Raw genomic sequence first — 56,271 nt, 5'->3', positions numbered from 1 at the left:
CTCCTACCCCGGCCCCGGCATCACCCTGGGCCCTGCCCTCACCTTCGGCTGGCTCGCTGCCAACCACATCACCGCGCGCCTGCAGGCGCCGGCCACCCAAACGGAGACCCCTGCATGTACTACGAACTGAGAACCTACACCCTCGACCCACTGAAAATGGCCGACTGGCTGGCGCTGTACCAAAGCCATGCGCTGGAAGTGCAAAGCGAACACCTGGGCAACCTGGTGGGCTTTTTCACTACCGAGTTCGGCGACGTCAACCAGGTGGTGCACATCTGGGGCTATGCGAGCCTGGATGAGCGCATTGCGCGCCGCGCCGCAATGGCAGCAGACCCGCGCTGGGCGGAGTTCTCGCGGCGCAACCGCGAACTGGCGGCGGTCGTACGCCTGCAATCGCGGCTAATGCGGCCCACCGGCTTTTCGCCGCTGAAGTAAACCGTACAGCACCTTCTTTCAACGCCTGAGCGGAACCCTTGCATGCAACCCCTCGAATGCGACGTACTCGTCATCGGCTCCGGTGCCTCTGGCCTGGCGGCCGCCGTTACCGCCGCGCATCACGGCCTGCACGTGATCGTTGCGGAAAAAGCCAGCCAGTTGGGCGGCACCAGCGCCTGGTCGGGGGGGTGGCTGTGGGTACCGCGCAACCCACTGGCCATTGCCGAAGGCATTGTCGAAACCGACGATGCCCCAGAACGCTACCTGCGTGCGCAAACCCACACCCGCGAGCTGGACCCACGCCAACGTGCATTCCTGCGCCACGGCCCCGAGATGGTGGCGTTTTTCCAGCAGCACACTGCTGTGCAGTTTCAGTGCGGCAGCCGCATGCCCGACATGCGCGAAGGCGATGGCAGCGCACACGGCGGCCGTTCGCTGTGCGCACTGCCCTACGACGGCCGCCTGCTCGGGCCTTGGCTGCACAGGCTGCGCCCACCGCTGGACATCGTCAGCCTGGCCGGCATGGGCATTGCCGGCGGCGCCGACATGGCTGCCTTTTTCAATGCCACACGCTCGCCCAAGGCAGCGCTGCATGTGGGTAAGCGCCTGCTGCGTCACGGGCGTGACCTGCTGTTACACCGACGCGGCCAGCAACTGGTCAATGGCAACGCACTGGTGGCACGCCTGCTGCGCAGCGCCCTGGACCTGGGTGTGACGCTGCTGACCGACAAGCCGGCCAGCTCCCTGTTGGGTGAAGGGCGGGTTAGCGGCGCGCTGTTTGCCGATGGCCAGGCGATTCACGCACGCCGGGGGGTGGTGCTGGCCTGTGGCGGCTTCCCGCACGATCGCCAGCGCATCGGTCAAATGATGGCGCATGCGCCGGATGGCACCCGGCACTACTCTGCCGCGCCCAAAGAAAACAGCGGCGACGGCCTGCGCCTTGGCGAACAGGCCGGCGGCCTGGTGAGCACCGAGCTGGCCCAGGCCGGTGCCTGGGCACCGGTTTCGCGGGTACCACGCACTGATGGTACCTTCGGCCATTTCCCGCACCTGATCGACCGCGCCAAACCCGGTTTCATTGCCGTGCGCCGCGATGGCCGACGCTTTGTCAACGAAGCCGATTGCTACCATGACTTCATGAACGCCCTGTTCGCTGCCACGCCGCAAGGCGAACCCCATGAAGCCTGGCTGATTTGCGACCACGCTGCGCAACGCCGCTACGGCATCGGCTGGGCCAAGCCGTTTCCCTTCTCCACCCGCTTTTACCAACGCTGTGGCTACCTGCACAGCGGCGCTACGCTGGCACAGCTTGCGCAACGCTGTGGGATCGATGCCGCGCAGTTGCAGCGCACGGTGGATGCCTTCAACCACCCTGCGGCACAAGGTGAAGACCCCGCCTTCCAACGCGGCGCGTCAGCCTACAACCGGGCCCAGGGCGAACCGCAGCAGGCACCCAACCCGTCGCTTCGGCCGTTGCTGAAGGGGCCGTTATATGCGGTGAAATTGCTGCCAGGCAGCCTTGGCACCTTCGCTGGCCAGGGCACCGACGCCTCAGCCCGCGTGCTGGACCACGCGGGGCAGCCGATACCCGGGCTGTTTGCGGTGGGTAACGACATGCACAGCGTGATGGGCGGGCACTACCCGAGTGGGGGTATTACCCTTGGGCCGGGGATGACCTTTGGGTATCTGGCCGGTAGAGCGTTAAGTGGGCTGCGTTCACCGTAAACACCGCAAGGGCTGATTTTCATAAAGGCTGCCCATGCACCTGCTCTACCTGAGCCACCTTGGGCGACTGTTGCAACAACCCTCGCGGCAATCGGAAGCTTTTGAACGGTTGCTGGGTAATGGGATTGAAGGCTTTTTCAGCATTCAGTCGATAGCGCATCACGCCATCACCGGTCCGGAAGCTCAGGTCTACGCTGGTTGGCGTCCGCCCATTGAGTGAGCCGCGGCTGAGCAAGCGGAACATCGACCATGGCCCGCGGTACTCCAGGCTGCTGCTGTTACCGTTCTGCCTCAGCAAGGTAAGGTTGCTGCGCACCTGCTGCCCCAAAGTATTGGGCCAGACGATCCCAGTGATCTGGCTCGGCCCATGGGTGTAGGCGATCAATTGACCATCCAGGTCCAGCAGGCTGGTACGCTGGTTCGCACTGAGCCCCAACGGCTCGATGCTGAACTGCACACTCAGCTTGCCGCGCTGGTCAAAGAAAGTTTCGCGGATGCGATCCGCCAGCTCGAGTTGCTCGATCACGTCGGCGCGAATCAAGGATTGCCCGTGCCGAGCGGACTGCAAGGCCTCAAGGTTCTCCTTCAGGAAGACCTCCAGATATTGATCATGAAACTGCTGCAGCCGCCCTTTCGGCCCGAAGAACGCTTCGAAGTCATCCAGTGAAGCATCGGGTGCCTTCACCATAAACGGGTAGCGGCCTGCCAGACGTTGCTGGAAGAAACTGTACACCTCAGCATCCCAACGTCGCTCCAGTTCGCGCAGTGCTTCAACGTTCAGTACCTGGGCGGTCTGGTCGGCGAGCTTTCTGACCTGGTGGTTGATGGGCTCCGGCAAGCCTGTGGCAATACGTTGAAGGGTGCCTATCGGGTCATGCCCTGTCATCGCAAAGCGCTGATGCACGGCTTGCAGTGCGGCCTTGCCGCGGTCCGGGCTGTCCTGTACGGCCTTGGCGTAGTCCAGCACGGCCGCAACAGCGCCAAGGGTTTCATCGTAGTAGCTCGGCTTTTCTCCTGTCGCCTGCAGCATCGCGCCCAAGCCTGCAAACGCCCGCTGGATGGCTAACGCTTGCTGTTGTTCGGGTTTGGCCGTTGCTGAGCGCAGCGAATTCAGTTCATCCGTTATTTCAACACCAGCTGGTGAAGCGAGTGAGGTGTTATCCCTGACCGTATCCAGCAGCCGCTGCAAAGGTGCTGCTGGGCCGGTCAACTGCTGCAGGACCGTGACACCATGGTCCAGATCACGGAAGTCGGCCACGGTGAAGGCGTTCAAGGCGCGTCGCCAACTGTCAATGTAATCGGCGCTGTAAAGGTTAATCATCCTGAACTTACTCTCTGAAATAGTACAAACGGCCTATATTACGGCGCGAATTTTCCTACAAATAAATGCCAATGCACATATGCGCATGCAGCCAACTCGAACAAATCCAGCGGAAGCCTAATACAGAGTTCCGAGTGCACACAAACAAATATTTATTTACATCTTTACTCTCGACCAGCGGACACTTTTCCATGCATGGTTTTTATAGAAGACGGGCAGCCCGCCCCACCAATTAAACACATGTAGGAAACTTCCTACAACATCGCGACAATACTAAACACAACTTGCTTCCAAGTCTCCTACAACTCAACAGGGAGTTACGTACTGATGTCTAAAAACACGGGATCCGTCGCACCTAAAGAACGCGTCAATATCAAGTATGTCCCCGCGACGAGCAATGAGCAGGCTGAGGTGGAGCTGCCCCACAAGATGCTGGTTCTGGGCGACTTCGGCCTGGATGACAGCCGTGCGCTTGAGGACCGCCAGGTCGTGCGCATTGATAAACACACATTCAACAGCGTGTTGAACGACGCCGACGTGAGCCTGGACGTGTCTGTGCCCTCCAGGCTCAGCACCGCCCCGGATGCCGAGCTGGCGGTCCACCTGCAGTTCAGGTCCATCAACGACTTCGGACCGGACCGGATCGCGCGCCAGGTGCCTGAGCTGAACAAGCTGCTGGAGCTGCGTGAAGCGCTGGTCGCCCTGAAAGGCCCGCTGGGCAACGTCCCCGCCTTCCGCAAGCATCTGCAGCACCTGCTTAACAACGAGCAGGCCCGTAAACAACTCGCCCAAGAACTGGACCTGGTGCTTGAAGCACCCGAAAAAGACTGAGACAACGGAGCGTCCCCATGCCTAAGCCAAGCAACACTACCACCACCACAGACGCAACGACCGACACGTTGGGCAGTGCCACCTTGCTGGACCAGATCATGGCAGAAACCAAACTGGTACCTGCTCAAGAGGGCTACCAGGTTGCCAGGCAGGGCGTATCTGCGTTCATTGCCGAAATCCTCAAAAGCAACGACCCGGATCAACTGATCAACAAGCACCGGGCCGACCAGATGATTGCCGAAATCGACCGGTTACTCAGCAAACAGATGGATGTCATTCTGCATCAGCCTGAGTTCCAGCAGCTCGAATCATCATGGCGCAGCCTGAAACTTCTAGTCGACCGCACGGACTTCAGGGAAAACATCAAACTCGAAATCCTGCATGTCAGTAAAGAGGAGCTTTTGGACGACTTCGAAAATGCTGCGGACATTACCTGCAGCGGTATCTACAAACATGTTTACACCGCAGGTTACGGCCAATTCGGGGGAGAGCCGGTTGCGGCCATGGTTGGCAACTACAACTTCGGCCCCTCTTCCCCTGATATCAAGCTGCTGAGTTACATGGCCTCCGTTGGCGCCATGTCCCATGCGCCATTTCTTGCCGCACCTGCCCCCGAGTTCTTCAACTTGAGCAGTTTCGAGGAACCCGGTGAAATGCAGGGCAAAAAGAACTGGCAACTGCCGTTCTGGGCCGTGCTGTTCCCCTACAACCTCACCGTTGCCATCTGTTGGTACTTCGTCTGCAAACTATTCAATGTCCGAGCAGCACCACCGCCCCCAGCAGCCTTCGAAGAACCCCACGTTCAACCCCGCAAAAGGAAGCGCAAATGAAACCCATCGTACTGGTAGGCCATCGTCATAGCTGCCCGCTCCATGGCGAAGGCACTGTGGAAACCGGCGCAAGCGCAACATTCGTGGATGGCAGGGCCGTCGCACGCGTGGGCGACCGCATCAGTTGTGGCGCAGTCATCGAAACCGGCGCTGCATGCACGATTATCGAGGACCAACCCGCCGCGAGGGAGGGAGACACTACCAGCCACGGAGGGGCTCTGATCGAGGGAGACCAGGGTTGGCTCATTGATTGAATGCAACTGCCGGCACTGAGCCGAATGCGGTTAACCCCAGCGTTAAAACCAAACCTCTCCCTTGGTTTTAAAGCCGGTCAATCAATTGATTGGGCCGTTCTTCGGTCCAAATAACGAGGATGCGCTCACAGGCACAGTACCCCATGGTAATTGATGACATTATAATAGCCTCCAGCGTGGGAATATTCTTACACAGGGCACTTAGAACTAAACAGCCCACGTTCAACACAGCCCCATGGGTTATCAAGAAAAATCCATCAAATTATTTCACCGCTTGCATTTACGCCCGACAACCACTAACACTTATCTCATCGCCCGATGGAGATAAGCCATGTCCCGCCTCGCCGAATTCCGTGCCCTCGAACGACTGCTTACGGCAAAGCCCGAACTTTCCTTCATTAAAGTCGACCCCAACCTGATCCGTGACTTCGAATTTGAAAGCAAACTTCACATGCTGCTTGCCGAATATCAATTCAATCTGTCCCATGTCCTGGCCATCATCGAGAGCGAATGCACGACCAACATTGACGAGGTCTATCAGCAATGCCGTCCTGTCGCACCGCCCCGACTTTATAGAGCCCGGCAAAGCAAATACTATATAAACCCACACACAGGGCAGGAAGTTGAAGCAAAGAGCACCCTGCACAAAACCGTGCGGTTGTGGATTCAGCAGTACGGCCGGGAGGAGGTCGAAAGCTGGGCAACTGCATGGTCTGTGTACACGCCCAAATCTGACCAGTAGCCCCCTCACCCTGCCAGGCACGACCACCACAGCCTGCCCTTCCCTTCTGGACCTGCGCCCCATCAGGCAACCAGGTTGAAAGCCTTCTACCCTTTATTGACGTGAATCCCTGCCGCGCCCACAGGGCAACGCAACCGTTCGGTAACCGAACAGTAGCCCGTCTCTTGAATTGACGCTGCCGCCTTCACTGCGCACCATGCACCGGCCTTGCGTGCCCCCCCTGCCTGGGACTTGGTCACGCACCTGTAGCACCGCAGCTGAATACAATTTCAAGAAACGAGCAGTTTATGAACCACACCAAGACCACCCCCGCCGCGCCCCGGATGCATCAGGGTTCGATTGGCGACAAGCTTCGCGGCGCCTTCGGCGTCGGCAAGACCCGCTGGGGCATGCTCGCCCTGGTGTTCTTCGCCACCACCCTGAACTACATCGACCGCGCCGCCCTTGGCATCATGCAGCCCGTGCTGGCCAAGGAGATGAGCTGGACGGCGATGGACTACGCCAACATCAACTTCTGGTTCCAGGTCGGCTATGCCATCGGCTTTCTGCTGCAGGGCCGGCTGATCGACAAGGTTGGGGTAAAACGCGCCTTCTTCTTCGCCGTACTGCTGTGGAGCCTGGCCACTGGCGCCCATGGCCTGGCCACTTCGGCGGCCGGCTTCATGGTCTGCCGTTTCATCCTGGGCCTGACCGAGGCCGCCAACTACCCGGCCTGCGTGAAGACCGTGCGGTTGTGGTTCCCGGCGGGTGAGCGGGCCATTGCTACCGGCCTGTTCAACGCTGGCACCAACGTCGGCGCCATGGTCACCCCGGCCCTGCTACCGCTGATCCTCGCCGTGTGGGGTTGGCAGGCAGCGTTCATCGCCATGGGCTGCCTGGGCCTGGTGTGGGTGGTGTTGTGGGTGTTGAAGTACTACAACCCTGAAGACCACCCCAGCGTGCGCCAGAGCGAGGTGCAGTACATCCAGCAGGATGACGAGCCCGAGCCGACCCGTGTGCCGTTCAGCCGTATTTTGCGCCTGCGGGGCACCTGGGCGTTTGCGGTGGCCTATGCGATCACCGCGCCGGTGTTCTGGTTCTATCTGTACTGGCTGCCGCCGTTTCTGAACCAGCAATACAGCCTGGGCATCAACGTGACCCAGATGGGCATCCCGCTGATCATCATCTGGCTGACGGCGGACTTTGGCAGCATCGGCGGCGGCATCCTGTCGTCCTGGCTGATCGGCCGTGGCGTGCGCGCCACCACCGCGCGGCTGGTGTCGATGCTGATCTTTGCCTGCACCATGGTCAGCGTCGTCTTTGCCGCCAACGCCAGTGGCCTGTGGGTCGCCGTGGCCGCCATCTCGCTGGCGGTAGGCGCGCATCAGGCGTGGACAGCGAATATCTGGAGCCTGGTGATGGACTACACGCCCAAGCACCTGGTGAGCACGGTGTTCGGCTTCGGCAGCATGTGCGCGGCGATTGGCGGGATGTTCATGACGCAGATCGTCGGCAGCGTGCTGACCGCCACCAACAACAACTATGCCGTGTTGTTCACGATGATTCCGGCCATGTATTTCCTGGCGCTGGTGTGGATGTACTTCATGGCACCGCGCAAGGTCGAGAGCGCCTGAGGGCGCTAGCCACTTACCTCTACGGGGCCCTTGCGGGCCCTTTTTTTGGTCTGATGATCAGACCGTGAAAGCGCGTTTTCTGTCGGGGCAGCGTTGATTGCAAGGGGAAACACAAGTCCTGTAGGAGCAGCCTTGTGCTGCGAAGAGGCCATTGCAGCCGAAGATAATCTTTAGCCTTACCGGCCTCTTCGCAGCACAAGGCTGCTCCTACAGGGGTGAAGCGGTAGACTGCGTGATGGTGCCGAAATCAGACGGTGGCCAGCACAGCCATGGCCTTCTCCAGCGCCATGCGCGCGCGCTGTTCACCGCTGATGCCTTGCTCCAGCAGCTGCCGTGTGGGGATTTCCAGGCTCAGCGGCACGGTGGGCGGCAGGCCGCGCAGCAGGCTGACCAGGTCGGCATCGCCGTCACCAGGGAAGCGCCGCTCGTTTCGCGCCTGGCGCAGAATCTCGTCCATGTCGGCCGGTACCGGGCCGGCTACGTCACACAGCTGGGCGTAGCGCATGCGCTGCGGCGCCAGTTGTGTCAGATCGTCCAGCGAAGAGCCGGAGCGATTGAAGTGGAAGGCATCCACCAGTACGCAGCCATTGCTGCGGTCGGCGTTGGCCACCACCCGCATGGCCTGGCTCAGGTCGCGCACATCGGTCCAGGGCATGAACTCCAGATGCGGGTAAATGCCATACCCCGCTGCCAGGTCACACAACGCGGCAAAGCGCTCGGTCAGACGGGCTTCATCCGGGTCGTTGCCGGCCACCAGCAGCTCTGTGCCACCCAGCTCGGCGCCTACCGCCAGAATCGGTTCGAAATCGGCCACGCAGGTTTCGGGCTTAAGGCGCAGTATCTCCAGGTCGAGCACCTTGATACCGGTGTCGCGCAGGCGCGCCTGGGTTTGCCGGCGCAGGTCGGCGTCGGCCACCAGCGGGAAGTGCTGCTCCTGTTCGGTGGCCGGCACCAGGCGCAAGCCAACGTGGCTGTAACCGGCGCGGGCAGCTACCTCGACCATGTCCGGCGGGGACAGTTCGAGGACCGTCAGCGCGGCGAGGGAGAAAATTCGATCAGTCATTGTGAGTCACCAAAAATAAGTCAAGGTCGGCTTAGGCAATCTGCTCGGGCGCACAGGCTCGGCCGCTTTGTGAGGCATGGCGAATGGCGTCGACCAGCGCCAGGGTGCGGCCAGCGTCGGCAGCGTCGATCAGCGGCGCCTGCTCACCGCGGGCAACCCGCACGAAATGCTGCAACTGCAGGGTCAACGCTTCGCCCTCAGGAATGGTTTCTTCGCTCTGCAGCAGCGGCGTGTGCCAGCCCGACCCCGCCTCGGCGTAGTGCCAGCGCTTGAGCTGGGGAATACTCAGCGCTCCTTGGGTGCCGGCCAGCAGGTAGCACGGCTGGCCATTTTGGCGCGGGTACATCGGGCTTTCGCCAGAGTCCAGCTCCCAGCTCCACGGCGCGGCCACCGCGTCCGAGCCGGTCAGGCTACCCAACGCACCGTTGGCGAACTGCAGCAACACCGCGGCGCTGTCTTCGTTGGCAAAACCACGTACATCGTTACGGGTGAACGCCTGCACCTGCACCACCTCGCCGCACAGATGGCGCAGCAGGTCGAGGTCGTGGATCAGGTTGGTCAGCAAGAAGCCCGCCCCCGGCTCGCGACGCCATGGGGTTTCGAAGTAGCTGTCAGGTTTTTGCAACTGCCACAGTGCGGTGACATTGATCAGCCGGCCCAGCTTGCCGTCGGCAATCACCTGGTGCGCCTTGGCGATCAGTGGATTGTGGCGCCGGTGATGGCCAACCAGCACTGGCACACCCCGGCTGCGCGATGCCTCTACCAACGCACGAACTTCATCCAGGTGCACGCCCACCGGCTTCTCGACCAGCACTGGCACGCCGGCCTCGATGCAGTCCAGAGCGGTAGCCACATGCAGGTTGTTCGGGTTGGCAACAATCACTGCCTCTGGGCGCACATGCTCCAGCATCTGTCGATGGTCGGCAAAACAGGGCACGCCACATTCGGCGGCAAAAGCGTCGGCCTGCGGGCCGGGGTCGGCCACCGCACACAGTTGGGCTTGCGGCACATTACGCAGGTGCTGGTAGTGCTGGCGGCCCATGATACCGGCGCCGATCAAGGCAATACGAAGGGGTGCGTTCAACAGCCTGTCCTCTTGTCATTGTTGTGATGCTAATTCTGAAACACGATTCCAGAATCAGCGCATCACAATTTAGAACCAAGTTCAGCTTTACAGAAGAACCGGCAGAACAGACTGTGCGGTAATCGACCAGTAATGTGGCCTTCAGGCAAACAGTTCGCTTGCCCGGCTGGCTGCGGACAGCTCTTGCGCCGCCGCCAGCAATAGCGGCGCCAGCTCTGCGAGGCGGCTTTGCGCCAGCCGTGCGCTGGGCCCGGCGATGCTCAATACGCCAATCACTTCGTCAGTTTGCGGGCGACGCACCACAGCCGCCAGGGCCGAGGTACCGATGGCCGAGGTTTCCTGGACCCAGGCATATCCCTGCTCGCGGGCACGGTGCAGGTAGGCAAGCAGCTCCTCGGTGGAACGTGGCGCGTTCGGGCCGAACTGCGCAGGGTCGGCAATGCCTTGGCGCAACACCATCTGCAGCGCCTGTTCATCGTCCAGGCTGGCCAGCCAGGCATGCCCGGAGGCGGTATAGAACAGGGGTGCATCGCGGCCCATGTCCGGGTCGTAGCGCAGCCCGGAGCGGGCGCCCTGGGACTTGGCGATCCAGGTCTGGCGGGCACCGTCGATCACGCCAAGGCGCACCAGTTCGCCGCTGTCCTGGGCCAGGCGGTCGAGAATCGGCTGAATAATGTCGGCACCGTTGCTCGACAGGTATCGAAACCCCAAGGCCACCAGCTTGGCCGACAGCTGGTAGCGGCTGTTGTCGCGGTTCTGCCGCACGTAACCCAGCCGCACCAGCTCGGTGAGCATACGGTGGGCCGCGCTCTTGGGAATGTCCAGGCGCTCGGCCAGGGTTTGCAATGGAAGCCCTTGGGGTTCACCGGTAAGGCTTTCTACAAGACTGAAGGCGCGTTCGATCTGACTACCAGCCATGACACAGGTTCCTGAATTTTTTACGGATTCTAGAAGATGATTCCACATGAACGGTAGAGGGCGCAGCCAGGACGCCGCGAAGTGTCCGGTTATCGCCCAGAAGTTGCTCTGCCAAGCTGCCATGCCCTTGCAGGCCGCAGCCTTGCGGATAAAAATGTGGAACCTTGTTCTAATAACAAAACAGGAACGCCGCAATGCCTTCTGCAGCTCTCGATACCGAATACGATGTACTGGTCATAGGCTCCGGCGCCGCCGGGCTGGCTGCGGCCGTGACGGCAGCCTGGCATGGGCAGAAGGTGATCGTGCTGGAGAAGGAGCCCGTGTTTGGCGGCGCCACCGCCTGGTCTGGCGGCTGGGCCTGGGTGCCACGCAACCCCTTGGCACAGCGGGCTGGCATTGTGGAAGACATCGAGCAGCCACGCACCTACCTGCGCAATGAGCTTGGGGCGTATTACAACGCCGAGCGCGTGGATGCCTTCCTCGAAGCCTGCCCGCATATGGTGGCGTTCTTCGAGAAGCACACAGCGCTGCAGTTTGCCGACGGCAACGGCATCCCGGACATGCATGGCGACACACCCGGTGCGGCCCAGGGCGGGCACCAGGTAATCGCGGCGCCGTACGACGCCCGCCAGGTTGGCACCTTGCTGCCGCGCCTGCGCAAGACCCTGCGCGAAACCTCATTCATGGGCATGCCGATCATGGCCGGCGCCGACCTGGCCGCCTTCCTCAACATGACCCGCTCGCCCAAGGCCTTGCTGCACGTGTGCAAGCGCTTTGGCCGCCACCTGTATCACCTGGCCCGGCATGGCCGGGCGATGCACCTGGTCAACGGCGTGGCATTGGTGGCACGCCTGGCGAAGTCGGCACAAGACCTGGGCGTGCACCTGCAGGAGTCGGCGCCGGCCAAACGCCTGCTGGTCGAAGAGGGCCAGGTACGCGGGGTGCTGGTTGGCACGCCGCAGGGCGATCGGCAGATCCGGGCCAAGGCCGTGGTACTCGCGGCAGGCGGCTTCCCCAACGACAACGCCCGGCGCCGGCAGCTTTTCCCGCGTGATGCCAGCGGCCACGACAACCTGGCCCTGCCGCCACAGGGTTGTTCCGGGGACGGGCTGCGCCTGGGCGAGTCGGCGGGTGGCGTGGTCGCTACCGACCTGAAATCGCCAGTGGCCTGGGCGCCGGTTTCGCAGGTGCCGCACCGTGATGGCAGCATCGGCCACTTCCCGCACATCATCGAACGCGGCAAGCCCGGCATTATTGGCGTGCTGGCCAACGGCAAGCGCTTTGTCAACGAAGCGCATGGCTATTACGACTATGTGTCAGCCATGGTCGCAGCAGTGCCGCCGGATGAGGAAGTGTGCTCGTGGCTGGTTTGCGACCATCGCTTCTTGCGGCGCTATGGCCTGGGTTACGCCCGCCCGGCACCGCTGCCGGTAGGGCCGCATGTGCGCAATGGTTACCTCAAGCGCGGCGCCACGCTCGAACAACTCGCCCAGGCCTGTGGCATCGACCCGTCCGGGCTACGCGCCACGGTCGATGACTTTAACACCCCCGCCCGCAACGGCCAGGACCCGGCGTTTGGCCGTGGCTCCACACCGTTCAACCGCAAGCAGGGCGACCCGCAACACAAAGGGCCCAACCCTTGTGTAGCGCCCATCGAGCATGGGCCGTTCTATGCGGTGAAGGTGAAGCCTGGCTGCTTTGGCACCTTTGCCGGGCTGCGCACCGATGGCAGTGCCCGCGTACTGGATGAGGCCGGGCAGCCGATTGCAGGGCTGTATGCGGCGGGTACCGACATGGCCAGCGTGTTTGGTGGCTGGTACCCGTCGGGTGGCATCAACCTGGGCCCGGCGCTGACTTTTGGTTATGTGGCCGGGCGGCACATTGCCGGGGTGCAAGGGTACGAGTGAGGTACGCCGAAAGGTTTGCAGCGTTGCCTGTGGGGGCCTCTTCGCGGGTGAACCCGCTCCCACAGGTACTGCACCGGCCTCAGGTGCAGTGCGATACCTGTGGGAGCGGGTTTACCCGCGAAGAATGTGACGCGGTAAAGGGTGGTGATATCAGCCGCGCAACTGGTACCAGGTGGTCTTGAGCTGCGAATACTTGTCGAACGAATGCAGCGACAGGTCGCGCCCGAACCCCGACTGCTTGCCACCGCCGAACGGCACCGTCACATCCAGCGCATCGACCGTGTTCACCGACACAGTACCGGCCTTCAACGCCCGCGCCACTCGGTGCACCTGGTTGAAGTCATCGCTCCACACCGAGGCCGCCAGGCCATAGATGCTGTCGTTGGCCAGGCGCACCGCTTCTTCTTCCGTGTCGAAAGCGCTGACTGCCAGCACCGGCCCGAACACTTCCTCCCGCGCCAGGCTCATGCGGCCATGGACACCGGCAAAAATGGTCGGCTCAATGTAGTTGTCCGAACCTTCGATGGTCAGGCGCCGACCGCCACACACCAGCCGCGCGCCCTCTTGCCCGGCGCGCGCAATGGCGGCTTCGATGCGGCCGGTTTGTTCGGCATCGACAATGGCACCCGCACGGCTCGCCGGGTCCAGGGGGTTGCCCGGCAACCACTGGCGGGCTTTGGCTTGCAGGCGCTCGACAAATTCGTCATGGACGGAGCGCTGTACGTACAGCCGCGAGTTGGCCGAACACACCTCGCCCTGGTTGAAGAAAATACCGAATGCGGCCTTTTCCGCCGCCAGGTCCAGGTCCTGGCAGTTTTCGAACACCAGGTTGGGGCTTTTGCCGCCACACTCCAGCCACACCTCCTTGAGGTTGGACTGCGCCGAGTACTGCATGAAGTACTTGCCCACCTGGGTGGAGCCGGTGAACACCAGGCAGTCCACATCCGGGTGCAGGCCCAGCGCCTGCCCAGCCTGCTCGCCCAAGCCAGGCACCACGTTCAGCACGCCTTCCGGCACACCGGCTTCCAGCGCCAGCTGGGCCAGGCGCAAGGCCGAGAACGGTGATTGTTCGGCAGGTTTGAGCACCACGCTGTTGCCGGCAGCCAGCGCCGGGGCGAGCTTCCAGGCGGCCATGTCCAAGGGGAAGTTCCATGGCACCACGGCGGCCACTACGCCCAGGGCTTCCCGGGTGATGGTGGCCAGTGCATTGGGCGCAGTGGGCGCCACCTGGTCATACAGCTTGTCCAGCGCCTCGCCGTACCAGGCGAACACATGGGCAGAGCCCGGCACGTCGATGTTGTAGGCGTCCATTACCGGCTTACCCATGTTCAGCGAGTCCAGCAGGGCCAGCTCCTCGCGATGGGCCATGATCAGCTCGGCCAGGCGCAGCAGCACCTTCTTGCGCTCGCCGGGGGCCATGCGCGGCCAGGGGCCTTGTTCGAAGGCCCGACGTGCGCTGGCGACGGCAAGGTCGACCTCGGCCTGGCCGCAGGCAGCGACCTGGGCCAGTACGCTGTTGGTGGCGGGGTTGATGGTGGCGAACGTGACGCCATCCTGTGCGTTGACGGGTTTGCCGTTGATCAGCGCCTGGGATGGCAGGTACAGGTCCGAGGCGCGTTGTTGCCAGAATTCGAGGGTGTACATTTGTACTCCAGGCGACCGCTGTGGCGATCATTTTGCGGAAGTAACAGGTATCACACAGTCCGCAAGCGCGCCGCGCTCCCCCTTGTGGGAGCGGGCGTGCCCGCGAATCAGGTGACACGGAGGATGGCACCGGCTTCGCCGGTGTTCGCGGGCATGCCCGCTCCCACAGGGGAAACCGGTTGCCCTTGGCAACGGTTTAGAGCTTGCCGACCAAGCGGGCCGTGCGGTCCACGGCAATGCGGGTTTTCTCCACCAGTTCATCCAGCTCGCTGTGGTTGGCGATCAAGGCCGGCGCCATGATCATCCGGCCCAAGGTCGAGCGAATGATCACCCCTTCCTCGAAACCAAAGGTGCGGCATTGCCAGGCCAGGTCGTTCTCGTTGGTAAAGCGTTTACGCGTCGGCTTGTGCTCGGCGAACTGCAACGCTGCCACCAACCCGGCGCCCTGCACCTGGCCGATCAACGGGTGGTCGGCGAACACCTCGCGCAGGATGCGTTGCAGGTACGGTCCGGTGTCATCCTTAACCTGGGTCACGATGCCTTCGTCGCGCAGCGCCTTCAGGTTGGCGATGGCCACCGCCGCCGCCACCGGGTGGCCGGAATAGGTCAGGCCGTGGGCAAACACCCCGCCCCGCTCCACCAGTGCCTCGGCAATGCGCTTGCTCAGCACCAGGCCACCCATGGGCACGTAGCCGCTGGTCAGGCCCTTGGCAATCGACAGGGTGTCGGGCTCGAAGCCGAAGTATTCGTGTGCAAACCACTCGCCGGTGCGGCCAAAGCCACCAATCACCTCATCGGCGCACAACAGCACGTCGTACTGGCGGCAGATGCGCTGGATTTCCGGCCAGTAGCTTTCCGGCGGGAAGATCATGCCGCCTGCGCCCTGGAACGGCTCGGCGATAAAGCCGGCAACATTCTCGGCCCCCAGTTCCAGGATCTTTTCCTCCAGCTGCAAGGCGCAGCGGCGGCCGAATTCGGCCGGCGTCAGCTCGCCCCCCTCGGCGTACCAGTACGGCTCATCGATGTGCGCAACATCCGGGATCAGCCCGCCCATTTCGTGCATGAACTTCATGCCGCCCAGCGCCGTAGCCGCCAGGGTCGAGCCGTGGTAACCGTTCCAGCGGCCAATCATGACCTTCTTGTTCGGCTGGCCGACCACTTGCCAGTAGCGGCGTACGGTACGGATCAACACTTCGTTGGCTTCAGAGCCTGAGTTGGTGTAGATCGCGTGGCTGTAGTGGCCGGGCAGCAGGCTGAACAGCAGCTCGGACAGTTCGATCACCGCCGGGTGGGTGGTGTGGAAAAACATGTTGTAGTAGGCCAGCTGGTCCATCTGCGTGGCGGCAGCGACAGTCAGGTCGCGGCGCCCGTAGCCGAGCTGGGTGCACCACAGGCCAGACATGCCATCCAGGTAGCGCTTGCCCTCGCTGTCCCACAGGTGCAGGCGTTCGCCACCGACGATCACCCGCGGCCCTTCGGCATTCAGCGCCTTCTGGTCGAGGAAGGCATGGATATGGTGCGCGGCATCGGCTGCCTGGTAGTCGCGGGTCTGGCGTTGCGGGGCGAAAGGCGCATTCATTGTTGGTTTTCCTTTGCGGTGGGGTTGCAGGGTGGCTGGCGCTCAGCGCAGCTTGCCCATGTAGCTTTCCAGCGGGTCCTTGCCCAGCACGCCCTGGGCATTGGCCAGCGCGTCGATGAACAGGGAAAACAGCTCGGACTGGGTACCGATGTCGAGCTTGGCGTAGACGTTCTTGCGGTGCGACTTGATGGTGTCTTCCGACACCCCCAGGCGCTCGGCCAGCGACTTGGTCGAGTGGCCACGCAGGATCAACTGGGCGATACGGCACTCACGCTCGGTCAGCAGCGAGCTGCCGAAATTGTTAAGCGCGGCGTGGATACGTTGTTCGAGAATGTTTTCGAAGCGCCCGGTGCGGCTGTCCAGCCCGGCGAAGTGCTTGCTCAGCACCGCCAGCACCCAGGGCGTGATGAGCCCGTACAGCTCGCGGGTGTGCGCATCCAGCTTGTCGGTGAACGCCAGCGACACCGCCAGGCTCTGCCCCGGCGCAACCTGCAGGATGTAGTTGAGCTCATCCTCCAGGTGCGAGTGCCGGTAGAACGACTGGTAGTATTCGCTGACCTCGAAATGGTCGGGCGCCACTTCGAACAACCCATAGCACCCCGACGCTACCTGCTCCACACAGGCACCGTAGAACGGGTCGAGCAGGTAGAAGCCGGACAAGTAGCGGCTGACATTGCCCTCAGGCTGCCAGGGCGCCTTGTCGTCCTGCTCGAACAGCGCACAAGGCATGCCGTCGTGCGGGTACAGGTACACCGTGGTCGCCTGGATCGGCCGGATAACGCCAAGTGCGGCAAACAGGTTGGCGGCAAAGCCCGGTCGGCCGATTGCCTCGGTGACCTTGGCCAGGTGCTCGAACCACTGTTCTGAAAGCAATTGATTAGTCACTGTGGGCCTGCCGTTTCTATTCAGAGGCACCGCCGCCAGTGCGGTGCGTTGTTGACCAGATACTCCCACGCCACTGCAGACGCCGAAATCACCCTTTGGGGTGAGCCGGGCAAGGCTGTACCCGCTCACCCCAAAGGGTGATTCCGGGTACCTGCAGGGTGTGGGAGCATCAACCCGCCCCAGCGCTGCGAGCCTTCCGCTCGACCTCCTTGCACTTCACCCACCGGTAACGAGCCTGCTCGCGTACTGCGGTGTCCTGCATCCTCTTCCAGGAGTTAGCAATGCATACAACAACAAGTACAGCCCATAGCCCCTCCCATGACACCGCCGCGCACCCCGGCGCCAACACCGGCCGCTTCCGCAAGTCCATGGGGCTGACTGCCCTGGTCCTGTTCGGCCTGGCCTACATGGTGCCCCTGGCCGTATTCACCACCTACGGGCTGGTCACCCAGATGACCAAAGGGCACCTGCCCACCGCCTACCTGCTCACCCTCGCCGCCATGCTGCTGACTGCCTACAGCTACGGCCGCATGGTCCAGGCCCACCCCTACTCCGGCTCGGTCTACACCTATACGCGCAAGGCCTTCGGCAGCCACATCGGCTTTATTACCGGCTGGACACTGCTGCTCGACTACATCTTCCTGCCGCTGCTCAGCTACCTGCTGATCGGCATCTACATGTCGGAATACTTCCCGGCCATCCACGCCTGGGTGTGGGTGGCAGGCTCCATTGCCCTGGTCACCTTCCTCAACCTGATCGGCATCGAGTCCATCACCCGGGTCAACTGGATCCTGGTAGTGGTGCAGCTGGTGTTCATCATCGTCTTCGTCGCCCTGTCCGTGCTCAAGCTCAGCGGGCAGGCGGAGCCGGTGTCGCTGCTGGCGCCCTTCCACCACGAAGGCTTCAGCGTGCCGCTGATCATGACCGGCGCTGCCGTACTGTGCCTGTCCTTCCTGGGGTTTGATGCCGTCTCGACCATGGCCGAAGAAACGACCAACCCGACCTACCGCATTCCGGTGGCGATCCTGGCGGTTTCGCTGATCGGCGGCTTGCTGTTTCTGGTGGTGTCGTACTGCGCGCAGATGGTGTTCCCCGACTGGGGCAGCTTCGCCGACCCGGATTCGGCCTCGGTGGATGTGATGCGCCGTGTCGGCGGCGAACTGCTGGTAACGGCCTTCACTGCCACCTACGTGGCCGGCTGCTTCGCCTCGGCCATGGTGTCCCAGGCCAGCGTGTCGCGCGTGCTGTTCGCCATGGGCCGCGACGGCGCGTTGCCGCGGGCGTTCGGCCAACTGGTGACAAAAAAACGCGTGCCAGCCACTGCCATCCTGGTGGTCAGCCTGCTGTCGCTGATCGCCCTGGTAATCACCCTCGACACCGTGGCCAACATGATCAGCTTTGGCGCGCTGTTCGCCTTTTCGGCGGTGAACCTGGCGGTGGTCAAGCACTATCTGGTCGACCAGAAACTGCGCGGTGGCCGCAACTACCTGCTGTACGGCGCCATCCCCGGCCTGGGCTTTCTCAGCACGCTGTGGCTGTGGAGCAGCCTGACCAGCCTGTCGTTTACTATCGGCCTGTGCTGGATGGGCATGGGCCTGGTGGTGCTGATGGGGCTGACCCGCGCGTTTCGGGTGAAGCTGCCGGAATTGCAGATGGCGGAGTGACGCTACAAGCTGGGTGATAACTGGTCGTTATCACCCGATCCGCATTAATCATTATTCAGCCCCCCGTTCGCCCCCTACAGTCCCAGCGCAACGACTGTCATTGCCAACGGGAAACGAAATGTCCATCGAACATCGCCTGAACCATATCGCCGGCCAACTCAGCGGCAACGGTGACGTGCTGCTGAACAGCGTCGACGCCCACACCGGCGAGCCACTGCCATACGCCTTCCACCAGGCGACCGGCGACGAAGTAGAGGCCGCCGTGCAGGCCGCCGAGGCCGCCTACCCGGCCTACCGCAGCACCAGCCCGGCCCAGCGTGCCGCCTTCCTCGACGCCATTGCCAACGAGCTGGACGCACTGGGTGACGACTTCATCCAGCATGTGATGCGCGAAACCGCGCTGCCCGAGGCCCGCATCCGTGGCGAACGCAGCCGTACCAGCAATCAGCTGCGCCTGTTTGCCGAGGTGGTACGCCGAGGCGACTTCTATGCCGCACGCATCGACCGTGCCCTGCCCCAGCGTACCCCGCTGCCGCGCCCGGACCTGCGCCAGTACCGCATCGGCGTGGGCCCGGTGGCCGTGTTCGGTGCCAGCAACTTCCCGCTGGCCTTTTCCACCGCTGGCGGTGACACCGCCTCGGCGCTGGCCGCTGGCTGCCCGGTGGTGTTCAAGGCGCACAGCGGGCACATGCTCACTGCCGCCCATGTGGCTGGCGCCATTGACCGCGCGGTGGCCAGCAGCGGCATGCCCGCAGGCGTTTTCAACCTGATCTACGGCGCCGGTGTGGGCGAGGCGCTGGTCAAGCACCCGGCCATCCAGGCGGTCGGTTTTACCGGCTCGCTGCGCGGTGGCCGCGCCCTGTGCGACATGGCGGCAGCACGCCCGCAGCCAATCCCCGTATTTGCCGAGATGAGCAGCATCAACCCGGTGATCGTCCTGCCCCAGGCGCTGCAAGCCCGTGGCGAGCAGGTAGCCGGCGAACTGGCCGCCTCGGTGGTGATGGGTTGCGGGCAGTTTTGCACCAACCCTGGCCTGGTGGTGGGCATCCAGTCGCCGCAATTCGAGCATTTCGTGCAAACGCTGGTGGCACGCATGGCCGACCAGGGCCCGCAGACCATGCTTAACGCCGGCACCCTGCGCAGCTACCAGAACGGTGTGCAGCACCTGCTGGCGCACCCGGGTATCCAGCACCTGGCCGGGCAGCCACAGACCGGCAACCAGGCCCAGCCACAGCTGTTCAAGGCAGACGTAAGCCTGCTGCTGAACGGCGACCCGCTGCTGCAGGAGGAAGTGTTCGGCCCGACCACCGTAGTGGTGGAGGTGGCCGATGCCGAGCAACTGGCCGAAGCGCTGCGCCACCTGCAGGGCCAGCTGACCGCCACCCTGATTGCCGACCCTGATGACCTGCAAGCCTTTGCCTCGCTGGTGCCGTTGCTGGAGCGCAAGGCCGGGCGCCTGCTGCTCAACGGCTACCCGACCGGTGTGGAGGTTTCCGATGCAATGGTGCATGGCGGGCCTTACCCGGCCACCTCCGACGCACGCGGCACCTCGGTCGGTACCTTGGCCATCGACCGCTTCCTGCGCCCGGTGTGCTTCCAGAACTACCCCGATGCACTGCTGCCGGACGCGTTGAAAAACGCTAACCCGCTGGGGATTGCGCGGTTGCTCGATGGCGTGAACAGCCGCGAGGCGGTGTGATACGGCGCATGCTGAGCAGGCACGGTGCAGCTTAGCCGTGCCAGGCTTGCAGGCAACGCTGAAAAGACGCAATTACCTGGCTGCCCTGCCGATCAGCCAGGCAATACAGGTAAGTCTCTGTGTACACCGGGTCGTGCGAGATGCGGATCACCTTCAAGCGCGGGTCGCCAATGTATTCCGCCTCGGACACCGCGCCAATGCCGATGCCACGGATGACAGCCTCGCGCAGCGCCTCGCGGCTGCCGATTTCCATGGCGATGCGCGGTGTCACCTGCGCCGCTTCCAGCGCATTGTCCAGCGCCAGCCGCGTAGTCGAACCCTGCTCACGGCGCAGCAACGGCTGCCCCTGCAGGGCTTGCAGCGGCACCTGATCGTGGCGGGCGAAAGGGTGATCGGCGCGGGCGAACAGGATCACCGGGTGCCTGGCATAACGTTGTGCGACAAACGCCGGATCATGGTGCAGCCCCGCCAACACACCGATATCGGTCACATAGCCCTGCAGATCGGCCAGCACTGACGCCGAGTTGCCCACGCGGATGGACACATCGATCTGTGGGTACGCCTGCCGATAGCGGTCGACCATCTCGATCACATGAAACGGTCCCACTGCACCGATCTTCAGCTCACCCCGGTTAAGCTGGCCACTGTCGCGCAGCAGGCTGATCGCCTCGGTTTCGAGCATCGACATCTGCTGGGCAATGGGCAGCAAGGCACGGCCAACGGCGGTCAGCTCGATGCGCCGACCGCGGCGGTGAAACAGCTCGACATTGAATTCGCGTTCCAGCCCCTGGATCTGGTTGGTCGCGGTCGGCTGGCTGAGGCCGATGGCCCTGGCCCCGGCGCTGAAGCTGGCGTGCCGGGCCACGGCAAGGAAGGTGCGCAGGCGAGCGGTTGACATCCATAGATCCTTTGAATGATTGGCTGGCCAAACGCATATTGAATTGATGCTGTGACTGTCACATGACAGCCCTAGCTTTGGCGCTACCGACAACAACCACTCCGGTATCGCCATGACACCCTTCCCGAAACTGTTGCGCTGTGCCCGCCTCGCCCTGCTGCCACTGCTGCTCGCTCCCGCCGTGCAGGCACAGCAGGTGCTTACTGTCGGCCTGATCCCGTCGGAAGACTCCCAGGCCATGATCAAGGGCAGCCAGCAGGTGCTCGACCAGTTGCAAGCGCGCCTGGGCATGCCGGTCAAGCCATTCGTCGCGACTGACTACAACGGGGTGATCGAAGCCCTGCGCGCCGGCAAGCTGGACGTGGCCTATCTCGGCCCGTTTTCCTACGTACTGGCCAACCAGATCGCCGGTGCCGAAGCCTTTGCCGTAGCGGTGACCAAAAAGACCGCCAGCAGCGCCTACCACAGCCTGATCATCGCCCGTCAGGACAGCGGCATTCGTACGCTCGACGACCTCAAGGGCCACACCTTCGCCTTCGTCGACCCCAGCTCGGCCTCTGGCCATCTGTTCCCCAAGGCCGGCCTGGAGCACGCTGGCCATGACCCGAAAACCCTGTTCTCACGGGTGATCTTCTCCGGCTCGCACGATGCCAGCATTCTTGCCGTGGCAAACCGCAAGGTTGATGCAGCGGCCGTGGCCGACCGTATCCTGGCCGGGGCTGTGAACAACGGACAGGCTCAGCAGCAGGACTTCCAGGTGGTGTGGACCTCCCCGGATATTCCCGAATCACCAATGGTCTGGCGCAACAACCTTGACCCCGAACTGCAGGCCAGGCTGCGCACTGCGTTTGCCGGCATCAAGGACGTGCCCTGGGGCGATCAGGGCATGCTCAATGGCTTCCAGCCGACCACTGACGCGGCCTACAACGTGGTTCGTGACACCGCCAAAGTGCTCGACCTCGACCTGCGGAGCCTGAAATGATCCGTATCCGCCAACTGACCAAGGGCTACGCCGACAACCCGGTACTGCGCGGCATCGACCTGGATGTTCAGGCCGGTGAATTCGTGGTGATCCTCGGCCAGTCCGGCGCCGGCAAATCGACCCTGCTGCGCTGCATGAACCGGCTGGCCCAGGCCGATACCGGCGAGCTGCAGGTGGCCGGGGTTAACGCCATGCGTGCAGCCGACCAACGCGCACTGCGCCGGCAGGTCGCGATGATCTTCCAGCATCACAACGTGGTACCGCGGCTGTCGGTGCTTAAGAACGTGCTGACCGGCCGTCTCGGCCACTGCAGCACGCTCGCCTCGCTGCTACAGCTGTTCCGCCGCGACGACGTGGCCCTGGCGCGTGATTGCCTGCGCCGGGTCGAGCTGGAGCACAAGGCCGGGTCGCGCACCGATGCGCTGTCTGGCGGGCAGATGCAGCGGGTGGGTATCGCCCGTGCGCTGGCCCAGCGGCCACAGGTGATCCTGGCCGACGAACCGGTGGCCAGCCTCGACCCGAACACCGCGCATGTGGTCATGCAGTACCTGCGCGAAGCCAGCCGCACCCTCGGCATAACCGTGGTGTGCAACCTGCACCAGGTGGAACTGGCGCGGGCATTCGCCGACCGCATCGTCGGCCTGGCCAACGGGCGCCTGGTGTTCGACGGCCAACCCGGTCAGCTGGACGAAGCCGCGCTGCAGCGCATCTATCACAACCCATCTGCCAATGAGCCTGGGCAGGCAATGGCTGCACCACGGCCAATGCTGGCCACTGGCACAGGAGCCTCGGCATGAACCCGCAGAGCCACCAATGGCTGGTCAAAACACCCACTCGCGCCCGCAGCTGGCTGGGCACTGGCGCGCTGTTGCTGGCGATCGTCCTGGTGCTGCAGTGGAGCGCCGAAGGGGCACAGCTGAGCTGGGGCGAACTGGCCAACGGGCTGCCACAGATCGGCGACTTCCTTGGCCGCTCGCTACCGCCAGACCTGAGCATAATGCCCAGTTTGTGGCGCCCGGCCCTGGAAACCCTGCAAATCGCGCTATGGGGCACCCTGCTGGGGATCGTTCTCGCCGTGCCGCTGGGTTTTCTGGCCGCGCGCAACTTGCATGGCAACCGCTGGCTATACCAGGCCACCCGGCAGCTGCTGAACGTGATCCGCAGCATCAACGAGCTGATCCTGGCGTTGGTGTTCGTCTCGGCGGTAGGGCTGGGGCCCTTCCCTGGCGTGCTGGCCCTGGCGCTGCATGGCGTGGGCATGCTCGGCAAGTTCTTTGCCGAAACCATCGAGGAAATCGACCAGGGGCCCATTGAAGCGCTGCGGGCCACCGGTGCGCGGCCACTGCAGGTGATTGCTTTCGGCGTGCTGCCGCAAGTGATCACCGCCTGGATCGCCGTGGTGCTGTACCGCTTCGAGGTGAACCTGCGTTCGGCCACGGTGCTGGGCATGGTCGGTGCCGGTGGCCTGGGCTTCGAGCTGGTCAGCAGCCTGAAGCTGTTCAAGTACCAGGAAACCGCCACCTGCATCCTGGTGATCACTGTGATGGTGGTGCTTGCCGACCTGGTCTCCAACCGCCTGCGGCACGCCATTCAAGGCAACGCCCGCCACTGATTCGCCGCCCATCCAACCCCTTGCCACGTGCGCCCGGTGGGCGCGCGACGGGCAGACCATGCCTGGAGTTCAAGCCCATGCACTTTGCGTCCGTTATCGGCTCAGCCGATAGCACCCTGCAATCAATCGATTGGATCGAAACCCGCCAGCCGACGAGCATGGCTGCACCTTCCAACAACAATAAGGAACTGCCCATGCCTGCCTGCTTCCACAACCCGGTTACCACCGTTTTCGGCGGGGGCAGCCTGGACCAGATCGCCCAACACTGCCCCGGCAAAGTCGCCCTCGTCACCTTCCCTGAGGCCGAACAGCTCGGCCTGGTTGCGCGGGTACGCAGCCTGCTGGGCGAGCGACTGGTGTGCGTGATCGACAATGTGCAACCCAACCCCGATGTCGCCTGGCTGCGGGGTGTGCATGAAGCGTTCTGGGCACGGCACGGCGACTGCGATACGGTGCTGGCGCTAGGCGGTGGCAGCGCCATCGATACCGCAAAGGCGCTGATCGTCGGTACCGCTTCTGGCCATTTCGATGAACTGCTCGAGCTGCTGGCCAGCGGCAAACCGTTTACCCCGGCCCGACACAAGACACTGGTGGCCGCGCCGACCACGGCAGGCACCGGCAGCGAGGTGACGCCATGGGCCACCTTGTGGGACGCTGGCCAGCAGAAGAAGTACTCGCTGCACCTGAGCTGTACCTGGCCCAGCGTGGCGCTTATCGACCCGGAACTGATGCTCAGCGTGCCGGCCGGGGTGACGGTATCCACCGGGCTGGATGCCTTGTCCCACGCGCTGGAATCAATCTGGAACCACAACGCCAATCCGCTCTCCGATACCTTCGCGCTGTCGGCCATCGACGACATTCTCGACTGCCTGCCACGCCTGCGGCAGGACCTGGGCAACCGCGAGCTGCGGGCACGCATGGCGTTGGCTGCACTGAAGGCCGGGCTGGCCTTTTCCAACACCAAGACTGCCTTGGCCCACTCCATTTCCTACGAAATGACCTTGCGCCACGGCCTGCCCCACGGCATCGCCTGCTCCTTCACCCTGCCGCTGGTGCTGGGCCTGGCCTGGGGCCGTGATGCCGGGCGTGACCAGATCCTGCAGAAGGCCTTCGGCCGCGACCTTGCAGCCGCCCAACAGCGCTTGCGAGCATTTCTCCATCAGCTGGGCGTGCGCACCGAATTCGCAGACTACGGCGTGACAGCCGCCGAGGCCCAGGCGATGATCGACGCCGCCATGCAGGGCGCCCGTGGGCGCAATTTCATCGGCGCGCAAGCCGCCTGACATTCCGCGTTTTTCCTGTAGCACCTTTCAAGAGTGCCGACTCGCCGTGCCCCTTGGGCCGGCGCCAGAGAACAAAAGGAAACCGTCATGAACCGTGCACAAACCCTGACTGGCACGCTGCCCAGCACCATGCCGTTTCGCCTCGCGCAATGGCGCATGCTGCTGGCCGCGATGTTCTGCTACCTGTTCTTCTACACCGGGCGACAAACCTTCGGTTTCGCCATCCCCGGGATCCAGGCCGAGTTCGGCCTGAGCAAGGAAACCCTCGGCTGGGCCTCCACCGCCATGCTGTGGATGTATGCCATTGGCCAGGCCATCAATGGCAACCTCGCCGACAAGTTCGGTGGCCGGCGCATCATGAGCATCGGCGCCGTGTTGTCGTGCGGCGCCAACTGGGTCACCAGCTTCGCCGGCGGTTTTCTCAGCCTGATCCTGCCGTGGGGCGTCAACGGCTACTTCCAGGCCCTGGGCTGGGCGCCCGGCAGCCGCCTGCTGTCAAACTGGTGGGGTGCTGCCGAGCGCGGCAAGGTCTATGGCTTCTATGTGTTCGCCGCCGGCTGCGCTTCGGTGTTGTCGTATGTCACCTCGGTAGTGGTGATCGATGTACTGCACCTGGAGTGGCGCTGGATCTTCCGCCTGCCGGTGCTGCTGATGCTGGCCGGTGGCATCGTTTTTTATCTGGTTGCCCGGGAACGCCCGCAGGACATGGGCTACCCCGCGCTGGACGACACCGGCGTAGCCAACGCCGAAGACAGCGCCAACGCGGCCACCCAGGGCGGCGAAGAAACCTCGCGCCAGCGCTACCTTGCCGTTCTGAAAAACCCGCGCCTGCTGGTGGCCGCAGTGTCGCTGGGCTTCCAGAACGCTGCGCGCTACGGGCTGATCGTCTGGGTACCGGTGCATTTCCTGGGCGCCAACTGGCAGAAAGGCGACAGTTTCATCGACCCGAAGTGGATCACCATCGCCTTGCCGGTGGGCATGGCCGTGGGTGCGCTGAGCAACGGCTGGGTGTCGGACAAGCTGTTCGGTAGCAAGCGCTACAAGGCAATTATGCTGTACATGGTGTTGGGCGCGCTCACCAGCCTGTGGATGTGGAGCCTGCCGGCACACAGTGCGGTGGGCCTGCTGGCGCTGTTCCTCTGCGGCTTCTTCGTCTACGGCCCTGCATCGAGCTTCTGGGCGTTGTGCCCGGACCTGGTTGGCGCCCGCCGCGCTGGCACCGCCACAGGGATCATGAATTTCGCCTCGTACCTGTTCGCCGGGCTGGCGGAGCCGCTGATCGGACGTATGCTCGATACCACCGGCAATACGTCGCTGATCTTCGTCGTGGTCACCACAGCCTGCGCCTGCAGTGCCCTGGTGGCCCTGTTCGTGCGCCGCTGAGGTTGCCTGCCATGTCGTCCGTGCGATTGCCAGAGAGGTGTCATGTACCAGTACCACAAGTGGTTGCGCTCCTTTCATGCCGTGGCGCGGACCGGCAGTTTCACCCAGGCCGCCGAGCTGCTGAGCATCGGCCAGCCGACTGTCAGCGAGCAGGTCAGCGGCCTGGAAAAACGCTTTTGCGTGGAACTGCTCCACCGCCGCGGGCGCTTTGTCGAGCTGAGCCCGGCAGGCCGCCAGCTCTACGAAATCACCCAGGGCCTGTTCGGCCAGGAGGACGAAGCGTTGCAACTGCTGCACAGCTTCCAGCAACGCAAGCAAGGCATGCTACGCATCGGCGCGGTGTCGCCGCCGATTGCCATGAGCCTGACGTACGAGCTGATGCAGCGCTACCCGCAGATCGAACTGGAAACCTCGTTCAGCAGCGAAGCCGGGACACTGGAGAGGCTGTACAACTTCGACATCGACCTGGCCATCCTCGCCCTGTCGGAGTTCGACCAGCGCCTGAACACTCGGCTGTACCGCACCTGCCCGATTCTGGCGGTGGTGCGCGACGACCATCCCTGGGCCGGGCAGACGAGTGTCAGCGTAAAGGACATTGCCGGTCAGCGCGTGGTGCTGCGCGAGGCGGCATCGCGCACCCGCCAGCTTGTGGAGGAAGGCTGCCGCCGGCATGGCGTTTCACTGGACTGCGCGATGCAGTTGAACAGCCGCGAAGCGATTGTGCATGCGGTGGTACACGGCATCGGCGTGGGCTTTGTCTCGGCGGTGGAGTATGCCGACCGGCCCGGCACGCGTTCTGTCGCCTTTATCGAAGACCCGTTCAACATCAGTTACTACCTGTGCTGCCTGGGCATCCGCCGTAACCGGGCGATCATCGCCGAACTGTTCGACGCGCTCAACGCGCACTGATGCACCACTGACCAGCGCGAGCCTGCCAATGCGTCGGGCGGGCCGCGCTCACCCTGAGTTTTTACCCACTGGAGCTTTGCCATGCACTATCAGCACCCCAAGCACCTGCAGGCCGCCATTCTTGACTGGGCCGGCACCGTGGTGGATTTCGGCTCGTTCGCCCCCACCCAGATCTTCGTCGAGGCCTTTGCCGAGTTTGGCGTGCAGGTCAGCCTGAAGGAAGCCCGCGGGCCCATGGGCATGGGCAAGTGGGACCATATCCGCACCCTGTGCGATGTGCCCGCCATTGCCGCGCGCTACCAGGCCGCATTCGGCCATACGCCAAGCGACGAGGATGTGACAGCTATCTACGAACGCTTCATGCCCTTACAGATCGAGAAGATCGCCGACCATTCGGCGCTGATTCCCGGGGCCCTGGAAGTCATCGCCCAGTTGCGCCGGCAAGGGCTGAAAATCGGCTCCTGCTCAGGCTACCCTGCTGTGGTGATGGAAAAGGTGGTGGCCCTGGCCTTGAGCAACGGCTACAGCGCCGACCACGTGGTGGCGACCGACGAGGTACCAAATGGTCGCCCCTACCCCGCACAGGCACTGGCCAACGTGATTGCCCTGGGGGTCAGCGATGTAGCGGCTTGCGTCAAGGTCGACGACACTTGGCCGGGCATTCTCGAGGGCCGCAGCGCGGGAATGTGGACCGTGGCCCTGACGTGCTCGGGCAACGCTCTCGGGTTGACCTACGAGCAATACAAGGCGCTGCCCGAAGCGGAACTGGAACAGCAACGCCGGCGCATTGGCAGCCTGTTCGAAGGCGCGCGACCGCATTACCTGATCGACACCATCGCCGAACTGCCTGGCGTCATCGCCGATATCAATGCCCGCCTGGCGCGTGGAGATATGCCGCAAGGCTGTTGAACCTGACGGCATGGCCTGGTTTGTCCGCGAACAACGCGTCAACCGCTTCGCGGGCAAACCCGCTTCTGCGCGAAGGGCTGAGACACACAGATGCCATTGATGAAATGTCCTTGTCAGCATTCAATATGCTGCACTGACAATGGAACCCAATTCATCAAAAAGGCCAGCCATGTACTCCTCCGAACGCCTGAAAGGCATCGACGTATTCGTTGCCGTCGCTGATCTGGGCAGCTTCACGGCAGCCGCGGAGCGGCTCAACCTCACCAGCTCGGCCATCAGCAAGAGCGTGGCCCGGCTTGAGGCCCGCCTGGGCGCACGGCTGTTCAACCGCACCACACGCACCTTGTCGCTCAGCGAGGCTGGCGTCATTTTCTACCGGACCTGCACCTCGGTCCTGGCCGACCTGGAAGAGGTCGAGCACGCACTGGTCGCCAGCGACAACGAACCCCATGGCAAGGTCCGGATAGAACTGCCAGCCTCCTACGGCCGCCTGCATGTGCTGCCCTTGATTCTGGACTTCATCCGCCTGCACCCATTGCTGCAACCGCACGTGTCTTTCTCCGACCGTTTTGTCGACCCGGTGCACGAAGGTATCGACATCGTGGTGCGGATCGGTGGCCCGGATGCCTGGCCGGCCGCACTTGGCCACCAGTACTTCGGAGCCCAACGCCTGATGTTCTGTGCCGCGCCTGGCTACCTGGAAAAACACGGTGTGCCGCAAGACGAACGCGACCTGGAACACCACCACTGCGTCGGCTATGGGCACACCGATGGCATGGTCAGCCCCTGGCTGTTCAAGGGCGGCCAGCCTGGCGAAATGGAACGACGCACCGTACAGCCACGTATCGCGGTGGGGGACGGCGAGGGGGAAGTTGCAGCAGTGCTGGCCGGTCATGGCATCGGCCAGCTACCCACCTGGCTGACCCAGCAACTGCTCGATCAAGGGCGCCTGGTGGAGGTGCTGCCAGAGCTGGCTACCGACGGCCTGCCGATGAACCTGGTGTGGCTCAAGAGCCGCGAGGGGCTACCCAAGGTCCGCGCCCTGCTCGACTACCTGTTGGCGCGGCTGGCGCCTCATGGTACCCGGGCCAGCGATGCTCGCTGATGCGCAAGGCCGCCGACCAGCGGCACAAGCCCCAGCGCCACCAGCGCCACGCCTGCGGCTACGTAGCCCAGGTATTCGATACCCAGTCCAGGGATGGTCAAGCCACCAAGTACGGCGCCCAAGCCAATCCCCGCATTGGCCGCCGACACATTGGTGCTACCGGCCAACGCCTGGGCATGCGTCACAGAACCCATCACCCGTACCTGGCTGATGGGGTAGAGCGCGGTGTTGGCCACACCCCACACCCCCAGCGCCAGGCAGAACACCAGGCCTGCCTGTGCCAGCGGCACGATTGCCGCCATGCCGATAGCCAGCAGCACCAGAAACAGCGCCGTCGCCCGCAGCGGTGAACGATCCACGGCTCGCCCACCGATCCAGTTGCCGAGCAGGCCTACCGCGCCAAAGCCCATCAGCCACCAACCGGTATGCGCGGGTGGTACACCCGCAACCCGCTGCAGCAGCTCGGCCAGGTAGCTGTAGCCTGTGAACATCGCGGTGAACACCACCACCGAAAGCAGGACATTGGCGAGGAAATAACGCTCTTTGAAAATGCGTGCCTGCTGCATGAAGTCGACTTTTGCCGCGCGGGCAACGTGCGGCATCCACACCCACATGGCCAGCGCCATCAGCAACGACAGCGCGGCCAGTATCCAGAATGCGCCCCGCCAACCCACGGCATTGGACGCGACGGTGCCCAGCGGAATACCCAGCAACATCGCCGCCGAGATGCCCAGGTACACCTTGGAGATCGCTTGCCCTGCTTTATCAGGCCCGGCCAACTGGCCGGCCGTTTCACTGGCCGTTCCCCAGAACACCGGCAACGCCAGTGCCGGGACGACCCGCGCAATGGCCAGCACCCAGAAACTGGTCGAGGCCGCAGCCAATGCATTGGCTGCGGCAAATACCAGCAGAATGGTGATGAATAACCGCTTGCGATCCAGGTGAGCCAATGCCGCCGTCAAGAGCGGACCGGCAAGCATCACAGTAAAGGCAAACAGCGTGACCAACTGCCCCGCCATCGAAATGGAAACCCCCAGGTCCTGGCTGAGCGCGGGCAACAAGCCGACAATCAGGAATTCGGTGGTTACGATCAAGAAGGCCGAAAAGGCAAGGACCGCGACGCTGATTGCAGCAAGACGGCCAGTGGGGGTAGCCCCAAGGTGGGGTTCAAAAGCAGACATCAAGACAGGCTCCGGTAAAGATTCTGCCAGTCTATTGGTAAATAAAATTCCTATTTTTGGTTATTTTTCACGAATTGAATGAAGCCAAATCATTAATTGCACTTGAATGTATACAACTTGCAGCGTTCCTGATTACATTATCCCTCGCCTACGACCTCGGTAATCGCCAAGGCGTATTGCAACGGGCTTAAGCCATGTTATCCGCAACCGTTAAGAAAACCCTCCTAGTCAAAAACGCCGCACTTCTGGTCACCATGGACGGCCAACGCCGCGAGATCAAAAACGGCGGCCTGTACATCGAAGACAACCTGATCACACAGGTCGGCCCCACCGATACCCTGCCACAACAGGCCGACGTCATCCTCGACATGGCCGGCAAAGTGGTCATCCCAGGCCTGGTCAACACCCATCACCACATGTACCAGAGCCTCACTCGCGTGGTGCCGGCAGCCCAGGACGGCGAGCTGTTCAACTGGCTGACCAACCTGTACCCGATCTGGGCGCGCCTGACCCCCGAAATGATCGCGGTGTCGACCCAGACCGCCATGGCCGAGCTGATCTTGTCCGGCTGCACCACTTCCAGCGACCACCTGTACATCTACCCCAACGGCTGCAAGCTCGACGACAGCATCCATGCCGCCGCCGAGATCGGCATGCGCTTCCACGCCGCACGCGGCAGCATGAGCGTGGGCCAGAGCCAGGGCGGCCTGCCGCCTGACTCAGTGGTGGAAAGGGAAGCTGACATCCTCAAGGAATCCCAGCGCCTGATCGAGGACTACCACGATGCCAGCCACGGCTCGATGCGCCGCATCGTGGTAGCCCCCTGCTCGCCGTTCTCGGTCAGCCGTGACCTGATGCGCGAAGCCGCCGTGCTGGCACGCCAGTACGGGGTGTCGCTGCACACCCACTTGGCCGAGAACGTCAACGACATCGCCTACAGCCGCGAGAAGTTCGGCATGACCCCTGCCGAGTACGCCGAGGACCTTGGCTGGGTCGGCCACGATGTATGGCATGCCCACTGCGTGCAGCTCGACCAGCACGGCATCGAGCTGTTCGCCCGCACCGGCACCGGCGTCGCCCACTGCCCATGCTCGAATATGCGCCTGGCCTCGGGCATTGCCCCGATACGCAAGATGCGCGACCACGGCGTACCGGTGGGCCTTGGGGTCGACGGCTCTGCCTCCAACGACGGCGCCAGCATGATCGGTGAAGTGCGCCAGGCCCTGCTGCTGCAGCGAGTAGGCTTCGGCCCCGACGCCATGACCGCGCGCGAAGCACTGGAAATTGCCACGCTCGGCGGCGCCAAGGTGCTCAACCGCAATGACATCGGCGCCCTGGCCCCGGGCATGGTCGCCGACTTCGTCGCCTTCGACCTCGGCCACGTCGCCTATGCCGGTGGCCACCACGACCCGCTGGCGGCACTGGTGTTCTGCACCCCGACCCAGGTGCACACCAGCGTGATCAACGGCCGCGTCGTGGTGAAAGACGGCCAGCTGGCCACCGTCGACCTGCCACGCGTGCTGGAGCGCCACAACCAGTTGGCACACCAGCTGGTCAGCGGCAACTGATGGACCCGGGCTGCTGCGGCCAAGGCCGGTTGCAGTAGCCCACACCTCCCATTCAAAACTCAACGAATGCGACTGAGACCGTGCTGTTAGACGCATAAAATAACAAAGCGAGCTACTCACCATGACTTCTCCCGCTTCACCTCGTCCGGAAGACGAGAACCTCGGCGTGGGCGCCAACCTGGCCTATGGCCTGCAACATGTACTGACCATGTACGGCGGCATGATCGCCGTACCGCTGATCATCGGCCAGGCCGCAGGCCTCAGCGCTGGCGATGTCGGCCTGCTGATTGCCGCCTCGCTGTTCGCAGGGGGCCTGGCAACATTGCTGCAGACCTTGGGCATTCCCTTCTTCGGTTGCCGCTTGCCGCTGGTGCAGGGGGTTTCCTTTGCCAGCGTCGCCACCATGGTTGCGATCATCGGCAATGACGGCACCGGCGGCATGCAGGTGGTGTTCGGCGCAGTGATCGTGTCGTCACTGGTCGGCCTGCTCATCACCCCGCTGTTCTCGCGCATCATCAAGTACTTCCCGCCCTTGGTGACAGGCATCGTCATCACCACCATCGGCCTGACCCTGATGCCGGTTACCGCGCGCTGGGCCATGGGCGGGAACAGCCAGGCCGCTGATTTTGGCAGCCCGGCGAACATTGGCCTGGCGGCGTTCACCCTGGCCTCGGTACTGCTGCTGAGCAAGCTGGGCAGTGCCAGCCTGTCGCGCCTGTCGATCCTGCTGGCTATCGTGATCGGCACGCTGGCAGCGATGGCCACCGGCATGGCCGATTTCTCCCAGGCGCTGCAGGGGCCGTGGGTGGCCATGCCCGAGGTGCTGCACTTCGGCGCACCGCAGTTCCAGGTGGCGGCGATCCTGTCGATGCTTATCGTCATCGTGGTGACCATGGTCGAGACTTCGGCAGACATCCTGGCCGTGGGTGAAATCATCGGCACACCGGTCGACTCCAAGCGCCTGGGCAATGGCCTGCGTGCCGACATGATCTCCAGCGCCCTGGCGCCGTTGTTCGGCTCGTTCACGCAAAGTGCCTTTGCGCAGAACGTCGGCCTGGTCGCCGTGACCGGGGTGAAGAGCCGCTACGTGGTGGCCAGCGCCGGCCTGATCCTGGTCACGCTGGGGCTGCTGCCAGTGATGGGCAGGCTGGTCGCCGCGGTGCCTACTGCCGTGCTCGGCGGTGCCGGGCTGGTGCTGTTCGGCACGGTCGCGGCCAGCGGCATCCGCACCCTGGCCCAGGTGGACTACCGCAACAACATGAACCTGATCATTGTCGCCACCTCGATCGGCTTTGGCATGATCCCGATTGCGGCGCCGGGCTTCTACCACCACTTCCCGACCTGGTTCGAGACCATTTTCCACTCCGGCATCAGCTCGGCGGCGATCATGGCGATTCTGCTCAACCTGCTGTTCAACCACCTGCGCGCCGGCAACTCCGATCAGCAGTCGGTGTTCGTCGCCGCCAGCGAACGCACCCTGCGCTACCGGGATATCGCCGGGCTGAATGAAGGGGATGTGTTCCGTGATGGCAAGCTGTATGACCGCGATGGCAACGAGGTGCCGATCATGGAGCCTGATGAGGGGCACTTCAAACCGGCCAAAGCGCCAGTGGCGCACATGCACTGACAATACATCCCTTAAGCCTGGCGCGGTCTCCTGTAGGACCGGCCTCGTGTCGCGATCGGGCTGCGCAGCAGCCCCGGCAATTGCTGCGTTGACGGGCAATCCTGGAGCCGCTGCGCAGCCCGATCGCGACACAAGGCCGCTCCTACACAAGGGCAGCGTCAGCCTATCGGGCCAGTCATTGCTGCTGGCGAGTAGCGCACACCACGATTTCGCGGATGCACACGGACTGCGGCTGGCCATAGGCAAAGCCGATGGTCTCGGCAATGGTCTCGGCCGTGAGCACCCCACCCATCTCCTGCTTCCAGTCGTTGTAGCCCGCCTTGATGGCGGCATCGGTCGTGTGGCTGAGCAATTCGGTATCGACTGCACCCGGCTCGATGGTGATCACCCGCACATTGCTCGGTGCCAGCTCTTCTCGCAGGTTTTCCGACAGGCCGGTAACAGCAAACTTGGTGCCGACGTAGGCGACATGGTTGGGGAAGGCCTTGCGCCCGGCCACGGAACTGACGTTGATGATGGTGCCCTGCCTGCGCTCGACCATACCGCTGGCGACCGCATGAATGCCGTTGAGCAGGCCGCGCACGTTCACGTCGAGCATGCGGTCCCACTGCTCCGGGTCCTGGGTGGCGATACTGCCCAGCAGCATCACCCCAGCATTGTTGATGATCGCGTCCACCGGGCCAAACCGTGCTTCGCCCTCGGCGACGGCTGCCAGCACGGCAGCGCGGTCGGTGATATCGACCGCCAGTGCCAGGGTATTGGGCAGCTGCAGTTGCTCCATCGGCGCCAGGCGCCGGGACAGCAGCAACAGGGCGTGGCCACGGCTGGACAGCAGCTTGGCGGTGGCCAGGCCAATACCGGAGCTGGCACCGGTAATGACTACCAAAGGTTTAAGGGTGTTAGTCATGGTCACCATACTGTTATCCGATTTGCCTATGGGTAAGAAGTAGAGCGAGTATAGAAGCTGGTTTTTCTTGCGAAAAATGGGAAATTCTTTTCGCAGCCATCGGCATCACTTATGGGTAACCCATGGATTATCGTCAGCTTCGCGCCTTCATCGCCGTGTTCGAAGAGCGCAACATTACTGCCGCCGCGCGTTCGATACACCTTAGCCAACCGGCGCTTTCCGGCAGCATCCGGGCACTGGAGCAGGCCTTGGGCACCACGCTGTTCGTGCGCCAGGCCCGCGGCGTCGAGGTGACCGAGGATGCCCGCGCGCTCTACCCCGAAGCGCAGCGCATGGTCGCCGACGCCAATCGCCTGCTCGGCCGCTTCAAGGGTGATCGTGAGCGGGCGCCGTTGCAGATCGGCGTGGAGCAGGATGTGAGTGCGGCGGTACTGGGCAAGGTTGTACTGGCAGCCGCTGCCATGCAGCCCCCGGTGCGCTTGCAACTGGCGACCGGCTGCATGGGCGCGGTGCGCCTGGCCAGCGAAGAACTGCGCTGTGAGGATGAGTTGTTTCTGCCGCTGCACAGCGACCCGTTCGTGCTGGCGGTTGCGCAGCAGGCAACCACCGAAGCGCGCTGGATCACCTGCCCGTCACAGCCCAGCCATCAGCGCCTGCAACCTTTCTACAGCGGTATTCTGGTGGCAGAGGCAGACACCTTTACCCTGGCCCTGGAGCTGGTCACGGCGGGGCTAGGTGCCGCGATCGTGCCAGAATCGCTGGCCACCGAGCACTCCGGCGTGCGCATCGAGCCCCTGCCACAGCTTGACCTTCGCCGGCGCATCGGCCTGTGCTACTCGGCCCAGGCGCTGGCGCTTGATGGCGTTGTCAAGCTACGCGATACGTTGCAGGGTTGAATGGGGTGCGAAGCAGGCCCATGGTCTCAGGTACGCAGCACTTGTTCCCCGGCATTGCTCGGCAAGCGCATGGCATCCGCCAACGCCACGCAGGCAATCAACGCAACGCCAATCAACGCCCAGTGGAAGTCGCTGACTGTCATCTCGGCTTCGCCGCGCACCATCATCGCCACGCGCAACAGCAGTGCCACCACAGCCACACCCAACGCCATCGCCAGCTGGAAGCACATGCTGAACAGCGTCGAAGCCTCGCCCATCTGCTGGTTGGGCACATCGGCAAAACCGACAGCGTTGTACGTGGTGAACTGCATCGAGCGCGAAAGCCCGCCCACGAACAACACCACGGCCATCCAGTACCACGGCATGCCTTGCTGCAAGCCCAGGCAGGCCAGAATGCAACCAACGCCAATCAGCCCGTTGACCAGCAACACGCGGCGGAAACCATAGCGGCGCAGCAACCTGGTGGTAAATGGCTTCATCGCCAGGTTGCCGGCGAAGATCGCCAGTACCAGCAGCCCGGCATCCACCGGCGACAAGCCGAAACCAATCTGCAGCAGCAACGGGATCAGGAACGGCAAGGCGCTGATCGACAGGCGGAACAAGGTACCGCCAACGATGCTGACCCTGAACGTGGGGATAGACAGGGTATTCAGTGGCAATAGCGGCGAAGGATGGCGCCGGCAATGGCGAATTGCTAACCAGGTCAGCAAGCCCCCCAGCGACACCAGTGCCAGCCCGGCGCCCAAGCTGCCACCCGCCAGCGAGCCAAGCATTTCCAGACCGACCAGCCACGCTGCACAAGACGATGCCAGGAAAACGAACCCCAGCGTGTCGAAACGGCGTTTTTCATCTGACCGCGCATTCGGAATCAGCACCCAGGCAGCCGCAATGGCCAGCAACCCGAGGGGGATGTTCAGGTAGAAGATCCAGGGCCACGACCAATGCGTGACGATCAGGCCGCCGAGTGGCGGGCCCAATACTGGCGCCACCAGGCCGGGCCAGGTGATCACTGCGAGCATTTTCACCAGGTCCTTCTTCTCGGTCGTGCGCAGCACCACCAGCCGGCCCACCGGTACCATCAGGGCACCGCCAATGCCCTGAAGCACCCGGGCGGCGACGAAGGTTTCCAGGGTCGGGGCCATGCCGCACAACAACGACGCCACGGTGAAGAGGCCGATGGCCCCGGCAAATACCTGTCGCGGGCCGAAACGGTCGGCCACCCAGCCACTGAGCGGAATGAACACCGCAACTGCCAGCAAGTAGGCACTGATGCCGATGTTCAGGCTGACAGCGCTTTCACCGAAGTCACTGGCCATTTGCGGCAATGCCGTGGCAATCACGGTGGCATCGAGGTTTTCCATGAAGAAGGTGATAGCCACCAGCAGGGCGATGCAGGTGGTTTGGCGGGAGGTGTAGACGGCTGCCGGGTTGGCCAAAGCTTCAGGTCCTTCTGATAGGTGAGTGCGGCTCAAGCAAGCCAAGGTTTCAGAGGACCATGATCATCTCATGCCAGGCCATGCCGCCATGATCCGACGGCGACGGTTTCACGTATTGGTACCCCATCTTCTGGTACAGCGCCACATGCTGCTGCTTGCACATCAGGTGAATGGTCTGCTTGCCCGATGCTTTCATGCGGGCGATGAATTCGTCCATCAAGCGCTTGGCGTAACCTTTGCCCTGGTGCGCCGGGCCCACCACCACCGACATGATCACCACGTTCGGTGCTGCCGGGTCATGGCCGATCAGTTCCTTGAATTCTTCATCAGACATGACGACTTCGTGGGCGCAACCGCTATTGATGAAGCCAACGATCTCACCTGCGTTTTCCAGGATCAGGAAGCCTTGCGGATACTGCGCGATGCGGGTGCGAATCTTCTCCAGCGTGGCCGCTTCATCCCCTTCATAGGCGCCGATTTCAATGGCGTAGCAGCGCTCGGCGTCTGCAACAGTGGGGGTGCGGAACTGCGTGGTATTCATGGCTGACTCCTTGGAAACGTGAAAGCGTCAGGCATGGTAAACCAGTAGCGTTGTGCTTGCTGCCTACCTGGGATGGCACGCATCATGGGCGTATTGCCTACTCGCTCACGGACACACCTATGACCGCTGCCCCACTCCCTCTCACAGAGCCAGGACGCTGCAAACGCCTGAAAGCGGCCAGCAGCAGTGACCATGACAACGTCGACGAACTGGTGATGGCGGCGCGGCCTTTCGAGAGCCGTGAGCGTTATGGCCACTTCCTGCAGGTACAACACCGCTTTCACGGCAGCCTGCTGGCGGTGTATCAGGACGAGCAGCTGAACCGGTGGCTGCCGGGGCTGGTTGAGCTGTCGCGTTTTGCCGCAGTCGAGCAAGACCTGCTCGATCTGGGCCTGCCGCTGCCAACGTCTCCCCAGCCGGTCAGTGCCAGCCCCGCCCAGGCCTTGGGGTGGCTGTATTGCAGTGAAGGATCCAACCTGGGCGCGGCGTTCCTGTTCAAGCACACTCAGCGCCTGGGGCTGGATGGAGAACAGGGCGCTCGACACCTGGCGCCGCACCCGGATGGTCGTGCACTGCACTGGCGCGAGTTCGTGGCCAGGCTTGATGGCCTGGTGCTGGATGAGGGGGAAGAAGCAGAAGTTGTGACGGGGGCGATTGCTGCGTTCGGCAGTTATCGGGCACATTTGCGTGAGGTATTCGCACAGATATAACGGAGTGGCATGGCACCGGCTGCGCCGGTGTTCGCGGCTGAAGCCGCTCCCACAGGTACTGCATAAGCCTGAAGCCAGTGCTGTACCTGCCGGCGCCGCGAAGGAGGTAACACAGGGCCTCACACCCTGTGCTACACACCAGACTTCAATGGTACCCTTCGCCGTCCTTGACCTTGCCGCGAAACACGTAATACGACCAGGCCGAATAGCCGAGGATGAACGGGATGATCAGCAGCGCACCGACCAGCGCGAAGCCCAGGCTCTGGGACGGCGCTGCGGCTTCCCAGATGGTCAGGCTGGGCGGCAGCACATACGGCCAGATGCTGATCACCAGACCGGTGAAGCCGAGGAACACCAGCAGCAGCGACCAGACGAAAGGCCCGGCATGCGGTGCGCCGCGCAACGACCTGAGGATCGCCCAGGTGGCCACCAGCACCAGCACCGGTACCGGCAGGAAGAACCAGAAGTTCGGCAGGCTGAACCAGCGCTCGAAAATGGCCGGGTGGGTCAGTGGCGTCCAGATGCTGACGATCAGCATCGCCGCCACCGTCGCCAGGGTAATCGGTGAGCACGCGCGAATGATGCTGGCCTGCAACCGGCCTTCAGTCTTCAACACCAGCCAGGTGGCGCCCAGCAGCGCATACGCCACCACCACCCCGACCCCGCAGAACACGTTGAATGGTGTCAGCCAGCTCATCACACCGTTGGTGGCCACGCCATCGACAATCGCATGCCCTTCGATGAACGCCCCCAGCATCACCCCCTGGAAAAACGCCGCCGCGTAGGACCCGCCCGTGAACGCCTTGTCCCAGAACGGCTTGTGCGCCTCATCGGCCTTGAAGCGGAACTCGAACGACACACCACGCCAGATCAACCCGGCCAGCAGGCCAAGCGCGGGGATGTACAGCGCACTGAGCAAGATGGCGTAGACCTTGGGGAACGCCGCCATCAACCCTGCCCCACCCAGCACCAGCCAGGTTTCGTTGCCGTCCCACACCGGCGCCACGGTGTTGACCATGGTGTCGCGGTGGTCGCGGTCGGTGATGAACGGGAACAGGATGCCGATACCCAGGTCGAAACCGTCCATGATGACGTACATCATCACGCCAAAGCCGATGATCAGAAACCAGATCAGCGGAAGATCAATACCCATGACAACGTCTCCGGTCAGTCAGTGTAATTGGGCGAATTTGGATACAGCGGGTCGTCCACTGCCGACAACGGGCGGGCGGGCCGCTGGTTGGCCGTCACCGGCTGCTCATGGTCGTCGTGCGCCTGCGGCCCCTTGCCCACCAGGCGCAGCATGTAGGCGACGCCAGTGCCGAACACCCCGATGTACATCACCACCAGAACCACCAGGCCCACCGACAACGTCAGCGCAGAGTGGTCTGAAACTGCGTCCTTGGTACGCATCAGGCCGTACACCACCCAGGGCTGGCGGCCGATCTCGGTGACGTACCAGCCGGCCAGCAAGGCCACCAGGCCCGAGGGCCCCATCCACAGGGCAAACCGCGCCAGCCCCCGCGACTCGTACAACCGCCCACGCCAGCGCTGCCAGGTGCCATACAGGCCAAGCACGACCATCAGCAGCCCCAGACCGACCATGACCCGGAAGCACCAGAACAAAATGGTGGCGTTGGGGCGGTCCTCTTTCGGGAAGTCCTTCAGCGCAGGGATCTGCCCGCGCAGGCTGTGGGTCAGGATCATGCTGGCCAGGTTAGGGATCTCGACCTTGTAGCGGGTGGTTTCCGCTTCCATGTCCGGGATGCCGAACAGGATCAGCGGCACGCCCTGCCCCGGGGTGTTGCTCCAGTGGCCTTCTACTGCAGCAATCTTCGCGGGCTGGTGCTTGAGCGTATTCAGGCCATGCACGTCACCGATCACCACCTGCAACGGCGCGGTGAACAGCAGCATCCACAGGGCCATCGAGAACATCCGCCGCACCGCCGGGGTGTTGTTGCCGCGCAACAGGTGCCACGCTGCCGAAGCACCGACGAACAACGCGGTCGACAGCATTGCAGCCGTGACCATATGGGCCAGGCGGTACGGGAACGATGGATTGAAGATGATGGCGAACCAATCCACCGGCACCACCACGCCATTGATCACTTCATGCCCTTGCGGAGTCTGCATCCAGCTGTTCGATGCCAGGATCCAGGTGGCGGAGATCATCGTGCCCACAGCCACCATGACGGTAGCGAAAAAGTGCAAGCCCCGGCCGACCTTGTGCCAGCCGAACAGCATCACCCCGAGGAAGCCCGCTTCAAGGAAGAAGGCCGTCAGCACCTCGTAGGTCAGCAACGGGCCGGTGATGCTGCCAGCGAACTGCGAGTAGAAGCTCCAGTTGGTGCCGAACTGGTACGCCATGACCAGCCCCGAGACCACGCCCATGGCGAAGTTGACGGCGAAGATCTTCGACCAGAAGTGGTACAGGTCGAGGTAGGCGTTGTCTTTCTTCCACAGCCACAAACCTTCCAGAACCGCCAGGAATGCCGCAAGGCCAATGGTGATGGCGGGGAAGATGATGTGAAAGGTAATGGTGAAACCGAACTGTATACGGGCCAGCTCCAGGGCTGTAAGGCTGAACATGGCTATGCCTCGCTCCGTTGGGAAAGACGTTGCAGCAGGGTGCGTGGACGGGCCTGTTGATGGGCGGCCGCGGCGTCCTGCCAGCGCTGCGCCGGCACGCTGGTCGACACCCGTACGCTGGTGAACCCACACTGCAACAACATGGCGAACTGGTCGGGCAGCAAAGGCCCGGTGGCGCGCAGGTCACCGCTGAAGCCGTGGCGCTCGCGCAGCAGCCTGGCAAGGGTGAAGCCGCGGCCATCACGTGACTTGGCGAACTCGACCACGATCAATGTCAGGTGGCCGAGCAACGGCAGCACCTGCACCGGGTCCTGGTCGGCGGCCAGCCACAGGCCTTCAGCCGGTTGGCCAAAACGCATGTGGTAGTCATCCCACTGCTGCGGCTGCAGCACGGTTTGCGGGGCGTAGGTCGGCAGCGTTTCACCCTCCAGGTAGCGCCAGCTGTCGGGCTGAACCCGGCCATCACGATCAACGAGCATCACGCAACACCTCCTTGAACGGCTCGATACCGACGCGGCGATAGGTATCAAGGAAGCGCTCGCCGTCCTCGCGCAATTGCAAGTAGATGCCAACGATCGCCTCGACGATGTCGGGCACCTCCTCGAAGGGCACCGAACGGCCCAGGATGGTCCCGACCGCAGCGTCTTCTTCGGCGCTGCCGCCCAGGGTGATCTGGTAGTTTTCGTGGCCGGCCTTGTCCAGGCCGAGGATGCCGATATGCGCCACATGGTGGTGGGCGCAGGCATTGATGCAGCCGGAGACATTGAGTTTCAGTTCGCCGATGTCCTGTTGCCGGGCCGCGTCGAAACGCAAGGCGATGCGTTGGGCGACCGGCACTGAACGGGCAGTGGCCAGGCTGCAGTAATCCATGCCCGGGCAGGCGATGGCGTCGGACAACAAACCGATATTGCTGGTCGCGAGCCCCACCTGGCGCAAGGCCTGCCATACGCTGTACAGGTCGCCCTGGCGGATGTGCGGCAGCACCAGGTTCTGCTCGTGCGACACGCGAATCTCGTTCAGCGAGTAGGCCTCGGCCAAATCGGCCAAGGTGAGCATTTCCTCGGCGCTGATATCGCCGGGGATGCCACCTGGTGGCTTCAGCGAGATGGCCGCGCTGATGTAGCCACGCTGTTTGTGCGGGTGGGTATTGGTGCGTACCCAGCTGGCGAACGCATTGTCGTCGGCCCGCGCACGCAGGAAGCTGTCACACAACCCGGGCAGCGCCTCGAAGGCCGGCTGCACGAAGCGGGCACGGATACCTTGGACGAGGGCCGGCTCCAGGTACTGGTGATCCGTCGGCAGGCTGGCGAACTCGTGCTCGATCATTTCAATGAAACGGCCGGGCTTGAGCTCGCGCACCAGTATCTTGATGCGCGCCTTGTACAGGTTGTCGCGCCGGCCCAGGGCGTTGTAAACCCGCAGGATGGCTTCGACATAACGCAGCAGTTCGCGCTCGGGTAACCACTCCCGCACTCGGGTGCCAACAATCGGCGTACGCCCTAGGCCGCCCCCGGCATACACCTGGAAGCCCACCTCACCCTGCGCATTGCGCTGCGCCAGAATGCCAATGTCGTGGAAGCGTACAGCGGCACGGTCCTTGGGGCTGCCGGTTATGGCGATCTTGAACTTGCGTGGCAGGTAGGTGAACTCGGGGTGGTCGGTGGACCACTGCCGGAGGATCTCGGCATGCACCCGTGGGTCCAGCACCTCATCCTCGGCGGCCCCGGCAAAGTGGTCGGTGGTAACGTTGCGGATGCAGTTGCCACTGGTCTGGATGCAATGCAGGTCGGCATCGGCCAGTACCGACAGGATTTCTGGCGTGTCGGCCAGGCGCGGCCAGTTGAACTGCATGTTCTGCCGGGTGGTGAGGTGGCCGTAGCCCTTGTCATAGGTGCGGGCCACATAGGCCAGCTGGCGCAGCTGCACTGCGCTCAAGGTGCCATAGGGGATGGCCACGCGCAGCATGTAGCCGTGCAATTGCAGGTACAGGCCGTTCATCAGCCGGTACACCTTGAACGCCTCTTCGTCCAGCTCGCCGCTCAAGCGGCGGGCAACCTGCTGCTCGAACTGGCGGGCGCGGTCCTTGAGAAACTCACGCTCGAACGGGTCGTATCGGTACACCCCCGCCTGCCCCGCCGCCACCGGCAGCAGCGGGCGCTCGCCCTTGCCACCTTGCGGCGACGTGCCTGCGGCCTGCTTGCCGAGGTCGCTGCGTACTGACGGGCCACGCGAGCGCAACCGTTCACGCAGGCTTTTCGGCTCTGGCAGGCCATCCACCAGCCAGGCTGCACAAGGCGTCGGCGCAACCACCTGGTTGGCCCGCACGGCAGCCTCGGCGGCGAGGGTTGCCGGTACCAGCGTCTGCGTATCGAAGGCGCCGGCCTGTTGCAGTGTCTCTACCCATTCGTGCCTGGCATCAAGCCAGACCACAGCCCCATCGTCGAGGCGATTGGCGCAGATCAGATGACAGTCATCCATCAAACATCTCCATGACTGGCAGCCCGGAAGCGCTTATCGTTGCAACCCTGCCACGCCGTTCCGGTGCACATCAAATAAACCATACGCTTTCCATATTGTATGGATTTGTTAACAACCGTATGCCATGATATTCCTATGTGTATGGACTGACAACCGGGAGGAAGACCTATGCCTCTTGCCGAAACGCCAAGAGAAGCTGCTCAAATGCGCTGGACAAAGCCCTTAAAGCCAAAAGCAGGCCCGAGATACATACAGATCGCGGACATGCTCGCAGAATCCATACAGTCTGGAATTTTGCGGAACGGCGAACAAATTCCACCGCAACGTGCACTGGCTGCGCACCTTGGTGTCGACCTGACCACAGTGACCCGGGCTTATGCCGAGGCTCGAGACCGTGGCCTGATTGCCTCCTACAGTGGTCGCGGCTCGTTCATCCTGGGCGCCCGCGAAACCATGACGCCGGCAGCCATCGACCTGACCATGAACATCCCGCCGCAGCCGGCCAATGGCTCGATGGCACAACTTGTGAGCGCCGGGATTGAGCAGGTGCTGCAACGCAACAGCATCGAAGCACTGTCGCCCTATCAGGACGAACCGACCACCCGCTCGCTGCTGCAGGCGGCACAGGGTTGGCTGAAACCGGCATTGGGTGACCTGGACAGCCGCGGCCTTGCCCTCTGCTCGGGTTCGCAAGCGGCCATCTTTGCCATCCTCAGCACTCACACCCGCGCGGGCGATGCCATTCTCTGCGACCCACTCACTTACCCCGGCCTGCTGCTGGCCGCCCGGCAGCTGGGGCTGCGCATTGTCGCGGTGGCCAGTGATGCCGACGGCATGCGCCCCGACGACCTGGAGCAGGCCTGCCAGGAAAGCGACGCGCACCTGCTGTACCTCAACCCCACGTTCCACAACCCCACCGCGCACACCATGCCCGCAGCCCGGCGCCAGGCAATTGCCGAGGTGTTGATCAAGCGCGGTATCACGCTGATCGAGGATGACCCTTACCGTTATCTGCTCGACGACGCGCCGGCGCCCATCGCCTGCCTGACCGGGGGCGCCAATACGTACTACCTGGCGTCGCTGTCCAAGTGCCTGTGGCCAAGCCTGCGCACAGCCTTTGTGCTGCCACCGCGTGGCGACGACGGGCAAAGCCTGCTCAATGGCTTGCGCGCATCGAGCATGGGCTGCTCGGCCTTGCTGCTGGCGCTGGTCGAACAGTGGATCCGCAGCGGCACCGCCGGGGAGCTGGTCCAGGAAATCCAGCGCGAAGCCCGCGCCCGCCAGCATCTGGCACGCACGCTGTTGAGCCATGAGTTCCAGGCCCACCCCACCGGGCTGCACCTGTGGTTGCAGCTGCCAGCGCACTGGCACCAGGATCGGTTTACCCAGGCCCTGGAGGATGTGGGGGTGAGCGTGGCCGGTGCGGACTCGTTCAGCGTGGCAACGCAGGGGCCGGATGCCGTGCGCATCTCGCTGGGCGGGGCACCGGATCAGGCCCTGCTGGGGCAGGCGTTGCGCAAGGTGGAGGGGCTATTGAAGGAAGACCGCCGCCGTGGCGGGCGGGCGTTTGTGTAAAGGGGTGATCAGGCGTCAAAAGTTCTACAAGTTGTTGCTGCAGCGAACTTTTTCCCGTTTACCGGTCTATCTGGGAGGCACAGAAAGGTAGCGGCACGCGAGACAAGGTTCGCCCCACACCTGCTGGCCAGATGGCTCAATTGTTATCAGAGGTTGGCTTCGCTCATGAAAATACATGTCGCAAGGTTGGTGCTGCTCGGCCTGTTCTCGTTCGCGGCGGTGGGCACGGCATCGGCAACTCAAATGAAAGCACCGGTGGCACCGGCGCCGGCCGTTCAGTCACCGTTGCAGCCTGCCGGCAATCCCTGGTCGAGGGTGGCCAGCGTGGCCGATGCACAGCCGGCCACGCTGCTGGCGCACGACGACGACCGCTGGCATGACCACAGAAGCGACTGGCGCCGTGAGCAGTGGCGGCGCGAGCAAGCCCGGCGGGACTGGGAGCGGCGGCGTGACTGGGAACGGCGCCGCGATTGGGAGCGCCGCCATGAGCGGGCCATGCACCAGCGCCACCATGACGAGCACCGTTACTACCGCCGTTGAAGCCGACGCGATCCCTGTAGGAGCGGCCTTGTGTCGCGATCGGGCCGCAAAGCGGCCCCACAATTTCAATATTGATGCATAGATCGCAGGGGCCGCTCTGCGGCCCGATCGCGACACAAGGCCGCTCCTACACGGTCCGTTTCAATCGGCCAGCTGAGGAGTATCCTCCGACGCCTCTGCCTCCATCTTCAAGCGGTCAGCCTTGCAGATGTACTTGGGCTTGCGCGGTGCCAGTTTGGCATTGGCCTTTTTGGCATGCGCCTCCAATAGCTGCTTGATCTTCTTGCGACGGTTCATAATCCACAGGGCCTTTCAGTGCAGTTTTGCTGACCACATCATACCCGTGTGGTCTGCGCATTGCGCCAGTAAACATGGCGCCGGGTTACCCGCCGGCCCCTATTCCTCGCCACCTTGACGTTATTTTCACACGCCGCAGATTAGCGTCACGCCCTTTCCGGTCACGGGCACATCCGCTGGCCGCCAAGGTACGACGAGGCATACGTGTCACACACTACATCCCCCGCCGCGCACACGCGCGTGGACTGGGCCGGCCTGGGCTGGCTTTTGCTGTTCTTCTGGTACTTCTCCGGCGTCACCCAGGCGTTGCTGCTGTTCAGCGGCACTACCGGCTTCGCCGGTTTTCGCGATGCGTTCTTCCTCAGCAGCCTGTGGCTGGCCCCGGTGCTGCTGCTGCCCCGCTTCACCCGCGCCACGGCGGCCGTCATCGGCCTGGTGCTTTGGGCTGCATCGTTGGTGGGCTTGAGCTACTTCGGCATCTATCGCCAGGAGTTCTCGCAAAGCGTCATCTTCGTCATGTTCGAGTCCAATACCGCCGAAGCCGGTGAATACTTCAGCCAGTACTTCAGCGTGTGGCTGGGCCTGGCGCTGCTGTTGTACACGCTGGTGGCGGTGCTGCTGTGGAAGCGCGTGCGCCCGGTCACCCTGCCCCTGCGCAGCCGCCTGCCGGTGGTGGCGCTGTTGCTGGTCGCCAACCTGGTGTACCCGTTCTACAAGCAGATGGTGACCCAGGAGCGCAACTTCGCCGATGCCGCCGAAAAAGTGCAGCAGCGCATGGAGCCTGCAGTGCCCTGGCAACTGCTGGTCGGCTACCGTCAGTACCTTCAGCAACTGGACAACATGCAGAAGTTGCTGGCGCAGAACGCCGCGTTGCCGCCCCTGCAAAACCTGAGTGACAGCAGCGGTACGGCGCCACGCACGCTGGTGCTGGTGCTGGGCGAGTCCACCACCCGCGAGCACATGCACCTGTATGGCTACAACCGCGACACCACGCCCAACCTCGACGCGCTGGCCGCCAGCGACAAGGGCCTGACGGTGTTCCGTGACGTGGTATCGCCGCGCCCGTACACCATCGAAGTGATGCAGCAGATCCTCACCTTTGGCAACGAGCAGAACCCGGACCGCTTCCTCACCGATCCATCGCTGATCAACCTGATGAAACAGGCAGGCTACAAGACCTTCTGGATCACCAACCAGCAGACCATGACCAAGCGCAACACCATGCTGACCACGTTCTCGCAGCAGACCGACGCGCCGGTCTACCTGAACAACCAGCGCAACCAGAACGCCAGCCAGTACGATGACGTGGTGCTGGCGCCGTTCGAGAAGGCCCTGCAGGACCCTGCGCCGAACAAGTTCATCATCGTGCACCTGCTGGGCACGCACATGGACTATCGCTTCCGCTACCCGAACGACTACGCGCACTTCACCGACAGCCAAGGCGTACCGAAAGAGCTGACGCCAGACCAGGTAGAAACCTACAACTTCTACGACAACGCGGTGCGCTACAACGACTACGTGGTATCAAGCCTGATCAAGCGTTACTCGGCCGGCAGCCCCAATGGTTTCCTGGTGTACCTGTCCGACCATGGCGAAGACGTGTACAGCTCCGGCAACCACGACCGCCTGGGGCGCAACGAAGGCGCGCCGACCCGGCCGATGTACACCATCCCGTTCCTGCTGTGGACCTCGCCCAGCTGGCAGGCCGAGCACCCACGTGATTTGCAGGCCATGGCCAACCGCGCTTACAGCAGCTCGCACCTGATCCATACCCTGTCCGACCTGGCCGGGCTGAGCTATGACCGCTTCGAGCCGGCCAAGAGCCTGGTGAGCCCGCAATTTGTGGTGGCACCGCGCTGGATCGGCGACCCGTACCGCAAGGATGGCTTGCGCGAGTTCGACCACCTGCCGCTGGACAAGCCCGAGCGGGTGCAGGAAACGGCCAGTAATCATCAGTAGCTCGTCACGTGTAGGAGCAGCCTTGTGCTGCGAAGCGGCCGGTATTGGAGCCATACGGATATGTGGCCTGTACCGGCCGCTTCGCAGCACAAGGCTGCTCCTACAAGAATCGCGATAGGCCGTTTGCCGTATAAATTAAATTTAAATTGATTTTAAATTAAGCCTCAGCCACGCTCTGCCCATATTCCCGGTTTGCAGAGTACCCACCATGTCCGCAGCCCCCCGCGAACCCCGCAAGGACGGCGCCGTCACCCGTACGCGCATCCTCGAAGCCGCCGGCGAGCTGTTCGCCGCGCTCGGCTATGCCGAAACCAGCAACAAGGCCGTCGCGGCCAAGGCCGAAGTCGACCTGGCCTCGATCAATTACCACTTCGGCAGCCGCAATGGCCTGTACCTGGCCGTGCTCGACGAGGCCCGCCAACGCTTCCTCGACCTCAGCGACCTGCAACGCATCACCCAGGGCAGCCAGACACCGGCCGAAAAGCTGCGCGTGCTGGTGGAACTGGTGGTGCACAAGGCCACCCAGGCCCGGGACAACTGGCATTTGCGGGTACTGGCCGCAGAAATCCTGGCCCCCAGCCCTCACGGCCAGCCGCATCTGCAGGCCGCCGCGCCACTGCGCCTGTCACTGCTCAAGGGGCTGTTTAGCGAGGTCAGCACCATCCCCGTCGACGAACCGGCCCTGACCCGCTGCATCCTGTGCGTCACAGCGCCGTGGGCAATGCTGCTGATCGGCCCGCGCGGCGGATCCGGGGCGCTGCACGAGATTCTGCAGATGCCCAGCGATGCCGTTGCAGCGCAGCTTTACCGCTTTGCCCTTGCAGGCCTGCAAGACGCTGGCCAGCAGCATGCCCAGGCCAACGCCACCCCCAGCTGAGGTAAGCACCGTGCAACCTGTATCCACTGATACCTCCCCCGCCGCAACGGACGCCCACACCTCCATCCCGCTGCTGCTGGCAGCCCTGATGCTGGTGATGTTCCTGGCCGCCCTCGACCAGACCATCGTCTCGACCGCGCTGCCGACCATCGTCAGCGACCTCGGCGGGCTTCGCTGGCTGTCCTGGGTGGTCACCGCCTACCTGCTGGCCTCCACGGTGGTGGTGCCGCTGTATGGCAAGTTCGGCGACCAGTTCGGCCGCAAGCGCGTGCTGCAGGTCGCCATCGTGCTGTTCCTGCTGGGCTCGGCCCTGTGTGGCGCAGCACAGGACATGGCCCAGCTGATTGCCTTCCGTACCCTGCAAGGGCTGGGGGGCGGCGGTTTGATGGTGGTGGCGATGGCCGCCATCGGAGATGTCATCCCGCCTGCCGAACGCGGCCGCTACCAAGGCCTGTTCGGTGGCGTGTTCGGCCTGGCCACGGTGGTGGGGCCGCTGATCGGCGGTTTCCTGGTCGAGCAGCTGTCGTGGCACTGGATCTTCTACATCAACCTGCCCCTGGGCCTGCTGGCGCTGCTGGTCATCGGCAGCGTGTTTCGCCCGCACGTGGCCCTGGTACGGCATACGGTGGACTACATCGGCGCATTCTTCCTTACCGTGGCACTGGCTGCCCTGGTACTTATCACCAGCCTCGGCGGCAGCCTGCTGGCGTGGCAGTCGCTGGACATGCTGTGCCTTTTGCTGTTTGCCCTGATCGGCCTGGTCGGCTTCGTTCTGGAACAGCGCCGGGCTGCCGAGCCGATCATGCCGCTGCACCTGTTCCGCCACCGCACCTTCGTGCTTGCCGGGCTGATCGGCTTCATCGTCGGGGTGTCGCTGTTCGGCGCAGTCACCTTCCTGCCGCTGTACATGCAGGTGGTGAAGAACGCCACGCCCACCAGTGCCGGGCTGCAGATGCTGCCACTGATGGGTGGCCTGCTGGTGGTGTCGGCGATTACCGGGCGGCTGATCAGCCGCTGGGGGCGTTACCGAGTGTTCCCGATCCTCGGCACCCTGCTGCAAGTCATTGCCTTGGGCCTGCTCAGCCGGCTGGAGCTGGACACCCCCATGGCGCTGATGAACCTGTACATGGGCTTGCTGGGTGCCGGCCTGGGTATGGTCATGCAGGTGCTGATCCTGGCCGTGCAGAACAGCGTCGAGTTACGCCACATGGGCGTGGCCACTTCCGGGGCCACGTTGTTCCGCTCGATTGGCGGCGCCATTGGTGTGTCGCTGTTCGGCGCCTTGTTCTCGCACAGCTTGCTAGGCGGCCTGGGCAGTGACTTCGCCGCCAGCGCCGGGGGGGCCGCGAGCCTTTCGCCGGCCGCTGTGCATGCCCTGCCCACTGCCCTGCAGCACAGTTACCTGCAGGCGTTTTCCGGGGCAATGCAGGGTGTGTTCCTGGTGGCCGGGGTGATCACCAGCGTGGCTTTCGCACTGTCGTGGCTGCTGCGCGAGGTGCCGCTACGCAAGGCCACGCAGGCGTGAACACAGGTCGACAGGCCTTCAGGCAGATGGCGAGCAGCTACCCCGAGCGGCACTACCCCGCACTGCCTCGGCCAGTTTGCGCAGGTTGGCCTGGTGCGCATTTACCAGGCTGGTGATGCTGTTGTCAGCCGCAGTCTGCACCGAGGTGCGGCAGGTCAGCTCAGCCTGCCCCACCAGCTTCAGGCGCCACACGGCTTGCAGCGAGGCATAGCGCCCCGGCACCGTATCGAAGCGCTGTACGTCCACCCGCACTGCCGCTTTGGCGTCACCCGCAGGCCCACCCAGCTGGTCTTGCAAGGCGCTGCGAAACTCATCCACCAGGTTGGCACCCCACCATTCCGTCTCCAGAATGGCCAGGCCACTCTGCCCTTGGCGCACCACCAATTGCGGGCGGTCCACCTGCGGCGGCACAACCACCCGGGTTACCTGGATGTGCTGGCCGCTGTCACGCATCGGCTCGTTCGGCACCAGCGTGTGGTAGTTGTTCGGCGTACTGCTGCAGCCCCCGAGCCACACCAGCAGGCTGGCCACACACACATTGCGCAGTCGTTGCATCGGCTGTCTCCTCAGGGTTCAAGCTCTGCGGCCCCGGCCGATTTCGGCCGCCCACGAATCAGCGACTCGGGGTGCCGGCCCAGGTAATCGGCAAGGTCACGCAGCGAACGCGACATGCGCTCCAGCTCGTCCAGCGTTTCACCCATTCGCTCGCGCTGCGGCGAGTCCTCGGAAATGGCCGCATTGGCCGTGCGCAGGGTCTTGTGCACTTCATCCAGCGCCACTTTCACATCCGGCAGCGTCTGGCCATTGAACTGCTTGAGGCTGGCGCGCAGCTCACGCAGGCTGCCGTCCAGGTTGCTGGCGATGCTTTCCAGCGGCAGCTTGGCAATGCGCTCGACCACCCGCTGCAGTTGCTCCTGCAACTGTTCCAGGCTGCCCGGCAAGGTGGGGATGGTGATGGGGTTGGCGGCCATGTCGAAGGCCACCTTGGGGGTATCCGGGTAAAAATCCAGGGATATGAACATCTGCCCGGTGATCAGGTTGCCGCTACGCGCCTGGGCCCGCAGCCCATGCTCGACAAAGGTGCCTATCAGCCGCCGCGCCCCATCCGCATCGCCCTCGGTGTGCTTGAACACCGCCAGCATCTTGCGGTGCACCGGCCCCAGCCGCTGCGGGTAGACCACCGCATCGACCACCACCGGGAAAGACTGCCGCTCGGCATCGTAGTCAAGCTTGATCGAGGTGACCCGGCCAAACTCCACGCCCTTGAACTCCACTGGCGCACCCACCGACAGGCCGCGCATGGCCTGGTCGAAGCGCAGCTGCAGGTATTGCGCCTGGCCATTGGGCGGGGCCAAGGCGGAGTCCCGGTCGGAAAACAGCTGGAAGCGGGCCTGGTCGGCAGCAGGCTCGGCCTGCGGGGCAAAATCGGGCGAGCCAAAGGCCAGCCCGCCCACCAGGATCGATGACAGCGATTCGGTATCGACTTTCAGGCCATTGGCGCCAATTTGCATGTCGACGCCACTGGCATTCCAGAAGCGGCTATCAGCGGTGACGAAACTGTCGTAGGGGGCCTGCACGAACACGCCAATCTCCACCCCTTTGCCATCGTCCTGCAGGGCGAAGGACACCACCTCGCCCACCGGGATCTTGCGGTAGTAGATCGACGAGCCGACATCCAGCGAACCCAGGTCGCTGGCGGTGAGGAAGAAACGCTTGCCCTTTTCGTCGAAGGTAATAGGCGGCGGCAGTTCCAGGCCGACAAAGGACTTTTCCGGTACTTTCGATTCGCCGGAATCAGCCCCGATGAAACTGCCCGACAGCAACGTATCCACCCCGGAGATTCCGCCCACGCCAATGCGCGGGCGCACCACCCAGAAGCGCGCCCCCTGAGTGGCGAACGCGCGGGCATCATCGGTCAACTGCACCTTGGCGACCACGCTTTTCTTGTCATCGGCCAAGTCCACCGTCGTGACTTCGCCAATCACCACGCTGCGGTACTTGACCTGGGTCTTGCCGGCCACCAGCCCCTCCCCCGAGTGGAAGGAAATGGCAATGACCGGGCCCTGCTGCATCCAGTTGCGCACCACCAGCGAAGCGCCAATCAGGATTGCCAGGATCGGCACGATCCACACCAGCGACACACTCCAGCGCCGGGTGCGTACCTCAACCTGCCCCGCGCCTTCGCGCTCGTCAGTCTGCTGCCCCATCAGTGCGGCCTCCCCTCGTTGGCATGGCTATCCCAGATCAGGCGTGGATCAAAGCTCATCGCAGAAAACATGGTCAGCACCACCACCATGCCAAAGAACAGGATGCCCACCCGCGGCTCGATGGTGCCCAGCCCGCGCAGTTGCACCAGCGCCGCCACCAGCGCCACCACCATGACATCGAGCATCGACCAGTACCCGATCAGCTCGACGAAGCGGTACAGCTGTGAGCGCTGCCGGCAGGCCCAGGTGGAACGGTGCTGGACGGTGAACAGCAGCAGGCCGAGCGAGAAGAACTTGATCGCTGGCACCCCCACGCTGGCAATGAAGATGATCAGCGCGATGTCCCAGGCGCCGGCCTCCCAGAACTCCAGCACACCACCCCCAATAGTGCTTTCGCTGCCACTGCCAAGCATTTCGGTGTGCATCACCGGCAGCAGGTTGGCAGGAATGTAGAACACCAGCGCCGCCAGCAGAAACGCCCAGCCCCGAGCGATGGCATTGGCCTTGCGCCGGTGGATGGCGGCGCCGCAGCGCGTGCACGTGTGTGCGCCACTGCGCAGATCACAGGCCTGGCCGCAGCCATGGCACAGGCGCAGCCCCAGTTGGTCGGCGTTGGCCGGGTAATTCATACCTGCACCCACAAGTCGCGAATGTCCTTGCCGGCAATATGGATGATCAGCATGCTCAGCGCCGCCAGGGCCAACAGGCCGATGCCGGGGATTACATCGAGCAGCCCGGCCAGCTTGATCACTGCCACCATGGCCCCCAGCAGGCACACTTCCAGCATGCTCCACGGCCGCAGGCTTTCCAGGCCGCGCATGCACAGGGCAAAACCGGGGGCACGCTGGCCGGCCAAGGCAAAACTCAACACCCAGCACAACATGGCAATTTGCAGCACCGGGGCAAAGATGATCGACAGCGCCATGACCAGGGCGATGAAGGTGATGCTGCCGTGGCTGAGGATCTGCACCGCATCCCATAACGTTGCCGAATGGGTGAGGCCCTGCATACCGATGGTCATCACCGGGTAGGCATTGGCGAACACCAACAGGATGCCGCCGGTCACACTCAAGGCCAGCCGCTGCTCGATGGTCAAAGACGTATGCCGGTACAGCACGCCGCCACAGCGCTGGCAAAGGGCGCGCTGGTGCTTGAGCAAAGGCGCACGCTGGTACACCGTGTCGCAGTACTCACAGATGATCAGATCCTGGGGCTGGGTCATGACGTGTCCACGGTTAGCTAGCCCGACGTGAGGGTCACATGCAATGGCGAACTCTGTTATCCGGTGTAGACCATGCAGATAAATACGCCATCCCCAACCGATGACGGACTATCCTGTGAAACGGGCTTTCTGCCCGGTGGAGGTGTGCCATGCGTACATTCACGTGGAGTTACCTGCTGGTGCTGCTGTGTGCCGCATCCGCAGCCCAGGCGCAGTCGGTAGTGCCGCTCAAGGGCCAGAGCAGCCAGCAGATGCAACTGGACATCAACGATTGCAATACCGTCGCTACCAACGCCGCGAACAGCACCGCGACGTCCAGCGAAGCCCATGTCGGTGGCCGGGTGCGTGGTGCGGCGGCAGGTGCCGCCGCCGGTGCCGTTGGCGCGCAAGTGCGCGGCAACCAGCACGAGGAGCTGTATGACCGGGCCAGTGACGATGCCAAACAGCAATACCGGCAGAACCGTGCCGGCGAAACGGCCGCTGCCGGTGCGGCGGTCGGCGGCATGCGCCAGCGTCAGGACCGGCGCCAGGATCGGCGCAGCGAAGGCGAGGCCAAAACCCAGGCCCATGCCAGTGCCTACAGCGGTTGCCTGCAAGGGCGCGGTTATCAGGTCACCCCTTGATCAGCGGGCACGCCATGCTCCTGGATCGCGCAGCATGGCGTGCCAGCCTCAGAACTTCGCCAGTTCTTCCCGACAGAACTCGACGAACAATTGCGCAGGCTTGGTCAGTTGCACCCGCTTCAACCACGCCGCCGCCAGCCCCGACAGCGCCACCGGCTCGGCGATATCCAGCAGGGCCAGGCGCTGGCCGTCGTAGGTGTATTCCGAATGCGGTCGGGTCACCAGCAGCGAAAAACCGAAACCCTGCCCGACCATGCCCCGCACCATCTCGATCGACGGCGAGCTGAAGACGATGTTCGGCGTCAGGCCCATCTCGTTGAACAGGCTGACGAAATAGGTACGGCTGGGGGCCACGTCCAGCAGGATCATCGGCTCCGGGCACAGGTCGCGTAGCGATACCTGGGCCTGGCCGGCAAAGCGGTGGTTTTCTGGCAGCAGCACGTAAGGCTTTTGCGGCGGCATCAGCGGCTCGGCTTCGATGGTGCCGTCCAGGTCATGATCGTAGAGAAACGCCAGATCGAACGTTCCGGCAGTCAGGCCCTGTATCAGCTCTTGCTGCTCGCCGTCGCGCAGGCGGATATCCACGCCTGGGTAACGCTGGCGAAAGGCGGCGATCAGGCGCGGAAGATACAGCGGTGCCACGGTTTCGAAACAGCCGATGTCGATCTGCCCGGCGACAGTGTCGTTGTCAGCCAGGGCGTTCTGCTCGAATTCGTGGGCCATCTGCAGCAGCGATCGGGTCTTGGCATAGAAGCGCTTGCCGCTGGGCGTCAGCGACACGCCCTGGGCGTGGTGGCGAATGAACAACTGCACGCCGAAGCTTTCTTCCAGGCTCTTGATGGCCGTGGAAATGGACGGCTGGGCGATGTACAGCTGGCGCGAGGCCTCGGCAACGCTACCGGCCTCCACGGTGGTGACGAAGTACTTGAGTTGTCGCAAGGTATAGGCAGCCACGGGCACCTCTTTGACGCCGGTTTGGGCGCGCAGGGATCATGCCTGACACTTTAACCCCGCTCGCTAGCGGACGGGGGCCAAGTGATGAAGGATTTACCTATGGCTTGAGCAGTTTTTTTGTAGAGCGATGACCCGAGCCCGGGAACAGGTGCTGGCCAAATACTCCCGAACGTCTTTACTGATACCCAACGGCCTCAGCATTACGGTGTACGCCTATGAAGATCGTGGTCACCAGCATTCTCGTCGACGACCAGGCCAAGGCCCTGGCCTTCTACCACTACGTACTCGGTTTCGAGCCCAGGCACGACATCCCCATGGGCCGGCACCGCTGGTTGACGCTGACCTCCCCCAACGATCCCAACGGCGTCGAGCTGTTGCTGGAGCCCGACGCGCACCCGGCGTCCAAGGTGTACAAGGCCGCTCTCAAGCAGGACGGCATCCCCGCCACTTCGTTTGGCGTACGTGATATCCAGGCCGAGTACACACGGTTGTGTGCAGCGGGCGTGCAGTTCACCCAGCCGCCCACCGACATGGGCCCCGTCATCGTGGCCGTGTTCGATGACACCTGTGGCAACCTGATCCAGATCGCCCAGAAACACTGACACCCCACGCGCACCAATAAGGAAAACAGATGCGCCACGAATTCAGCGAAGTACTCAACGACCTGGTCGATTACTTTCTGCTTGGCGATATCCAGCTGCTCGAGCGCTTCAAGCAAGAACATGCGCTACCGGACGACCTGGCCTACGCCTTCACCCATGGCGACAGCGGCGACAAGGCGGTGCGCGAAGGCATCGTGCTGCCGCTGGCCGGGGTCGACAACCTGCCCTACCGCATTCTGTTCACCCTCGATGGCCACACCCCGGCCCTGCGCGAAGCCGGCAGCCGCCTTAAGCACCGGCGCAATGGTTATGTGCTGCGGGTCGAGCACGGGGCGGTGATGCTGTACACCTGGCGCATTTTGCAGCATTTCACGCCCAAGACCCTGGGAGACCTGATTGCCCGCTACCAGGTGCCGGGGCGGCCGATCATCGAGCTGGACAATGGCTGGTATGACGTGGAGGTGCTGGCGGGGGCGGTGGTGCGCGACGGGCTGTACGAGCCGGCGTTCGAGTTCGTGTTGAAGAAGCGCTGGAGCCGGGGTGAGGCAGCGGGGGTGGATACCGGGTATGCCTTTGGCCTGCGTGGCTACTTCGACTGATTGATGGCCTGTGCCGGCCTCTTCGCGGGCTTGCCCGCTCCCACAGGTACAACACAGTCTGTGGGCTGGCTCTTATACATATA

The 56,271-nt window shown here is 63.3% G+C and carries 51 protein-coding genes and 2 pseudogenes (1 of these 53 only partly in view); 31 read left to right on the top strand and 22 right to left on the bottom strand.

Annotation, left to right across the window (positions count from 1 at the left end):
• The 3 genes in view from JOY50_RS02375 to JOY50_RS02365 are tightly spaced (at most 42 nt apart) and all read left to right on the top strand, a layout consistent with a single transcriptional unit that may run on beyond the window.
• Positions 1 to 130, top strand: the end of a protein-coding gene (locus tag JOY50_RS02375; protein ID WP_132839951.1) for an FAD-dependent oxidoreductase. The gene continues 1,604 nt to the left of window position 1, outside the view; the window shows 130 of its 1,734 coding nt (coding positions 1,605-1,734); the start codon falls outside the window, past its left edge; it ends in the stop codon at positions 128 to 130.
• Positions 115 to 435, top strand: coding sequence for an NIPSNAP family protein (locus JOY50_RS02370; protein ID WP_132839948.1), 321 nt, complete (start codon positions 115 to 117; stop codon positions 433 to 435). Before JOY50_RS02375 ends, JOY50_RS02370 begins: the two co-directional genes overlap by 16 nt.
• A 42-nt stretch (positions 436 to 477) precedes the next feature.
• On the top strand, positions 478 to 2,160 hold the full coding sequence (locus tag JOY50_RS02365) for an FAD-dependent oxidoreductase (RefSeq protein ID WP_243054699.1): 1,683 nt from the start codon (positions 478 to 480) through the stop codon (positions 2,158 to 2,160).
• Between the two features lie 19 nt (positions 2,161 to 2,179).
• Here JOY50_RS02365 and JOY50_RS02360 read toward each other — a convergent pair.
• A pseudogene (locus tag JOY50_RS02360) lies at positions 2,180 to 3,484 on the bottom strand (type VI secretion IcmF C-terminal domain-containing protein); the annotation flags it as partial.
• 324 nt (positions 3,485 to 3,808) lie between these two features.
• Between JOY50_RS02360 and tssB the strand changes: the two are divergent.
• From tssB to JOY50_RS02335, 5 genes and pseudogenes are all read left to right on the top strand, one after another.
• A complete protein-coding gene (gene tssB, locus JOY50_RS02355) occupies positions 3,809 to 4,312 on the top strand; it encodes a type VI secretion system contractile sheath small subunit (RefSeq protein WP_132839937.1) in 504 nt (167 codons plus the stop codon).
• A gap of 17 nt (positions 4,313 to 4,329) precedes the next feature.
• Positions 4,330 to 4,956 (top strand): annotated as a pseudogene (locus JOY50_RS02350) (type VI secretion system contractile sheath domain-containing protein); the annotation flags it as partial.
• A gap of 182 nt (positions 4,957 to 5,138) precedes the next feature.
• Complete coding sequence (locus JOY50_RS02345) at positions 5,139 to 5,396, top strand: PAAR domain-containing protein (protein WP_132839906.1); 258 nt, start codon at positions 5,139 to 5,141, stop codon at positions 5,394 to 5,396.
• Positions 5,397 to 5,727: 331 nt separating this feature from the next.
• Entirely contained in the window at positions 5,728 to 6,138 is a 411-nt protein-coding gene (locus tag JOY50_RS02340) for a histone-like nucleoid-structuring protein, MvaT/MvaU family (RefSeq protein ID WP_132839904.1), read from the top strand.
• A 323-nt stretch (positions 6,139 to 6,461) separates the two neighbouring features.
• Positions 6,462 to 7,751, top strand: a complete 1,290-nt coding sequence (locus JOY50_RS02335; RefSeq protein ID WP_371855216.1) for an MFS transporter — start codon at positions 6,462 to 6,464, stop codon at positions 7,749 to 7,751.
• Between the two features lie 247 nt (positions 7,752 to 7,998).
• On the opposite strand, the gene JOY50_RS02330 is transcribed toward JOY50_RS02335, so the two are convergent.
• The 3 genes from JOY50_RS02330 to JOY50_RS02320 form a co-directional block, all read right to left on the bottom strand.
• Positions 7,999 to 8,814, bottom strand: a complete 816-nt coding sequence (locus JOY50_RS02330) for a sugar phosphate isomerase/epimerase (protein ID WP_138736708.1) — start codon at positions 8,812 to 8,814, stop codon at positions 7,999 to 8,001.
• Between the two features lie 31 nt (positions 8,815 to 8,845).
• Positions 8,846 to 9,898 (bottom strand): Gfo/Idh/MocA family protein, encoded by a 1,053-nt coding sequence (locus JOY50_RS02325; RefSeq protein ID WP_138736709.1) that lies wholly within the window; start codon positions 9,896 to 9,898, stop codon positions 8,846 to 8,848.
• 141 nt (positions 9,899 to 10,039) lie between these two features.
• The gene (locus tag JOY50_RS02320) at positions 10,040 to 10,816 is read right to left on the bottom strand and encodes an IclR family transcriptional regulator (RefSeq protein WP_132839898.1); all 777 of its coding nucleotides are present in this window, start codon (positions 10,814 to 10,816) and stop codon (positions 10,040 to 10,042) included.
• Between the two features lie 194 nt (positions 10,817 to 11,010).
• On the opposite strand from JOY50_RS02320, the gene JOY50_RS02315 reads away from it, so the two are divergent.
• The gene (locus JOY50_RS02315) at positions 11,011 to 12,723 is read left to right on the top strand and encodes an FAD-dependent oxidoreductase (protein WP_132839895.1); all 1,713 of its coding nucleotides are present in this window, start codon (positions 11,011 to 11,013) and stop codon (positions 12,721 to 12,723) included.
• Between the two features lie 150 nt (positions 12,724 to 12,873).
• On the opposite strand, the gene JOY50_RS02310 is transcribed toward JOY50_RS02315, so the two are convergent.
• The 3 genes from JOY50_RS02310 to JOY50_RS02300 all read right to left on the bottom strand — a co-directional run bounded on the left by JOY50_RS02310 (position 12,874) and on the right by JOY50_RS02300 (position 16,831).
• Positions 12,874 to 14,367: an aldehyde dehydrogenase gene (locus JOY50_RS02310; protein WP_243054698.1), complete on the bottom strand. Its 1,494-nt coding sequence runs from the start codon at positions 14,365 to 14,367 to the stop codon at positions 12,874 to 12,876.
• Between the two features lie 196 nt (positions 14,368 to 14,563).
• On the bottom strand, positions 14,564 to 15,946 hold the full coding sequence (locus tag JOY50_RS02305; RefSeq protein ID WP_138736713.1) for an aspartate aminotransferase family protein: 1,383 nt from the start codon (positions 15,944 to 15,946) through the stop codon (positions 14,564 to 14,566).
• Between the two features lie 42 nt (positions 15,947 to 15,988).
• On the bottom strand, positions 15,989 to 16,831 hold the full coding sequence (locus JOY50_RS02300) for a helix-turn-helix transcriptional regulator (protein ID WP_243054697.1): 843 nt from the start codon (positions 16,829 to 16,831) through the stop codon (positions 15,989 to 15,991).
• A 281-nt stretch (positions 16,832 to 17,112) separates the two neighbouring features.
• On the opposite strand from JOY50_RS02300, the gene JOY50_RS02295 reads away from it, so the two are divergent.
• Together JOY50_RS02295 and JOY50_RS02290 are read left to right on the top strand one after the other, a co-directional pair.
• Positions 17,113 to 18,495 (top strand): APC family permease, encoded by a 1,383-nt coding sequence (locus tag JOY50_RS02295; protein ID WP_138736715.1) that lies wholly within the window; start codon positions 17,113 to 17,115, stop codon positions 18,493 to 18,495.
• A gap of 118 nt (positions 18,496 to 18,613) precedes the next feature.
• Positions 18,614 to 20,194 (top strand): aldehyde dehydrogenase (NADP(+)), encoded by a 1,581-nt coding sequence (locus JOY50_RS02290; protein ID WP_132839881.1) that lies wholly within the window; start codon positions 18,614 to 18,616, stop codon positions 20,192 to 20,194.
• Between the two features lie 31 nt (positions 20,195 to 20,225).
• On the opposite strand, the gene JOY50_RS02285 is transcribed toward JOY50_RS02290, so the two are convergent.
• Positions 20,226 to 21,092 (bottom strand): LysR substrate-binding domain-containing protein, encoded by an 867-nt coding sequence (locus JOY50_RS02285; RefSeq protein ID WP_243054696.1) that lies wholly within the window; start codon positions 21,090 to 21,092, stop codon positions 20,226 to 20,228.
• 112 nt (positions 21,093 to 21,204) lie between these two features.
• On the opposite strand from JOY50_RS02285, the gene phnD reads away from it, so the two are divergent.
• The 8 genes from phnD to JOY50_RS02245 all read left to right on the top strand — a co-directional run bounded on the left by phnD (position 21,205) and on the right by JOY50_RS02245 (position 29,275).
• A complete protein-coding gene (phnD, locus tag JOY50_RS02280) occupies positions 21,205 to 22,074 on the top strand; it encodes a phosphonate ABC transporter substrate-binding protein (RefSeq protein WP_138736716.1) in 870 nt (289 codons plus the stop codon).
• Positions 22,071 to 22,871, top strand: a complete 801-nt coding sequence (gene phnC, locus JOY50_RS02275) for a phosphonate ABC transporter ATP-binding protein (protein ID WP_132839874.1) — start codon at positions 22,071 to 22,073, stop codon at positions 22,869 to 22,871. Before phnD ends, phnC begins: the two co-directional genes overlap by 4 nt.
• Positions 22,868 to 23,686, top strand: coding sequence for a phosphonate ABC transporter, permease protein PhnE (gene phnE / locus JOY50_RS02270; protein WP_028613589.1), 819 nt, complete (start codon positions 22,868 to 22,870; stop codon positions 23,684 to 23,686). Before phnC ends, phnE begins: the two co-directional genes overlap by 4 nt.
• A 194-nt stretch (positions 23,687 to 23,880) precedes the next feature.
• Positions 23,881 to 24,969 carry an iron-containing alcohol dehydrogenase PsrA gene (gene psrA / locus JOY50_RS02265; protein WP_243054695.1) on the top strand — a complete coding sequence of 363 codons (1,089 nt, stop codon included), beginning with the start codon at positions 23,881 to 23,883 and terminating at the stop codon, positions 24,967 to 24,969.
• Positions 24,970 to 25,056: 87 nt separating this feature from the next.
• Positions 25,057 to 26,352, top strand: coding sequence for an MFS transporter (locus JOY50_RS02260; RefSeq protein ID WP_132839869.1), 1,296 nt, complete (start codon positions 25,057 to 25,059; stop codon positions 26,350 to 26,352).
• Positions 26,353 to 26,394: 42 nt separating this feature from the next.
• The gene (locus tag JOY50_RS02255) at positions 26,395 to 27,261 is read left to right on the top strand and encodes a LysR substrate-binding domain-containing protein (RefSeq protein WP_243054694.1); all 867 of its coding nucleotides are present in this window, start codon (positions 26,395 to 26,397) and stop codon (positions 27,259 to 27,261) included.
• Between the two features lie 81 nt (positions 27,262 to 27,342).
• Positions 27,343 to 28,170 (top strand): phosphonoacetaldehyde hydrolase, encoded by an 828-nt coding sequence (phnX, locus tag JOY50_RS02250; RefSeq protein ID WP_132839864.1) that lies wholly within the window; start codon positions 27,343 to 27,345, stop codon positions 28,168 to 28,170.
• Between the two features lie 169 nt (positions 28,171 to 28,339).
• Positions 28,340 to 29,275 (top strand): LysR family transcriptional regulator, encoded by a 936-nt coding sequence (locus JOY50_RS02245; protein WP_132839862.1) that lies wholly within the window; start codon positions 28,340 to 28,342, stop codon positions 29,273 to 29,275.
• Here the strand turns inward: JOY50_RS02245 and JOY50_RS02240 are convergent.
• Positions 29,245 to 30,456, bottom strand: coding sequence for an MFS transporter (locus JOY50_RS02240; protein WP_243054693.1), 1,212 nt, complete (start codon positions 30,454 to 30,456; stop codon positions 29,245 to 29,247). The genes JOY50_RS02245 and JOY50_RS02240 overlap by 31 nt on opposite strands.
• Before the next feature lie 194 nt (positions 30,457 to 30,650).
• Here JOY50_RS02240 and JOY50_RS02235 point away from each other — a divergent pair, with 194 nt between their 5' ends.
• Entirely contained in the window at positions 30,651 to 32,024 is a 1,374-nt protein-coding gene (locus JOY50_RS02235; protein ID WP_132839857.1) for an 8-oxoguanine deaminase, read from the top strand.
• Between the two features lie 121 nt (positions 32,025 to 32,145).
• A complete protein-coding gene (locus tag JOY50_RS02230; RefSeq protein WP_138736720.1) occupies positions 32,146 to 33,651 on the top strand; it encodes a nucleobase:cation symporter-2 family protein in 1,506 nt (501 codons plus the stop codon).
• Positions 33,652 to 33,826: 175 nt separating this feature from the next.
• On the opposite strand, the gene JOY50_RS02225 is transcribed toward JOY50_RS02230, so the two are convergent.
• Complete coding sequence (locus tag JOY50_RS02225; protein ID WP_041168078.1) at positions 33,827 to 34,558, bottom strand: SDR family oxidoreductase; 732 nt, start codon at positions 34,556 to 34,558, stop codon at positions 33,827 to 33,829.
• Between the two features lie 122 nt (positions 34,559 to 34,680).
• Between JOY50_RS02225 and JOY50_RS02220 the strand changes: the two genes are divergently transcribed.
• Complete coding sequence (locus JOY50_RS02220; RefSeq protein ID WP_132839853.1) at positions 34,681 to 35,454, top strand: LysR family transcriptional regulator; 774 nt, start codon at positions 34,681 to 34,683, stop codon at positions 35,452 to 35,454.
• Between the two features lie 26 nt (positions 35,455 to 35,480).
• Here JOY50_RS02220 and JOY50_RS02215 read toward each other — a convergent pair whose 3' ends face one another.
• Entirely contained in the window at positions 35,481 to 36,890 is a 1,410-nt protein-coding gene (locus JOY50_RS02215) for an MFS transporter (RefSeq protein WP_259374835.1), read from the bottom strand.
• Between the two features lie 49 nt (positions 36,891 to 36,939).
• Positions 36,940 to 37,431 (bottom strand): GNAT family N-acetyltransferase, encoded by a 492-nt coding sequence (locus tag JOY50_RS02210; RefSeq protein WP_243054692.1) that lies wholly within the window; start codon positions 37,429 to 37,431, stop codon positions 36,940 to 36,942.
• 119 nt (positions 37,432 to 37,550) lie between these two features.
• On the opposite strand from JOY50_RS02210, the gene JOY50_RS02205 reads away from it, so the two are divergent.
• Entirely contained in the window at positions 37,551 to 38,141 is a 591-nt protein-coding gene (locus JOY50_RS02205; protein WP_243054691.1) for a biliverdin-producing heme oxygenase, read from the top strand.
• Positions 38,142 to 38,286: 145 nt separating this feature from the next.
• On the opposite strand, the gene cydB is transcribed toward JOY50_RS02205, so the two are convergent.
• Genes cydB through JOY50_RS02185 form a run of 4 tightly spaced genes read right to left on the bottom strand, consistent with a single transcriptional unit; the run spans position 38,287 to position 43,208 of the window.
• On the bottom strand, positions 38,287 to 39,294 hold the full coding sequence (gene cydB, locus JOY50_RS02200) for a cytochrome d ubiquinol oxidase subunit II (protein ID WP_243054690.1): 1,008 nt from the start codon (positions 39,292 to 39,294) through the stop codon (positions 38,287 to 38,289).
• Between the two features lie 14 nt (positions 39,295 to 39,308).
• On the bottom strand, positions 39,309 to 40,730 hold the full coding sequence (locus JOY50_RS02195; protein ID WP_243054689.1) for a cytochrome ubiquinol oxidase subunit I: 1,422 nt from the start codon (positions 40,728 to 40,730) through the stop codon (positions 39,309 to 39,311).
• 2 nt (positions 40,731 to 40,732) lie between these two features.
• Positions 40,733 to 41,209, bottom strand: a complete 477-nt coding sequence (locus tag JOY50_RS02190; RefSeq protein ID WP_243054688.1) for a DUF934 domain-containing protein — start codon at positions 41,207 to 41,209, stop codon at positions 40,733 to 40,735.
• A complete protein-coding gene (locus tag JOY50_RS02185) occupies positions 41,199 to 43,208 on the bottom strand; it encodes a DUF2849 domain-containing protein (protein WP_243054687.1) in 2,010 nt (669 codons plus the stop codon). Before JOY50_RS02185 ends, JOY50_RS02190 begins: the two co-directional genes overlap by 11 nt.
• 168 nt (positions 43,209 to 43,376) lie before the next feature.
• Between JOY50_RS02185 and JOY50_RS02180 the strand changes: the two genes are divergently transcribed.
• Both JOY50_RS02180 and JOY50_RS02175 read left to right on the top strand, forming a co-directional pair.
• Entirely contained in the window at positions 43,377 to 44,783 is a 1,407-nt protein-coding gene (locus JOY50_RS02180) for a PLP-dependent aminotransferase family protein (RefSeq protein ID WP_259374834.1), read from the top strand.
• Between the two features lie 165 nt (positions 44,784 to 44,948).
• Complete coding sequence (locus JOY50_RS02175; RefSeq protein WP_243054685.1) at positions 44,949 to 45,323, top strand: hypothetical protein; 375 nt, start codon at positions 44,949 to 44,951, stop codon at positions 45,321 to 45,323.
• A gap of 141 nt (positions 45,324 to 45,464) precedes the next feature.
• Here JOY50_RS02175 and JOY50_RS02170 read toward each other — a convergent pair whose 3' ends face one another.
• Entirely contained in the window at positions 45,465 to 45,620 is a 156-nt protein-coding gene (locus JOY50_RS02170) for a DUF2986 domain-containing protein (protein WP_243054684.1), read from the bottom strand.
• A 204-nt stretch (positions 45,621 to 45,824) separates the two neighbouring features.
• Between JOY50_RS02170 and JOY50_RS02165 the strand changes: the two genes are divergently transcribed.
• The 3 genes from JOY50_RS02165 (at position 45,825) to JOY50_RS02155 (ending at position 49,981) form a co-directional block, all read left to right on the top strand.
• The gene (locus JOY50_RS02165; RefSeq protein ID WP_243054683.1) at positions 45,825 to 47,579 is read left to right on the top strand and encodes a phosphoethanolamine transferase CptA; all 1,755 of its coding nucleotides are present in this window, start codon (positions 45,825 to 45,827) and stop codon (positions 47,577 to 47,579) included.
• 208 nt (positions 47,580 to 47,787) lie between these two features.
• Complete coding sequence (locus JOY50_RS02160; RefSeq protein WP_243054682.1) at positions 47,788 to 48,456, top strand: TetR/AcrR family transcriptional regulator; 669 nt, start codon at positions 47,788 to 47,790, stop codon at positions 48,454 to 48,456.
• Positions 48,457 to 48,466: 10 nt separating this feature from the next.
• Entirely contained in the window at positions 48,467 to 49,981 is a 1,515-nt protein-coding gene (locus tag JOY50_RS02155; RefSeq protein WP_243054681.1) for an MDR family MFS transporter, read from the top strand.
• Between the two features lie 18 nt (positions 49,982 to 49,999).
• Here the strand turns inward: JOY50_RS02155 and JOY50_RS02150 are convergent, their stop codons facing one another.
• From JOY50_RS02150 to JOY50_RS02135, 4 genes are read right to left on the bottom strand one after another with little or no spacing between them, the layout of a single operon-like run.
• Positions 50,000 to 50,536, bottom strand: coding sequence for a membrane integrity-associated transporter subunit PqiC (locus JOY50_RS02150; protein WP_138736724.1), 537 nt, complete (start codon positions 50,534 to 50,536; stop codon positions 50,000 to 50,002).
• 11 nt (positions 50,537 to 50,547) lie between these two features.
• Positions 50,548 to 52,188, bottom strand: a complete 1,641-nt coding sequence (locus JOY50_RS02145; RefSeq protein WP_243054680.1) for an intermembrane transport protein PqiB — start codon at positions 52,186 to 52,188, stop codon at positions 50,548 to 50,550.
• Positions 52,188 to 52,817, bottom strand: a complete 630-nt coding sequence (locus tag JOY50_RS02140; protein WP_132839831.1) for a paraquat-inducible protein A — start codon at positions 52,815 to 52,817, stop codon at positions 52,188 to 52,190. The genes JOY50_RS02145 and JOY50_RS02140 overlap by 1 nt, the downstream gene beginning before the upstream one ends.
• On the bottom strand, positions 52,814 to 53,410 hold the full coding sequence (locus JOY50_RS02135) for a paraquat-inducible protein A (RefSeq protein WP_132839829.1): 597 nt from the start codon (positions 53,408 to 53,410) through the stop codon (positions 52,814 to 52,816). The genes JOY50_RS02140 and JOY50_RS02135 overlap by 4 nt, the downstream gene beginning before the upstream one ends.
• A gap of 149 nt (positions 53,411 to 53,559) precedes the next feature.
• Here JOY50_RS02135 and JOY50_RS02130 point away from each other — a divergent pair, with 149 nt between their 5' ends.
• Positions 53,560 to 54,033: a YMGG-like glycine zipper-containing protein gene (locus tag JOY50_RS02130; RefSeq protein WP_132839826.1), complete on the top strand. Its 474-nt coding sequence runs from the start codon at positions 53,560 to 53,562 to the stop codon at positions 54,031 to 54,033.
• Positions 54,034 to 54,081: 48 nt separating this feature from the next.
• Here JOY50_RS02130 and JOY50_RS02125 read toward each other — a convergent pair whose 3' ends face one another.
• Positions 54,082 to 54,987 (bottom strand): LysR family transcriptional regulator, encoded by a 906-nt coding sequence (locus JOY50_RS02125; RefSeq protein WP_016500346.1) that lies wholly within the window; start codon positions 54,985 to 54,987, stop codon positions 54,082 to 54,084.
• 215 nt (positions 54,988 to 55,202) lie between these two features.
• Between JOY50_RS02125 and JOY50_RS02120 the strand changes: the two genes are divergently transcribed.
• Together JOY50_RS02120 and JOY50_RS02115 are read left to right on the top strand one after the other, a co-directional pair.
• The gene (locus JOY50_RS02120; RefSeq protein WP_132839824.1) at positions 55,203 to 55,589 is read left to right on the top strand and encodes a VOC family protein; all 387 of its coding nucleotides are present in this window, start codon (positions 55,203 to 55,205) and stop codon (positions 55,587 to 55,589) included.
• A gap of 29 nt (positions 55,590 to 55,618) precedes the next feature.
• Positions 55,619 to 56,188: a hypothetical protein gene (locus JOY50_RS02115; RefSeq protein WP_132839822.1), complete on the top strand. Its 570-nt coding sequence runs from the start codon at positions 55,619 to 55,621 to the stop codon at positions 56,186 to 56,188.
• Positions 56,189 to 56,271 lie beyond the last annotated feature (83 nt).

The organism is Pseudomonas sp. BP01 (assembly GCF_022760795.1).
Classification (GTDB): domain Bacteria; phylum Pseudomonadota; class Gammaproteobacteria; order Pseudomonadales; family Pseudomonadaceae; genus Aquipseudomonas; species Aquipseudomonas putida_Q.
The sequence above is the reverse complement of the archived record's forward strand: the minus strand, read 5'-3'. Positions and strand labels throughout refer to the sequence as shown.

What these genes read in the sequence shown, in the direction of transcription:
- JOY50_RS02140 (WP_132839831.1), bottom strand. Translation starts at nt 52,817, where the DNA reads ATGAATTACCCGGCCAACGCCGACCAACTGGGGCTGCGCCTGTGCCAT.
- JOY50_RS02170 (WP_243054684.1), bottom strand. Translation starts at nt 45,620, where the DNA reads ATGAACCGTCGCAAGAAGATCAAGCAGCTATTGGAGGCGCATGCCAAA.
- JOY50_RS02290 (WP_132839881.1), top strand. Translation starts at nt 18,614, where the DNA reads ATGTCCATCGAACATCGCCTGAACCATATCGCCGGCCAACTCAGCGGC.
- tssB (WP_132839937.1), top strand. Translation starts at nt 3,809, where the DNA reads ATGTCTAAAAACACGGGATCCGTCGCACCTAAAGAACGCGTCAATATC.
- JOY50_RS02305 (WP_138736713.1), bottom strand. Translation starts at nt 15,946, where the DNA reads ATGAATGCGCCTTTCGCCCCGCAACGCCAGACCCGCGACTACCAGGCA.
- JOY50_RS02195 (WP_243054689.1), bottom strand. Translation starts at nt 40,730, where the DNA reads ATGTTCAGCCTTACAGCCCTGGAGCTGGCCCGTATACAGTTCGGTTTC.
- JOY50_RS02330 (WP_138736708.1), bottom strand. Translation starts at nt 8,814, where the DNA reads ATGACTGATCGAATTTTCTCCCTCGCCGCGCTGACGGTCCTCGAACTG.
- JOY50_RS02340 (WP_132839904.1), top strand. Translation starts at nt 5,728, where the DNA reads ATGTCCCGCCTCGCCGAATTCCGTGCCCTCGAACGACTGCTTACGGCA.
- JOY50_RS02230 (WP_138736720.1), top strand. Translation starts at nt 32,146, where the DNA reads ATGACTTCTCCCGCTTCACCTCGTCCGGAAGACGAGAACCTCGGCGTG.
- JOY50_RS02120 (WP_132839824.1), top strand. Translation starts at nt 55,203, where the DNA reads ATGAAGATCGTGGTCACCAGCATTCTCGTCGACGACCAGGCCAAGGCC.
- JOY50_RS02245 (WP_132839862.1), top strand. Translation starts at nt 28,340, where the DNA reads ATGTACTCCTCCGAACGCCTGAAAGGCATCGACGTATTCGTTGCCGTC.
- phnE (WP_028613589.1), top strand. Translation starts at nt 22,868, where the DNA reads ATGAACCCGCAGAGCCACCAATGGCTGGTCAAAACACCCACTCGCGCC.
- cydB (WP_243054690.1), bottom strand. Translation starts at nt 39,294, where the DNA reads ATGGGTATTGATCTTCCGCTGATCTGGTTTCTGATCATCGGCTTTGGC.
- JOY50_RS02235 (WP_132839857.1), top strand. Translation starts at nt 30,651, where the DNA reads ATGTTATCCGCAACCGTTAAGAAAACCCTCCTAGTCAAAAACGCCGCA.
- JOY50_RS02255 (WP_243054694.1), top strand. Translation starts at nt 26,395, where the DNA reads ATGTACCAGTACCACAAGTGGTTGCGCTCCTTTCATGCCGTGGCGCGG.
- psrA (WP_243054695.1), top strand. Translation starts at nt 23,881, where the DNA reads ATGCCTGCCTGCTTCCACAACCCGGTTACCACCGTTTTCGGCGGGGGC.
- JOY50_RS02345 (WP_132839906.1), top strand. Translation starts at nt 5,139, where the DNA reads ATGAAACCCATCGTACTGGTAGGCCATCGTCATAGCTGCCCGCTCCAT.
- JOY50_RS02285 (WP_243054696.1), bottom strand. Translation starts at nt 21,092, where the DNA reads ATGTCAACCGCTCGCCTGCGCACCTTCCTTGCCGTGGCCCGGCACGCC.
- JOY50_RS02370 (WP_132839948.1), top strand. Translation starts at nt 115, where the DNA reads ATGTACTACGAACTGAGAACCTACACCCTCGACCCACTGAAAATGGCC.
- JOY50_RS02180 (WP_259374834.1), top strand. Translation starts at nt 43,377, where the DNA reads ATGCCTCTTGCCGAAACGCCAAGAGAAGCTGCTCAAATGCGCTGGACA.
- JOY50_RS02240 (WP_243054693.1), bottom strand. Translation starts at nt 30,456, where the DNA reads ATGTCTGCTTTTGAACCCCACCTTGGGGCTACCCCCACTGGCCGTCTT.
- JOY50_RS02130 (WP_132839826.1), top strand. Translation starts at nt 53,560, where the DNA reads ATGCGTACATTCACGTGGAGTTACCTGCTGGTGCTGCTGTGTGCCGCA.
- JOY50_RS02315 (WP_132839895.1), top strand. Translation starts at nt 11,011, where the DNA reads ATGCCTTCTGCAGCTCTCGATACCGAATACGATGTACTGGTCATAGGC.
- JOY50_RS02190 (WP_243054688.1), bottom strand. Translation starts at nt 41,209, where the DNA reads ATGCTCGTTGATCGTGATGGCCGGGTTCAGCCCGACAGCTGGCGCTAC.
- JOY50_RS02260 (WP_132839869.1), top strand. Translation starts at nt 25,057, where the DNA reads ATGAACCGTGCACAAACCCTGACTGGCACGCTGCCCAGCACCATGCCG.
- JOY50_RS02295 (WP_138736715.1), top strand. Translation starts at nt 17,113, where the DNA reads ATGCATACAACAACAAGTACAGCCCATAGCCCCTCCCATGACACCGCC.
- JOY50_RS02210 (WP_243054692.1), bottom strand. Translation starts at nt 37,431, where the DNA reads ATGAATACCACGCAGTTCCGCACCCCCACTGTTGCAGACGCCGAGCGC.
- JOY50_RS02225 (WP_041168078.1), bottom strand. Translation starts at nt 34,558, where the DNA reads ATGACTAACACCCTTAAACCTTTGGTAGTCATTACCGGTGCCAGCTCC.
- JOY50_RS02150 (WP_138736724.1), bottom strand. Translation starts at nt 50,536, where the DNA reads ATGCAACGACTGCGCAATGTGTGTGTGGCCAGCCTGCTGGTGTGGCTC.
- JOY50_RS02145 (WP_243054680.1), bottom strand. Translation starts at nt 52,188, where the DNA reads ATGGGGCAGCAGACTGACGAGCGCGAAGGCGCGGGGCAGGTTGAGGTA.
- JOY50_RS02310 (WP_243054698.1), bottom strand. Translation starts at nt 14,367, where the DNA reads ATGTACACCCTCGAATTCTGGCAACAACGCGCCTCGGACCTGTACCTG.
- phnC (WP_132839874.1), top strand. Translation starts at nt 22,071, where the DNA reads ATGATCCGTATCCGCCAACTGACCAAGGGCTACGCCGACAACCCGGTA.
- phnX (WP_132839864.1), top strand. Translation starts at nt 27,343, where the DNA reads ATGCACTATCAGCACCCCAAGCACCTGCAGGCCGCCATTCTTGACTGG.
- JOY50_RS02320 (WP_132839898.1), bottom strand. Translation starts at nt 10,816, where the DNA reads ATGGCTGGTAGTCAGATCGAACGCGCCTTCAGTCTTGTAGAAAGCCTT.
- JOY50_RS02135 (WP_132839829.1), bottom strand. Translation starts at nt 53,410, where the DNA reads ATGACCCAGCCCCAGGATCTGATCATCTGTGAGTACTGCGACACGGTG.
- JOY50_RS02335 (WP_371855216.1), top strand. Translation starts at nt 6,462, where the DNA reads ATGCATCAGGGTTCGATTGGCGACAAGCTTCGCGGCGCCTTCGGCGTC.
- JOY50_RS02185 (WP_243054687.1), bottom strand. Translation starts at nt 43,208, where the DNA reads ATGGATGACTGTCATCTGATCTGCGCCAATCGCCTCGACGATGGGGCT.
- JOY50_RS02115 (WP_132839822.1), top strand. Translation starts at nt 55,619, where the DNA reads ATGCGCCACGAATTCAGCGAAGTACTCAACGACCTGGTCGATTACTTT.
- phnD (WP_138736716.1), top strand. Translation starts at nt 21,205, where the DNA reads ATGACACCCTTCCCGAAACTGTTGCGCTGTGCCCGCCTCGCCCTGCTG.
- JOY50_RS02175 (WP_243054685.1), top strand. Translation starts at nt 44,949, where the DNA reads ATGAAAATACATGTCGCAAGGTTGGTGCTGCTCGGCCTGTTCTCGTTC.
- JOY50_RS02160 (WP_243054682.1), top strand. Translation starts at nt 47,788, where the DNA reads ATGTCCGCAGCCCCCCGCGAACCCCGCAAGGACGGCGCCGTCACCCGT.
- JOY50_RS02205 (WP_243054691.1), top strand. Translation starts at nt 37,551, where the DNA reads ATGACCGCTGCCCCACTCCCTCTCACAGAGCCAGGACGCTGCAAACGC.
- JOY50_RS02365 (WP_243054699.1), top strand. Translation starts at nt 478, where the DNA reads ATGCAACCCCTCGAATGCGACGTACTCGTCATCGGCTCCGGTGCCTCT.
- JOY50_RS02220 (WP_132839853.1), top strand. Translation starts at nt 34,681, where the DNA reads ATGGATTATCGTCAGCTTCGCGCCTTCATCGCCGTGTTCGAAGAGCGC.